Consider the following 56889-nt stretch of genomic DNA (forward strand, 5'->3'; position numbering starts at 1 on the left):
CCTGGAAACCGATTGCCATGGAACTGGTCGGCAACGACCGCCCGGGCATCGTGCGCGATATCACCCGCCTGCTGGCGGACCAGGGGGTGAACCTGGAGCGCTTCACCACCGAAGTGCGGCCAGCGCCGATGAGCAGTGAGCCGTTGTTCCATGCCGACGCGCTGTTGGCGCTGCCCTTGACCCTGTCGCTGGATGACCTGCAGCAGAAGCTGGAGAGCCTGGCGGATGATTTGATGGTGGAGTTGAAGTTACGCCCGGAGGAGTAATCGGGTTATCCCGATTTCGCGGGGACGGCCCTGTGGATAACCTGGGGGCGCCCCTCGCCAGCCCAGGAACGGCAAGCCTTCCCGAGATTTGAGCAAAAAATGTACAGAAATCAGCTGCTTGTGCACAAAGCACGGGGACGAGGGTGTGGATAACCTTTGGAGATGTTGCTGCAGGCCACGAGCGGCGTGGTCTGCAGCTTTTTGATCGTTTTTTGATCAGGCGCGCTTGCGCAGATTCAGCCAGGCGTCGACGCTGTACACCGCCAACCCCGCCCAGATGAAGATGAACGCTAGCAAGCTGCTTGATGACAGCTGCTCATCGAACAGCAGCACCGCTTGCAGCAGTACCAGGGTCGGCGCCAGGTATTGCAGGAAGCCCAGTGTGGTATAGGGCAAGTGCCGCGCTGCTGCGTTGAAGCACACCAGCGGCACCAGTGTCACCGGCCCTGCTGCCATCAACCACAGCGCCTCGCTGCTGGCATAGAAGTCGGCCTGTGCACTCATCGCAGTCGGATGCAGCAGCAACCAGCCCAGCGCCAGCGGTACCAGCATCCAGGTTTCCACTACCAGGCCGGGCAGCGCCGCCACCGGCGCCTGCTTGCGAATCAAGCCGTAGAAGCCAAAGCTCAGCGCCAGCGCCAGCGACACCCATGGCAGGCTGCCTACTTGCCAGACCTGCTGCGCTACGCCCACCGCCGCCATGGCCACGGCGAGCCATTGCAGGCGGCGCAGGCGCTCGCCGAGCAGCAGCATGCCCAGCAGCACATTGATCAACGGGTTGATGTAGTAACCCAGGCTGGCTTCGAGCATGCGACCGTTGTTCACCGACCAGACATAGGTCAGCCAGTTGGCGGCGATCAATGTCCCGCTCAGGGCGAGAATGGCTAGCCGGCGCGGGTTATCACGCAGCTCGCGCCACCAGCCGGGGTGCTTCCACACGAGCAGCAGCAGTGAACCGAACAGGGCCGACCAGAGCACCCGGTGGACGATGATCTCCACCGCCGGAACGCTCTGGATGGCTTTGAAGTACAGTGGGAACAAGCCCCAGATGATGTAGGCACCAAGGCCCAGGAGGTACCCGCGGCGCGGGTTTGCAGCGTGCATGGAGAGTCCTTGCTCAGTAAAGCGACGCCTATTGTAGACAGAGGCGCACTCGCTTCTAGAACAATTTCAGCGGTTGTTCATCCAGTGCTGCCAATTGCTCACGCAAGGCGAGGATCTGGTCCCCCCAGTAACGCGGCTGGCCGAACCACGGGAAGCTCGGCGGGAATGCCGGGTCGTCCCAGCGCCGCGCCAGCCAGGCGCTGTAATGCAGCTGGCGCAGGGCGCGCAGTGGTTCGATGAGGGCCAGTTCGCGCGGGTCGAAATCGTGGAACTCGTTGTAGCCGTCGATCAGTTCGGCCAGTTGCCCAAGGCGTTCCTCACGACTGCCGGCGAGCATCATCCACAAGTCCTGCACTGCAGGGCCCATGCGGCAGTCATCAAGGTCGACCACGTGATAGACCTCGTCGCGATGCATCAGGTTGCCGGGGTGCAGGTCGCCGTGCAGGCGGATGACCTGGTGCGGGGTGCGGGCGTAGGCATCCTCGACCCGCTTGAGCAGGTCGCGGGCCACGGACTCGAACGCCGGCAGCAAATCCCTGGGCACGAAACCACCGTCGAGCAGGGTGTTCAGCGAGGCGTGGCCGAAGTTGTCCACAGCCAGCGCTTCGCGGTGTTCGAACGGGCGCGCAGCGCCTACGGCGTGCAGGCGGCCAAGCAGCTGGCCAAGGCGGTAGAGCTGGTCGAGGTTGCCGGGTTCCGGAGCATGGCCGCCTCGGCGCGGGAATAGGGTGAAGCGAAAGCCCTTGTGCTCGAAGAGGGTCTGGCCGTCGTGTTGCAACGGCGCGACCACGGGCACTTCGCAGTCGGCCAGTTCGGCGGTGAACTGGTGCTCTTCGAGGATCGCCGCATCGCTCCAGCGGCCCGGTCGGTAGAACTTGGCGATCAACGGCTGCGAATCTTCGATGCCCACCTGATAGACGCGATTCTCATAGCTGTTCAGCGCCAGGACCCTGGCATCGCTGAGAAAGCCCAGGCTTTCCACGGCGTCCAGGACCAGGTCGGGGGTGAGGGTGTCGAAGGGGTGGGACATGGTGGCTCCGGGTGTGGGCGGCGTGTCGGCATGGTAGCGCATTCCAGCTCTGATCCTCTGTTTGCTTCTTCGCGGGCATGCCCGCGAAAAGGCCAGGTCAGGCTAAACCGGCACCCCAAGCAACACATAGGAAGGATGAAACTGCACACGTACCTTGCTCCCTTCACAGACCGACTGCCCGGCCAGCCAATCCGCCTCGGCAAAGGCACACAATGTCTGCCCGTTGCCCAGCGCCAACCGTACCTCGCTGTCCCCCTGCGCATCTGCCAGCACCGCTTCGACGGTGGCGTTCAGCACGTTGCTGCCCGCATCCGCCTCATCCCCTGCCGCCAGCAACTGCACCCATCCGGCCTTGAGCAGCGCCACCACCGTGGTCCCCAATGTCAGCTCCAGCCGCGCCGTACTGTCAGGGGTAATCAGCGCATCGATCTCCAGCCCGCCGCCCAACGCCAGGCTGACCCGATCATGTCGGCCCTCCCTGCGCAAACCGCTGACCTGCCCCTGCAGTTGATTGCGCGCACTGGTGCGCAACATCAGGCGGCCGAGCAAATCCAGGTCGCTGGACTCTTCCGCAGCGTCGAGAATCTGTGCCTGCAGTGCCTGCACCTTCTGATACAGGCGCAGCACCCGCTCGCCTTCCATCGAAAGCCTCGCGCCACCACCGCCACGCCCGCCCGTGCTGCGCTCGACCAATGGCTTGCTGGCCAGGTTGTTGAGTTCATCGATCGCATCCCAGGCCGCCTTGTAGCTGATGCCGGCAGCCTTGGCTGCGCGGGTGATCGAGCCTTGTTCGGCGATGTGCTGGAGCAGGCTGATACGCTGCGGACGGCGTGCAATGTGCTGGGTGAGGAGGGCGGGCAGGGACATGGGGGGCCTATCGGGTGATGACCCGTCAAGCTTGCCCCGGTTTTGCCGTGCGTGCCAGGCAATACACATCGATCCTGCGCGCACCTGCCTGGTGCAACAGCTGCGCAATGGCCTGCGCGGTGGCGCCGGTGGTCATCACATCATCGATCACGGCAACGTGGCGCCCCTTGAGTGCTGCCTCGCTAGACAGCGCGAACGCCTGGCGCAAATTACGCCGGCGAGCCCGGGCACCCAGGCTCTGCTGTGCCGGTGTCTCACGCGTGCGCAGCAACAAACGTTCATCACATTCGATCACCAGTGCCTTCGACAGCCAGCGCCCGAGCATGCCGGCCTGGTTGAAGCCGCGCTCGCGCAGCCGACGCCGGGCCAGCGGTACAGGCAACAACAGGTCTGGCCTGGGCAGGCCTTCCTGATAGCGATGGTGCATGTGCAGGCCCAGCAGTTCGGCCATCAGGCGCCCCAGCGGCCATTGGCTGTTGTGCTTGAAGCGGCTGATCAGCGTGTCCAGCGGGAACCCATAGTGCCAGGGCGCTATGGCCTGCTGAAAAGCTGGCGGGCGGCGGCTGCACTGGGCGCAGATCAGGCCGGCCATCGGCAATGGCAGGGCACAGCGCAGGCAATACTCATCGAGCCAGGGCAGTTCCTGCTCACAGGCGGCGCACAACGGGTAATGCTGTTCGGCAAGTTCGCTGCATAGCAAACAGACATGATCAATATTTGTACAGTTGTAAACCAGTGCTTTCAACCAAGGTTGACAGTTCATAGGCCTTCCATGAGTATGCGAGCTATCCGTGATGCGCTGGCGGGCACTTGTACCTCGGCGCCAGTTACAGCCTAAACAAGGAAACGCCGATGAGCGCCAGCACAACTGCAACAACACGTCACGACTGGTCCCTGCCTGAGGTCAAGGCGCTGTTCCAGCAGCCATTCAATGACCTGCTGTTCCAGGCGCAGACCGTGCACCGCGCGCATTTCGACCCCAACCGCGTACAGGTTTCGACACTGCTGTCGATCAAGACCGGCGCCTGTCCGGAGGATTGCAAATATTGTCCGCAGTCCGGCCACTACAACACCGGGCTGGAAAAACAAAAGCTGATGGAAGTGCAGAAGGTGCTCGAGGAAGCGGCTCGCGCCAAAGCCATCGGCTCTACCCGCTTCTGCATGGGCGCGGCCTGGAAGCACCCGTCGGCCAAGGACATGCCCTACGTGCTGGAGATGGTCAAAGGCGTGAAGGCCATGGGCCTGGAAACCTGCATGACCCTCGGCAAGCTCGACCAGGATCAGACCTTGGCCCTGGCCCAGGCCGGGCTGGACTACTACAACCACAACCTCGACACCTCGCCTGAGTTCTACGGCAGCATCATTACTACCCGTACCTACAGCGAGCGCTTGCAGACCCTGGCCTATGTGCGCGATGCCGGGATGAAGATCTGCTCTGGCGGCATCCTCGGTATGGGCGAGTCGCTGGACGACCGCGCCGGCCTGTTGATCCAGCTGGCCAACCTGCCCGAGCACCCGGAATCGGTGCCGATCAACATGCTGGTCAAGGTCGCCGGTACCCCGCTGGCCGATGAAGAGGACGTAGACCCGTTCGACTTCATCCGCATGCTGGCAGTGGCTCGGATTCTCATGCCCAAGTCGCACGTGCGCCTGTCCGCCGGCCGCGAGCAGATGAACGAGCAGATGCAGGCCCTGGCATTCATGGCGGGCGCCAACTCGATCTTCTACGGCGAGAAACTGCTGACCACCGCCAACCCGCAGGCCGACAAGGACATGCAGCTGTTCGCTCGCCTGGGTATCCAGCCCGAAGCGCGCGAAGAGCATGCCGACGAAGTGCACCAGGCGGCCATCGAGCAGGCCTTGGTCGAGCAACGCAGCAGCGAGCTGTTCTACGACGCCGCGTCTGCCTGAGATGGCTTTCGACCTGGCGGCGCGCCTGGCCGAACGGCGTGCCGCAGACCTGTATCGGCAGCGGCCATTGCTGGAAAGCCCGCAGGGGCCGGAAGTCGTGGTCGACGGGCAACGCCTGCTGGCCTTCTGCAGCAATGACTACCTGGGGCTGGCCAACCACTCTGAAGTGATCGCCGCCTGGCAAGCGGGCGCCGAGCGCTGGGGTGTCGGCGGTGGCGCCTCGCATCTGGTGATCGGCCATAGTTCGCCGCACCACGCTGTCGAAGAGGCGCTGGCCGAACTGACCGGTCGCCCACGGGCGCTGCTGTTTTCCACAGGCTACATGGCCAACCTTGGCGCCATCACCGCGTTGGTAGGGCAGGGCGACAGCGTGCTGCAGGACCGCCTGAATCACGCGTCGCTGCTCGATGGCGGGCTGCTAAGTGGTGCCCGTTTCAGCCGCTATCTGCACAACGATGCTGCCAGCCTGGCCAACCGCCTGGACAAGGCAACGGGAAACACGTTGGTGGTCACCGACGGTGTTTTCAGCATGGATGGCGACCTCGCCGATCTGCCGGCCCTGGCTGCTGTGGCCCGTGCCCGCGGTGCGTGGCTGATGGTCGACGACGCCCATGGCCTGGGTACGTTGGGCGAGCAGGGCGGCGGAATCGTCGAGCACTTCGGTTCAGGCATCGATGACGTAGCTGTGCTGGTTGGCACCCTGGGCAAGGCCTGCGGCACGGCTGGCGCTTTCGTCGCGGGCAGTGAAGAGCTGATCGAAGCCTTGGTGCAGTTTGCGCGGCCCTACATCTACACCACCAGTCAGCCGCCAGCGCTGGCCTGCGCCACGCTCAAGAGCCTGCAACTGCTGCGTCGTGAAACCTGGCGCCGCGAGCACCTGGCTGCGCTGATCCGCCAATTCCGCCAAGGGGCTGCGCAAATCGGCCTGCAACTGATGGACAGCCCGACGCCGATCCAGCCGATCGTGATTGGCGATAGTGCCCAGGCTCTCAAGCTGTCGCGCATGCTGCGAGACCGCGGCCTGCTGGTGACCGCCATTCGCCCGCCGACCGTGCCTGCTGGCAGTGCCCGCCTGCGGGTCACCCTGAGCGCGGCGCACAGCGAGGCGCAGGTGCAGCTATTGTTGAATGCATTGGCCGAGTGTTATCCACAGCTGGAGGCCGCCGATGCGTAACCGTTTGATCCTTTTTCCCGGTTGGGGGCTGGGCACCGCTGCCCTCGAGCCGCTCGCCGCCAGCCTGCGGGCCCAGGACGCACGCCTGCAGGTTGAATTGATGCCCCTGCCGGAACTGCCTGATGCCGACGTGCAGGCCTGGGTGGACTACCTTGATCGCAAGGTGCCCAGCGACACCTGGCTGGGTGGCTGGTCGCTCGGCGGCATGCTCGCCAGCGAACTGGCGCGCAAGCGTGGCGACCACTGCTGCGGCCTGCTGACGTTGGGCAGCAACCCCAGTTTCGTGGCCCGCGCCGATTGGCCCCATGGCATGGCCGAGGATACCTTCGGCACGTTTCTCGATGGTTGCCGCAGCCACACGTCGGTGACCCTCAAGCGTTTCCGCACCCTGTGTAGCGACGGTGCCTTGCAACCTCGCACGTTGCTGCGCCAACTGGGTGTCGGTGTGCCGGACACCGATCCGCTGTACCTGGCCACCGGCCTTGAAGTCCTGGCCAAACTCGATACCCGTGAGGCGCTGCAGGCCTATGGCGGCCCGCAACTGCACCTGTTCGCCGGCAGCGATGCGCTGGTGCCGGCCGAGGTGGCCAAGGCGCTGAGCGAGCTGCTGCCCGACGTGGAAGTCGGCCTGGTCGAAGACAGTTCCCACGCCTTCCTGCTGGAGTATCCACAGGAGCTGGCGGCGGGCATCAAGAGTTTCCTGCATGAGAGTGGCGATGACTGACCTTTCCCGTCCAACCCTGCCCGGCGCGCTGCCGGACAAGCGCCAGGTGGCCGCCTCGTTCTCCCGAGCGGCAGCCAGCTACGACAGTGTTGCGGCCCTGCAGCGTGCGGTGGGCGTCAGCCTGCTGGAGCAGTTGCCGGATGACGTGGCACCCACGCGCTGGCTGGACCTTGGCAGTGGCACGGGGCATTTCAGCCGAGTGCTGGGCGAGCGTTTTGCACAGGCCAACGGCGTAGCTGTGGATATCGCCGAAGGCATGTTGTGCCACGCCCGTGGCGAACAGGGCGGGGCGCATTACCACGTGGCCGGCGATGCCGAGCGCCTGCCGCTGCGTGACGCCTGTGTCGACCTGGTGTTCACCAGCCTCGCGGTACAGTGGTGCGGCCAGTTCGCCAGTGTGCTGGATGAGGCTCGGCGAGTATTGCGCCCGGGCGGGGTGCTGGCGTTCAGCAGCCTGTGCGTCGGCACCCTCGATGAATTGCGCGCCAGCTGGCAGGCCGTGGATGGCATGGTGCATGTCAATCGCTTCAGAAGGTTTGAAGACTACCAGCGCCTGTGTGCAGCCAGTGGCCTAACCCAGGTCAGCTTGCGGCGCCAGGCTCATGTATTGCACTTCCCCGATGTGCGCAGCCTGACCCATGAACTCAAGGCGCTCGGTGCTCACAACCTCAACCCAGGGCGGCCTTCTGGCCTCACCGGCCGTGCGCGTATGCAAGGCCTGCTGCAGGCCTACGAAGCGTTCCGCCAGCCTCAGGGGCTGCCCGCCACCTATCAGGTGGTCTATGGTGTGTTGCGCAAGCCACAGGCATGAGAGGAGTAGCATGAGCCAGGCCTATTTCATCGCCGGGACCGACACCGATGTCGGCAAAACTACCATCGCCGCCGGGCTGCTGCATGCGGCACGGTTGCAGGGGCTGAGCACCTTGGGCGCGAAGCCGGTGGCTTCGGGTTGCTCAATGACGGCCAAAGGCCTGCGCAACAGTGACGCCCAGGCGTTGATCGACGAAAGCTCGATCAAGCTTGCCTACGAAGAGGTCAATCCGTTTGCCTTCGAACCGGCCATTGCGCCGCATGTGGCGGCCCGGGAGGCGAGTGTCGCGCTGGAAGTCACAGTGTTGGCAAAGGCCATGCGCCATGTGCTGGAGCAGGGCGCAGACTTCACGCTGATCGAAGGGGCAGGCGGCTGGCGCGTTCCACTGTCCAACCATGCCAACCTCTCTGACCTGGCAATTGCACTGAAACTGCCGGTGATTCTAGTGGTTGGGGTGCGCCTGGGCTGCATCAACCACGCACTGCTCAGTGCCGAGGCAATTGCCCGCGATGGCCTGCAACTGGCAGGCTGGGTGGCGAATATCATCGAACCGCGGACCTCGCGGCTGGAAGAAAACCTCGCCAGCCTGGCGGAGCGTCTGCCTGCCCCGTGCCTGGGGCGGGTGCCGAAGCTCAAGCAGGCCACTGCGGATGCGGTGGCAGAGCATCTGCAACTCGACTTGCTGGATTGACGTGTCCGGATATGCCCGTGGCCTATCAAGTGGCACCGGGCCATTAGGGATTTAAACGGGCCTTTTCGCGTCTGGCCTGCTTTAATTGCCATGTTCACATCCAGCGTCATTGGAGTTCTGACATGGAAATCACCGGCAGCACCGCGTATTACGCGGGCCTCAATGCCATCTACAACGGCCAGAACCGGGTCGATCAGGCCGCCGGCCAGATCGCCAATGCCTCGGTCGAGCGTGCCGCTACCAGCCAGTCCAGCGACTTTCAGGCCGAGCGCCTGCGAGGGGTAGACCGCAGCCAGCAGATGGACCTGGCAACCAGCACCGTGCAATTGGCCCTGGGCAAGACCGAGGTCGAACTGGGCGCCAAGGTGGCCAAGGCTTCCGACGAAATGCTCGGGCGGTTCATCGATACCTACGCCTGATTCCAGACCCCCTGGCGTCCCTGTGGGAGCGGGTTTACCCGCGAATGCGTCGACCCAGACTTCAGTGTCTGGGCTGGCCCTTTCGCGGGTAAACCCGCTCCCACAGTCGTTTCTGGCTGTGGTTTCATACAATGGCATAAACGCCATCTTTCGCGGCGTAAATGGCACCATAGTCCCTTCTTGACATCAGGCTGTCCTAAACGTAAGTTTCAAACAACTGTTTGACCCAAAGCCGACAAGAGCTGGTTGGCCTCAGCGGTCCCCCTACCGAACTCATCACAGAGGTTCATCGCAATGCCTGATTACAAAGCCCCCTTGCGTGATATTCGTTTCGTCCGCGACGAGCTGCTCGGCTACGAGGCGCACTATCAGAGCCTGCCGGGTTGCCAGGACGCAACGCCCGACATGGTCGACGCGATCCTCGAAGAAGGCGCGAAGTTCTGTGAGCAGGTGCTGTCGCCGCTGAACCGTATCGGGGATCAGGAAGGCTGCACCTGGAGCGAGTCGGGCGTGAAGACACCGACCGGTTTCAAGGAAGCCTACCAGCAGTTCGTCGAAGGTGGCTGGCCGAGCCTGGCGCATGACGTCGAGCACGGCGGCCAGGGCCTGCCGGAGTCGCTGGGCCTGGCCCTGAGCGAAATGGTCGGTGGTTCGAACTGGTCCTGGGGTATGTATCCAGGCCTGTCTCACGGCGCGATGAACACCATCTCCGCCCACGGCACCGCCGAGCAGCAGCACACCTACCTGACCAAGCTGGTGTCCGGCGAGTGGACCGGCACCATGTGCCTGACCGAGCCACACTGCGGTACCGACCTGGGCATGCTGCGCACCAAGGCTGAGCCACAGGCCGATGGCAGCTACAAAGTGTCCGGCACCAAGATCTTCATCTCGGCCGGCGAACACGACATGGCCGAAAACATCGTCCACATCGTGCTGGCGCGTCTGCCAGATGCCCCGGCGGGTACCAAGGGCATTTCGCTGTTCATCGTGCCGAAGTTCCTGCCCAACGCCGAAGGCGGCGTGGGTGAGCGCAACGGCGTGAGCTGTGGCTCGATCGAACACAAGATGGGCATCCACGGCAACGCTACCTGCGTGATGAACTTCGACGGTGCCACTGGCTACCTGATCGGCCCGGCCAACAAAGGCCTGAATTGCATGTTCACCTTCATGAACACCGCACGCCTGGGTACTGCGCTGCAAGGCCTGGCCCATGCCGAAGTGGCGTTCCAGGGTGGCCTGAAATACGCCCGTGAGCGCCTGCAGATGCGCTCCCTGACCGGCCCGAAAGCGCCGGACAAGGCCGCTGACCCGATCATCGTCCACCCCGACGTGCGTCGCATGCTGCTGACCATGAAGGCCTTCGCTGAAGGCAACCGTGCGATGGTGTACTTCACTGCCAAGCAGGTGGACATCGTCAAGTACAGCCAGGACGAGGAAGAGCGCAAGAAGGCGGATGCCCTGCTGGCCTTCCTGACCCCGATCGCCAAGGCCTTCATGACCGAAGTCGGCTTCGAGGCCGCCAACCATGGCGTGCAGATCTACGGTGGCCACGGCTTCATCGCCGAATGGGGCATGGAACAGAACGTGCGCGACAGCCGCATCTCCATGCTGTACGAGGGCACCACCGGTATCCAGGCCCTTGACCTGCTGGGCCGCAAGGTGCTGATGACCCAGGGCGAAGCGCTCAAGGGCTTCACCAAGATCGTGCACAAGTTCTGCCAGGCGCAGGAAGGCAATGACGCGGTCAAGGAGTTCGTCGAGCCATTGGCTGCGCTGAACAAGGAGTGGGGCGAGCTGACCATGAAAGTGGGCATGGCCGCGATGAAGGACCGCGAGGAAGTCGGCGCCGCGTCGGTGGATTACCTGATGTACTCCGGTTACGCGTGCCTGGCCTACTTCTGGGCTGACATCGCTCGCCTGGCGGCGGAAAAACTGGCAGCCGGCACCAGCGAAGAAGCCTTCTACACAGCCAAGCTGCAGACTGCGCGCTTCTACTTCCAGCGCATCCTGCCGCGTACCCGGACTCACGTCGCCACCATGCTGTCGGGCGCCAACAACCTGATGGACATGAAGGAAGAAGACTTCTCTCTGGGTTACTAAACTCGGGTGAGTTACTGAAAAAAACGCCGCTCCTGCCGAGCGGCGTTTTTTTTTTGCTTATTTTTTATCTTTAGGTATTCGGGCGGGTCTTTTTTCCAGATTACAATAGCTGGCGCAGCGCAACTTTTGAAAATGCGCAGGCTTAGTGTTCTGTGTTTTCTGGTTTGGGTGAATTCATCTCCATTATTAATTTCACCCCCTGTTCACTGCAGTAGCAAATACATTGCCAGATGCTGTCTGGTAGTCCCTTTTAGCGTCAGGCCCTTTGTGTGCCGGGGCTTTCGTCATTTTTGTGAATGGTTCGTGAATACGATGTGGGGCATGCCACCCACTATTGGGGCTGATTTGCACCGGAACTGAGGAATTTTAAATTTCAGTATTTCTTGGTATTGCCGACAAAATAAACTGGTCTAAAAAACCATTGAATGTTTCGTGTCGAAATACTTTGTTACAGCTATGGTGGCATTAAGCGCACTTCGTTGCGCGAACCAACAGCCTGAAAAACCTGAGCCGTCGGGAAGTCCATCATGGTCGACTATCTGAGTAACTTGCGCGTCCCCCGCCTGGCCTGTGCGATAGCGATGACATTCGCCGCCGGCCTTCCTTTGACCAGCGTACGGGCCGCGGACCCGGCCGGGACCGTTCCGGTCGTCCCGGATGTGCCCAGCCTGCAGTCACTGCGGGGCATGACGCCGCCGGATCCCTCCGGTACCGAAGGTGGCCGCAAAGTCGACCTGATGTCCGATTACGTGATCAATCGCGGGGCGGTAGTGCTTTTGGGCAAGGCGTTGTTCTGGGACATGGCGATCGGCAGTGACGGCGCCACCGCCTGCGCTTCATGCCACTACCACGCAGGTGTCGATCACCGGGTCACCAACCAGATCAACCCGGGGCAGGCCAATACCAATGCCAACGTCGCATCGATCTTCAACAAGCCGTTCACGGCAGGCGACATTCCGGGTGACGTGCCGAGTTACACCACCCGCTCCGGTGGCAAGGGCGGCCCCAACTACACGTTGAAAAAGGGCGACTTCCCGACCCACGTACTGGCCAATCCTCTGGACCGTAACTCGGCGATTGTCTATTCGAGCGATGACGTCATCGGCTCGCAAGGTGTGTTCGACGCCAACTTTGTCAAACCCCGCCAGTCGCGCTTCGACAAGTGCACCCAGCAGCCGGACGGTATTTTCCAGGTGGGCGGCATCAACGTGCGGCGCGCCACCGGACGCAATGCGCCATCGGTGATCAACGCGGCATTCAACGTGCGCAACTTCTGGGACGGCCGGGCCAACAACGTATTCAACGGCTTCTCGCCGTTCGGTAACCGTGACCCTGACGCCGGGATCTTCGTGACCAAGGATGCCAGTGGCGCGGCGGTCAAGGTACGCCTGGCTCTCAAGGATGCCTCGGCCGCTTCGCAAGCCGTCGGGCCTCCCGGCAGCGCGGTGGAAATGTCTTGTGGCGGGCGTACTTTCGCCGACATTGGCCGGCGCATGCTCGACACCATGATGCTCAAGGGGCAGAAGATTTCGCCCACCGACTCGGTACTCGGCCCCGTCTCCAGTGCCCGCCGGCCAACCTATCGCGAATTGATCAAGAACGCCTTCCAGCCTCGCCTGTGGAATGCCACGCAGCCGGTCTTGCTGGGCAGCGAGCCTTATACCCAGATGGAGGCGAACTTCCCGTTGTTCTTCGGGCTGGCGATCCAGATGTACGAATCCACGCTGATCTCCGACCAGGCGCCACTGGATGCCTATCTGCAGGGCGACCACACCGCCATGAATGCCCAGCAGGTGCAGGGCATGAACCTGTTCCTGGGCAAGGGCAAATGCGTGAGCTGCCATGGTGGTGCGGAGTTGACCAACGCGGGCAGCAGGCTGCTGTTCCAGCCGCATGAGCGCGTCGAGCGCATGGTCATGGCTGACGGCCTGACCACACTCTACGATAACGGGTTCTACAACACCGGTGTGCGCCCTACCTCAGAGGATCTGGCCCTGGGGGGCTCGGACGCCTGGGGTAATCCATTGTCCTTCACCCGCGAGTACAACACCCAACTGCAAGGGGGGAATATTCCCGACCCACTGGAGGTCGATGTGTGCACCTTCGAAGTGCCACTGAGCGCAGCAGTCCCCTGCGACCCGACGCTCAAGCCCAGCGTCGGTTTCCGCGACTCTGTCGATGGCGCCTTCAAGACCCCGACCCTGCGCAACATCGCCTTGACCGGGCCGTACTTCCACAACGGCAGCCGGGCAACGCTGCAGCAGGTGATGGAGTTCTACAACCGGGGCGGTGACCGGCGCGGCGAAGACGCCAGCAACACCAGCGGCTTCGAGCACCCGGCAGTCAACCAGCACAACGGCTCCAACCTTGATCCGGACATGACCCCGCTGAACCTGACGGCGGATGAGGTGGATGCACTGGTCAAGTTCATGGAAGTCGGCTTGACCGATCCGCGCGTGGCTTGGGAGCGGGCGCCGTTCGATCATCCATCCCTTGTGCTGCCACAGGGTGAAAAGGGCGATGAAAACTCGGTCGGGCAAAAACCTGCCAGTGCACAGATCACCTCCCGGCAAGCACAAGACGCCGAATTCCAGCTCAATGCGGTCGGTGCCTCGGGTCGCTCCACTGCGCAGGGGCCGCTGCTGCCCTTCAACAACGACTTGTAGCGCTGTTCCCCTTTGCATCACTGGTGTCCGCTGGAGGCCAGTGATGCTTTTTTCAGCACCCGGTAAAGATCCCGTTACAAGAAAACCTCAAGCGCTCGACCCTCGCTGCCGTTAACCCACCGGTGTATTCATCTATTCACGTGTGCTGCCGATGAACTAGAGGCACAATGCTATTATTGATCTGCCGGGTCGGAGATTACCCTTGTTTCGTCTAAACGCTGTTCGCGCGAGCCATTTCCTGCCTTCGCTGTTTTTGCTGCTGGCTGGGCTCGCGGCGGCTTATGTAAGAGACCTAAGCGTCTTCTTCACATCCCTGTTCAATGTTCTGCCCACCTTGGTCCTGCTGCTGGGTGGCGCCTACTGCGCCGTGTATCGCCGCCAGCGTGAGCTGTTCCTGATGGTGACGGTGTACATCGCTTATTTCCTGCTCGACACCCAGACCGATTTCTACCGTGACAATGGCCGCGTGCGCGAGGACGCAGCCGTGATCTTCCACCTGGTGTGCCTGTTGCTGCCTGCCCTGTACGGCCTGTTCGGCGCCTGGCAGGAACGCACTCACCTGGCGCAGGACCTGTTGGCCCGCTTCGCGGTGCTGTTCGCCGTCGGCAGCGTGGCCGTGGCCCTGGAACAGAGCTTCCCGCAGGCGCTGCTGGCCTGGTTGGCGGAGATCCGCTGGCCCTCGTTGCACGGCCAGTGGATGAGCCTGATCCAGATGGTCTACCCGGTGTTCTTCGTGGTGTTCGTCCTGCTGGTCGTGCAATACCTGCGCGAGCCGCGGCCGCTGCATGCGGCACAGCTGATCGGCCTGGTCGGTATTTTCTGGATGCTGCCCAAGACCTTCATCCTGCCGTTCACCCTGAACATCATGTGCAGCCAGGTAATGCTCATGATTGCCGCTGCGGTATCGCACGAGGCCTACCAGATGGCCTTCCGTGACGAACTTACCGGGTTGCCGGGGCGCCGTGCGCTGAACGAGCGCATGCAACGCCTGGGTCGCAACTACGTGATCGCGATGACCGACGTCGACCACTTCAAGAAATTCAACGACACCCACGGCCACGATGTCGGTGACCAAGTGCTGCGGCTGGTCGCCAGCCGGTTGTCCAAGGTGACCGGCGGGGGCCGCGCTTATCGCTATGGGGGCGAAGAGTTTGCCCTGGTGTTCGCCGGCAAGACGGCAGAAGAGTGCGTGCCGCACGTTGAAGCGGTGCGCGAGATGATCGCCAACTACACCATGCACCTGCGTGACCAGAACAGCCGGCCGCAGGACGATTCCACCGGGCGTCAGCGCCGCAGTGGCAGCGCGGGCGGCACGGTTTCGGTAACCATCAGCATCGGTGTCGCCGAACGCCTGGTCGATCATCGCAACCCGGAAGAGGTGCTCAAGTCCGCCGACCAGGCGCTCTACAGTGCCAAGGGTGCGGGCCGTAACTGTGTCATGGTCTATGGTCAACAATCCCAGCGTGGCGCGGTGCGGATGGCGTGACCTAAATAGACCATGCGGTCGCGTGATGACCCTATGTCTCGCAAAAGTTGTTCGGTTACACTGGATTCAACCCCGGGTTGTTTGTTTTACGAACCCCGTGCCGCGGTCCGTGTGGCCGCCCCGACCCGACCAGCGAGAGGTTGTCATGGCTGACTATAAAGCGCCCCTGCGCGACATGCGCTTCGTACTGAATGAAGTCTTCAATGTGGCCGAGTTGTGGGCGCAGTTGCCCGAACTGGCCGAGGCGGTCGATGCGGAAACCGCCATGGCTGTGCTTGAAGAAGCCGGCAAGGTCACCAGCAAGAGCATCGCCCCCCTCAGCCGTGCCGCCGACGAAGAAGGCTGCCACTGGGACAACGGTGCCGTGCGTACCCCGGCCGGTTTCATCGAGGCCTACAACACCTACGCCGAAGGCGGTTGGGTGGGCGTGGGCGGTGACCCGCTGTTCGGCGGCATGGGCATGCCCAAGGCGATCTCGGCCCAGGTCGAGGAAATGGTCAACGCCTCGAGCCTGGCATTCGGCCTGTACCCGATGCTGACCGCCGGCGCCTGCCTGTCGATCAATGCCCACGCCAGTGAGGCCCTGAAGGAAAAGTACCTGCCCAACATGTACGCCGGTGTCTGGGCAGGCTCCATGTGCCTGACCGAACCGCATGCCGGTACCGACTTGGGCATCATCCGCACCAAGGCCGAGCCCCAGGCCGACGGTAGCTATAAGGTCAGCGGCACCAAGATCTTCATCACCGGCGGCGAGCATGACCTGACCGAGAACATCATCCACCTGGTGCTGGCCAAGCTGCCGGATGCACCGGCGGGGCCCAAAGGCATCTCGCTGTTCCTGGTGCCGAAGTTCCTGGTCAACGAAGACGGCAGCCTCGGTGCGCGCAACCCGGCCACCTGCGGCTCGATCGAGCACAAGATGGGCATCCAGGCCTCGGCGACCTGCGTGATGAACTTCGACGAGGCGGTCGGCTACATCGTCGGCGAGCCGAACAAGGGCTTGGCGGCGATGTTCACCATGATGAACTACGAGCGCCTGGGCGTGGGTATCCAAGGCCTGGCGTCGGCCGAGCGCTCCTACCAGAACGCCGTGGAATACGCCCGTGATCGCCTGCAGAGCCGCGCCCCGACCGGGCCGCAAGCCAAGGACAAGGCCGCCGACCCGATCATCGTCCACCCCGATGTGCGGCGCATGCTGCTGACCATGAAGGCGCTGATCGAGGGCGGTCGTGCCTTCTCCACCTACGTGGCGATGCAGCTCGACAGCGCCAAGTACAGCCAGGACCCGGCAACGCGCAAACGCAGCGAAGAGCTGGTAGCCCTGCTGACCCCGGTGGCCAAGGCCTTCCTCACCGACCTTGGCCTGGAGTGCACGGTGCATGGCCAGCAGGTATTCGGTGGCCATGGCTACATTCGCGAGTGGGGCCAGGAGCAACTGGTGCGCGATGTGCGTATCACCCAGATTTACGAAGGCACCAACGGTATCCAGGCACTGGACCTCATGGGGCGCAAGGTGGTGGCCAGCGGTGGGGCCTACTACACGCTGTTCTCTGACGAGATTCGCCAGTTCATTGCCAGCGCGGATGGCCAGCTGGACGAGTTTACCCAGCCGCTGGGCGCCTGCCTGGATCAGCTCGATGGGCTGACCGAATGGGTGCTGGAACAGGCCAAGGGCAACCCGAATGAGATCGGTGCCGCGTCGGTCGAGTACCTGCATGTCTTTGGTTATGTAGCCTATGCCTACATGTGGGCGCTGATGGCACGGGCGGCCAAGGCGGCTGAGGGCGACGAGGCGTTCTATTCGGCCAAGCTGGGCACGGCGCGGTTCTACTTCGCACGGCTGCTGCCGCGGGTGGGCTCGCTGGTGGCTTCGGTGAAGGCAGGCAGCGAGTCGCTGTACCTGCTGGATGCCGAGCAGTTCTGACTGACTCAATGTTTGCGAAAGACTACTTCTTGTAAGCCTTTTCCTACATTACGTGGTGACTTTTCGCCACTGGTGCCAGATTGGATCCACGGTTAATCTTTGTACATGGACGTTGCGCAGGAAGCGCAAAGGACAGAACAGGGACAACGAAGGATTTCCTGCCAGGATGGCGGGGCGATAGGGATGTCACAGGGAAACAGTCTAGAGAACCCCGCTTCGGCGGGGTTTTCTTCGTCTGCATGTTTTCAGCCAAGCACATCCAGCGGCGGGGCGCCCAGCTGTCGGGCATCGGTCTCCTCTTCCAGCAGCGTGCGCAGCAGCTCCACCGAGGCCTGCTGGCGCTGGGCATCACGAAACACCAAGCCGACCTTGAGCGGCACGCGTGGCTCGCTGAGTGGTTTCCATAGCAAGCCCTGATCATCTTCGGCAGCATCCTTGGCCCGCCCTGGCAGAATGGTCGCCAGCGAGGTATGCGCCAGGCTGTCGAGAATCCCTGCCATGTTGTTCATTTCGGCTTGCACCTGCGGTCGGCGGCCCTGTGCAGCCAGTTGTTCCTTCCAGATCTGGCGGATCTGGAATTCCTCACCGAGCATCAGCATGGGCAGTTCGGCGGCCTGCCTGATCGAGACTTTCTTGAAGTCCTTCAAAGGGTGGGTGTCCGGGATGACCACTTGCAACTCATCTTCGTACAGCAGCGAACCGTGCAACCCAGGCTGGCGCGGTGGCAGGTAGCTGATGCCGATGTCGAGGTTGCCATTGAGCAGCCTCCGTTCGATCTCCAGCCCCGACAACTCATAGATTTGCACCACCAGATGCGGCTGTGCCTTGCGCACACGCTCCAGCAGCTGTGGCACCAGGCTTGGCCGCACGGTCTGCAGCACACCGATGGCCAAGGTGCGCAATGACTGACCCTTGAAGTTGCGCATGGCCTCATGGGCGCGCTGCAGGCCATCGAGCAGCGGCAGGGCATGGTTGTACAGGGTGTGCGCGGCCAGGGTCGGCAGCAGGCGTTTGTTGCTACGTTCGAACAGGCTGAGATCGAGGCTGTGCTCAAGCTGGCGAATCTGCTGTGACAGTGCCGGTTGCGACAGCGACAAACGTTCGGCGGCGCGGCCGACATGGCCTTCTTCATACACCGCGACGAAATAACGCAGTTGGCGAAAATCCATAAGTATCACTTATCGAAAAAGCTGGGAAAACGAAATGGCCGCAAGCGCCGCTGAAGCCTAGTCTATCGCGGTATTCCAATGGCTTACAGCAATCGCTGAGCGCATTGTTACCGCATTTGAAAAACACTTTTGATAGGCAAGACAAAATTATCCAGCGTCGGCAACCCGACCGGATCCCTGGCTATCTTTTTCATGATTGGGTGGAGCCCCGATGAATCTGTTCAACCTGCGCCGTTCGGCTCCCGCAGTTGCCGAGCCCAAGCGTGCGCCGGCGTTTGTGGCGGATGCGCCGCAGTTGTCGCGTGAGCGTCTGATGCCGAGCACCGAGCGTGCTGCGCAGGTGTTCGTGCGTGGCCAGGGCTCCTGGTTGTGGGACAACGAAGGGCATGCCTACCTGGACTTCACCCAGGGCGGTGCAGTCAACAGCCTTGGGCACAGCCCGACGGCGCTGGTCAAAGCCTTGGGCAACCAGGCCCAGGCGCTGATCAACCCTGGTGCGGGTTACCACAGCCGTGGCCTGTTGGCGCTGGTCAACCGCCTGTGCCAGAGCACTGGCAGCGACCAGGCCTACCTGCTCAACAGCGGTGCCGAGGCCTGTGAGGGGGCGATCAAGCTGGCGCGCAAGTGGGGCCAGCTGAACCGTAACGGCGCCTACCACATCATCACTGCCAGCCAGGCCTGCCATGGCCGTAGCCTGGGCGCGCTGTCGGCCTCCGACCCGCTGCCATGCAACCGCTGCGAACCGGGCCTGCCGGGCTTCAGCAAGGTGCCGTTCAACGACTTGGCGGCGCTGCATGCCGAAGTGGATTCGCGCACCGTGGCGATCATGCTTGAGCCAATTCAGGGCGAGGCGGGGGTGATTCCGGCTACACGTGAGTACCTGCAGGGCGTGGAAACGCTCTGCCGGGAACTGGGCATCCTGCTGATTCTCGACGAAGTACAGACCGGTATCGGTCGCTGTGGGTCATTGCTGGCAGAGCAGACCTACGGCGTGCGTGCCGACATCATCACGCTCGGCAAGGGCCTGGGGGGCGGTGTGCCTCTGGCAGCCTTGCTCGCTCGCGGTACCGCCTGTTGCGCCGAGCCGGGCGAACTGGAGGGTAGCCATCACGGCAATTCACTGATGAGCGCCGCCGGCCTGGCCGTGCTGGAAACCGTGCTGGAACCTGGCTTCTTCGAGCAGGTGCAAGACAGCGGCCGCCATTTGCGCGACGGCCTGAGCCGCCTGGCTGGCCGCTATGGCCAGGGTCAGGTGCGTGGCCAAGGCCTGTTGTGGGCGTTGCAGTTGCAGGAAAACCTCGCCAAGGAACTGGTCGAGGCTGCCTTGCACGAAGGCTTGCTGCTGAATGCACCGCAGGCGGATGTGGTGCGTTTCTCGCCAGCGTTGACCGTCAGCAAGGGCAACATCGATGAAATGCTCCTGCGCCTGGCCCGAGCTTTTGCCCGCCTGCATGCGCAACTACAGGCCCGCCGCGAAATGCCGGCCTGATCAAGAACTCAACGAACCGTCTGGCGTTTCTGCGCATCGCCCCGTGCCTGTTTCATTTGGCCCGGGGCGTTTTTTTGCCTGTGGAACCTCTGCAATGCGCGGCTAGTCTGTGATGTAACCCCTCAAGGAGAAACCCGCATGGACTTCATTCGCATCATCATCGCCATTATCCTGCCGCCGCTGGGTGTGTTTCTGCAGGTGGGATTTGGCGGTGCGTTCTGGCTGAACATACTGCTGACCCTGCTGGGCTATATCCCGGGGATCGTGCATGCGGTGTATATCATCGCCAAGCGCTGAGTAAACCGGGGCCGCCAGGCGGCGGCCCCAAGGTGTCAGCCCTGCAGCACCCGGCAATAGAATTTCCACTCCTCTTCCAGCGCATGCGCCAGGTTCTCGGCCTTGCGGAACCCGTGCCTTTCCCCGGCATAAAAATGCCCTTCGGCGTCGATGCCGTTGGCCTGCAGAGCCTGCAGCATGGCGCGCGTCTGCTCCGGCACCACCACTGCATCCAGCTCGCCCTGGAAGAAGATCACCGGTACCTTGATCCTGCAGGCATGTAGCAGCGGTGTGCGTTGGCGGTAGCGCTCGGCATCCTGCTGGGGGTCACCGATCAGCCAGTTCAGGTAGTCGCCCTCGAACTTGTGCGTGGCGTGGCCCAGGGCAATCGGATCACTGACTCCGTAAAGGCTGGCTCCAGCGCGGAACACGTCGTGGAATGCCAGGGCGCACAGCGTGGTGTAGCCACCGGCACTGCCGCCACGAATGAAGGCCTTGCCGGGGTCGATCAGCCCTTGCCCGGCCAGGTACTCGACGGCGGCACAGGCATCTTGTACATCGCTTTCGCCCCACCGCAGGTGCAGGGCCTGGCGGTATTCCCGGCCATAGCCGGAGCTGCCCCGGTAATTCAGGTCGGCGACGGCAAAGCCGCGTTGCGTCCAGTACTGGATGCGTGGGTCGAGTACCGGGTAGCAGGCCGAGGTCGGGCCACCGTGGATAAACACCAATAAAGGGGCAGGGCCCTTGCTGGCGGTGGCTGGATAGAAAAAACCATGGGCAAACGCGTCGCCGCTCTGGTACTGGATCGATTGCGGCAAACTGATGTGCGCTGCCGGCAGCACTTCTGCGCCACCGGCCAGCACGGTGACCTCATGGCTGGCACGGGCAATGGCGATCACTGCCGGCGGGCTGATCGGTGAGGCCGCGACGGCATAGAGGTGCCCGGCATCCATGGCCAGGTTGCGGAATCGGGTGTAGGCGCTGGCGAAGCGTTGCATGCGGCCATTTTCATCGTGCAGTCCCAGTTGCCCGATACCCCCTTCGAACCAGGTGGCCAGATAGTGTTGCGGGCTTATCGGCATCCAGGTGCTGGCGCCCAGTTGCCAGGGCGCGGCGGCGTGGTCGGCGGGCTCGGCCGGCAGCGCCTGCCAGAGGTCGTCAAACTCGCCCCAGGGCTGCCAGAAGCCATTGCGGTCAGACAGACAGTACAAGCGGCCTTCGGCGTCGAAACGCGGCTGTTGCAGTGATTCATCCTCGGCGGCGATACAGTGGGCAACTCCCCAGTCGCCGTTGGCGTCGCGCTCGCGGCACAACAGTCGGGTAACGGTCCAGGGTTGTGCCGGACGGTCCCATTCGACCCAGGCCAGGCGTTGGCCATCAGCGCTGACCGTGGGCGAAGCATAGAAGTCAGCCCCTTCGGCGAGCACCTCGCGGGACCTCTCGGCCAATGCCACCAGGCGATGCTCGACGCTTTCGCCATGGCGCTCTTCGACTGCCAGTACCTTGCCGTCGTGCCACTGCAGATCGCCATAGCGGCAGTCGGCTTCGGCGGTCAGGGCGCGGGGTGCACCGCCTTCAAGGCGCTGGGTATAGACCTGCTGATCCTTTTCGTTGACGAACAGCAGCCCGTCACCGCCCAGGCAGAAGCTGCCGCCGCCGTATTCATAGACCCGGCTGCGCGCGCTGAAGCCATCGGGCGTGAGGCAACGTGCCTGGTGGTCACGCCACTGCCAGATACGGCAGGCGCCATCGGCGGGGCGGAACTCGTTCCAGAACAGGCCAGCGTCGCCGACCTTGAGTTCGGCAAAGTCGGTGCCGGCGGCGACGGCCTGCGCGGCGCTGAAGTCAGCCGCGGACGATGACACGGGAGTTGCGCTCATTGCGGAAGGTCAGCTCTTCGATGGCAAGTTGGGCAGTTTCCGCCTCTTCACGGGCCTTGAGGATTATGCCGTGGTCAGCAGATTTGGCGCACACCGGGTCGGCCTTGCTGGCATCACCGGTCAGCATGAAGGCCTGGCAACGGCAGCCGCCGAAGTCCTTTTCCTTCTCATCGCACGAGCGGCACGGCTCGGGCATCCAGTCGTAACCGCGGAAGCGGTTGAAGCCGAACGAGTCGTACCAGATGTGGCGCAAGTCATGGTCGCGCACGTTGGGGAACTGCACCGGCAATTGCCGGGCGCCGTGGCAGGGCAAGGCTGTGCCATCCGGCGTGATGGTCAGGAACAGGCTGCCCCAACCGTTCATGCAGGCCTTGGGGCGCTCTTCGTAGTAATCCGGGGTGACGAAGATCAGCTTGCACGGGCTGCCCTCGGCCTTGAGCTTCTGCCGGTACTCGTTGGTGATGCGTTCGGCACGTTCGAGCTGTGCGCGAGTCGGTAGCAGGCCCAGGCGGTTGAGGTGCGCCCAGCCGTAGAACTGGCAGGTGGCAAGCTCGACGAAGTCGGCTTCAAGGGCGATGCACAATTCGATGATGCGGTCGATCTTGTCGATGTTGTGCCGGTGGGTGACGAAGTTGAGCACCATCGGATAACCGTGGGCCTTTACCGCGCGGGCCATTTCCAGCTTCTGCGCGAAGGCCTTCTTCGAACCGGCAAGCAGGTTGTTGACCTGTTCGTCACTGGCCTGGAAGCTGATCTGGATATGGTCCAGCCCGGCCGCCTTGAAAGCGGCGATGCGCGCTTCGGTCAGGCCGATGCCAGAGGTGATCAGGTTGGTGTAGTAGCCCAGCCGACGGGCCTCGCCGATCAGCTCGGCGAGGTCCTGGCGCACCAGCGGCTCACCACCGGAAAAACCGATCTGCGCGGCGCCCATCTCACGGGCTTCGGCCATCACCTTGAACCACTGTGCAGTGCTCAGCTCCTGGCCTTGGGCAGCGAAGTCCAGTGGGTTGGAGCAGTACGGACACTGCAGCGGGCAGCGGTAGGTCAGCTCGGCCAGCAGCCATAGCGGCAGGCCGACCGGTACCTCAGGCGAGGACGATCCAGTGTTCGGCACGGGCCACCTCCATGAATTGCTCGATATCGTCGGCGACTTCGGGCACACCAGGGAATTGTTGTTCGAGGTCTTTGATGATCGCCGCCACGTCACGCTTGCCGTCGATCAGCCCGCCGATCAGGCCGGCGCTGTCGTTGAGCTTGATCATGCCCTCGGGGTACAGCAGCACATGGCCTTTTTGCGCCGGCTCGTACTGGAAGCGATAGCCGGGGCGCCAGCTAGGCACTTGCTTGCGGTCGAAACTCATAGGGCAATCCCCTTGTGCCAGACCCGTTGCGGGGTGACGGTGTGGTAAGGCGGGCGGTTCAGCTCGTAGGCCATGCTCATGGCATCCAGCATGCTCCAGAGGATATCCAGCTTGAACTGCAGGATTTCCAGCATACGCTCCTGGGCCGCGCGGGTGGTGTAGTGCTGCAAGGTGATCGCCAGGCCGTGCTCGACATCACGCCGGGCCTGGCCCAGGCGGGTGCGGAAGTACTCGTAGCCAGCCGGGTCGATCCACGGGTAGTGCTGTGGCCAGCTGTCCAGGCGTGACTGGTGGATCTGCGGGGCGAACAGTTCGGTCAGCGAGCTGCTAGCCGCTTCTTGCCAGCTGGCCCGGCGAGCGAAGTTGACGTAGGCATCGACGGCGAAACGCACGCCGGGCAGCACCAGTTCCTGGGAACGTAGCTGGTCAGGGTCGAGGCCGACCGCCTGGCCCAGGCGCAGCCAGGCTTCGATACCGCCATCCTCACCCGGCGCGCCATCATGGTCGAGCAGGCGCTGGATCCACTCACGGCGTACCTCGCGGTCCGGGCAGTTGGCCAGGATCGCGGCGTCCTTCATCGGGATGTTGACCTGATAGTAGAAACGGTTGGCTACCCAGCCCTGGATCTGTTCGCGGCTGGCGCGGCCTTGGTACATCGCCACGTGATAGGGGTGGTGGATGTGGTAGTAGGCGCCCTTGGCGCGCAGGGCCTGCTCGAATTCGGCAGGTGACATTGGCAGTGCGTCGCTCACGGGGCCTCCTTACAACTCGATGCTCATGCCGTCGAAGGCGACTTCGACACCGCGGCGCTGGACTTCGGCGCGTTCGGGGGAGTCTTCATCGAGGATCGGGTTGGTGTTGTTGATGTGGATAAGCACCTTGCGCTGGCGCGCGAAGCCATCGAGCACTTCGAGCATGCCACCGGGGCCATTCTGCGCCAGGTGGCCCATCTCGCGGCCGGTACGGGTGCCGACACCACGGCGTTGCATTTCATCATCCTCCCACAGCGTGCCGTCGACCAGCAGGCAGTCGGCGCCATGCATCATCTGCAGCAGCCTGGCATCGACCTGGCCGAGGCCGGGGGCGTAGAACAGCTTGCCGCCAGTACGCGTGTCTTCGACCAACAGGCCGAGGTTGTCGCCCGGGTGGGGGTCGAAGCGGTGCGGCGAATAGGGCGGCGCGGCGCTGCGCAGGGGGAAAGGGGTGAACGTGAGGTTAGGGCAGGCGTCGATGACGAAACTACCCTCGAGCTCGATGCGGTTCCACTGCAGCCCACCGTTCCAGTGGCTGAGCATGTTGAAAAGCGGGAAGCCGCTGGTCAGGTCCTGATGAACCATGTCGGTACACCAGACCTGATGCGGGCAGCCTTCGCGCAGGCTGAGCAGGCCGGTGGTATGGTCGATCTGGCTGTCGAGCAGGACGATGGCGTTGATCCCGGTATCGCGCAGGGCACGCGCCGGCTGCATCGGTGCGAAGGCCTGGAGCTGGGCGCGGATGTCAGGCGAGGCATTGCACAGGATCCAGTGCTCACCGTCGTCGGACAGGGCGATTGACGACTGGGTGCGTGCCGTGGCGCGCAGGCTGCCGTCGCGATAGCCCTTGCAATTGACGCAGTTGCAGTTCCACTGCGGGAAACCACCACCGGCGGCGGAACCGAGAATCTGGATGTACATGGCCACTCCTTCTGCGAAAAGCCGTATCCGGAAAACAACGACGCCCCGGCGGGCCGAGGCGTCGATCCGCAAAGCAGGGCTTAGCGGTTGGCGAAGTACATGGTCACTTCGAAGCCGATACGCAGGTCAGTGTATGCAGGTTTGGTCCACATGGGCGTTCTCCTTCCGGATGGGGTTGGGTTACTTCAGCTATTGGTTGGGTGCCGCCTGGAGCAGGAGGTTCCGTTGGCTGAGATAGCGTTATCTTACAAGAAAAATTTGTACCGAAAGGTTAATTCTTTGATAAGCGCCCTTGCAGCAAACGTAACAATCCCGAGAGTTCAGAGCCAGGACGCCTTGGGTGCGGCACTGTTGGCCAAGCAAAGCCACGGGCTTCCGGCACCGAGCAGGTCGCGTAGCAGGCCGTCCAGATCTGCCTGTTGCGTGATCAGAATAGACCGCCGCAGCGCGTGCAGGTCGTCAGGTTGTGTGGCCAGGTGTGTCTGCCATGCCCACTCGGTGACGTCGGCGTTGGCCATGGCGTTTTCGTCGAACTGCTCGGCCAGTGCTTGTCGGGCGACCGCGTCAAGGGTGACGCCGCGGCCCAGAAGCTCGCGCAGGTGATCGAGGATTTCGCCCTGGCTGGCGTGCGGCGACTGCACCCCGAACAGCAAGCCGCCGACGCCCTCGATCTGACGAAAGGTACTGAAAACCGCGTAGCCCAGCTGCAATTCGATCCGCAGGCGTTGATACACCGGGCCTTGCAGCAGTTGCGCCAGCAGGCGACCGCTGCCCTGCCGGGCGGCTGGCAGCGGGCAGAACAGTAGCAGGGCATGTTCACTGCCTGGCACCTCGGCATGGTGCCAGCGCCGTCCAGCCCAGCCGGCAGCCGGTGTGGGCGCCCCGCCTTGCCCGGGGCAGGCCTGTAGGACAGCGCCCAGAGCCTGCACAGCACTGGGCTCGAAGCCGACGGCCAGGCCGTGCCAATGGCTGCGCTGCCAGACGCTATCGAGCAGCGCCTGGTCGGGGGGGCCAGACGGTGGTGTGGCCGGGCGAGTGCCGAGCACGGCGTCAGGTAGCTGACTGATCAACGCTCTGATCGGGATCGGCGCGGGCGCCTCAGATGGAGACGTCAGCCAGTCGGAGGGCGCCTGTATCAGGGCCAGGGCCTGGCCTGCGGCGCGTACCACGGCTACCGGATGGCCAGCGCAGCACAATTGCCAACATTCGCCTGACGCGCTGAATTGCAGTTGCACGCAGGCCTGCTCGCAACGACGTTGCAGGGGGCGCAGGGCACGTTGCAATACGCCGTGCAGACGCTGGCGCACTGCCGATGGCACGTGCCAACGCAGATACAGTGCTGCGTATTGCCTGGAGGGTGGAAGCAAGTCGCTGATGCACAATGCAGCGGGCAGCTCAGCAGCCGGGGCAGGGGGCAGTTCATCCGACAACAAGGGCTCGGGCGCAGGCAGCTGCCATTGCCCGTATGTGCGTCGTGGCAGCTGCTCAAGCAGCGCTTCGAGCGCCATCAGTGCTTGGGCATCCAGTGCCGCAAACGGCTGCCCGGCGCTGTCGCGGCGGGCCAGCTCCAGTGCGCTGGCGCTGCGTTGACGTCGTTGTTGCAAGCAGCCAAACGTGCGGTTGAGTGTGTCGGGGCCTGTCTTGCCGATGAAGTCGAACCAGCCGTGCAGCAGTTTCAGCGCCTCATCGCTGTTGGCATCCGGGGCGAGCTCCAGGTCGATGTGCCAGAGCAGTTGCCCGGCGAACGCATGCAGCGTCTGGGCCTTGAACCCTTTGAGCCAGCCACGTTGCTCCAGTGCATCCAGCCAACTGCCGGGGCGGTTGTCGCCGAGGTGTGCGATCAGCAACTCCAGTGCCTGTTCTGCCTCTGCTGGCAGGCCGTTGTGTGCGAACAGCAGTGGCTTGTTGGTGACCAAGGCGGGTGGCGAGTCTTGTTGCACAGGGATGCCCGTCTCGAAGACGTCGGCGTAGTGCCTGCCCAGCTGTTCCAGTTCATCCAGTGATTGCGGGCCGCACAGGCTCAGGGTGATCTGGCCGCCCTGATAGAAACGCTGGTGGAAGCCTGTGAGGGCTTGCTGGAAAGCCCTGGCGCCCAGTACCAGGGAATAGCGGTTGCCGGCATGAAAGCCGCTCAAGGGGTGATCGCCACCCACGGATTGCAACAAAGCGAATTGCCTTTGCGCCTGCTGGTTGCGTGACCAGGCGATGAATTCGGCGTGGATGACTTCCCGCTCGCGGCGTTGCCGCTCGATGCCCAGATCCGGCTCGGCAAGCATCTGGCACAGGCGCTCCAGGCCACCGGCCAATGCCGCGGGTGGTACTTCGAAGAAAAAGTCGGTGGTGCGCTCGCGGGTGCTGGCGTTGACCTGGCCGCCCAAGCCCTGGACGTAGCGCATCAGGCCGTCTTCCAGCGGAAAGCGTGCTGTGCCCAGGAAAAACAGATGTTCGAGGAAGTGGGCCAGGCCTGGCCATGCGGTTGGGGCGTCATGGCTGCCCGCATGAACCCTCAACGCGGCCGCAGAGCGCTTCAGGCGCGGCGCATGGCGCAGAGTCAACTGCAGACCGTTGGCGAGGGTGAGGTGGCGGGTGGTGTCAGGCATGGGAACTCCAGGGCAGGTGTCCATGCTAACCCATTTGCAAGAAAGGTCCGGCCCATTCGCGGGCACGCCCGCTCCCACAGGAATGAGGTGCGCACGATCTGTGGGAGCGGGCGTGCCCGCGAATGGGCCGCCAAGCGGCCCCTGTCAGCCTTGACGCAAATGCAGCTCCTGGCGCAAATCGGTCAGGTAAGGAAACGCCTCACGCCCTTGCACCACTCGCTCATGCTCAAGCTCTGCCAGCAACTGGCACTCATCGCGCCCCGCCATCGCCAGCAGGCTGCCGTCGGGGCCGATGATGCTGCTCTGCCCGCAGTACTGGATTTCGCCCTCAGCCCCGCAGTAATTGGCGTATACCAGGTAGCACTGGTTTTCCTGCGCCCGCGAGCGCACGGTCACCTGGCAGACGAAATCGTACGGCGTCATGTTCGCCGTCGGCACCAGGATCAGCTCGGCACCTGCCAGCGCCAGGCGCCGGGCATTTTCCGGAAACTCGATGTCGTAGCAGATCAGCATGCCGACTTTCCAGCCGTTCAGCTCGACCACCGGAAAATGGTCGGCGCCAGGGCTGAACATCGCCCGGTCCAGCTCACCGAACAGGTGGGTCTTGCGGTAATTGCACAGGCTGCGGCCATGGGCATCGATCAGCTGTACGCTGTTGTAGATCGCTCCGTCATCGGCGCGCTCCGGGTAGCCGTAAACAATGGCGATGCGGTGCGACCGGGCAATCTCCACCACCTCCATGGCCGCAGGGCCATCGTCGGCTTCGGCCAGCCGTTCGACCTGCGCCAGGCCGATGTTGTAGCCGCTCAGGAACATCTCCGGGCACACCAGCAATTGCGCGCCACGCTCGGCCGCCAGCTGCGCCTGGTGGCGCAGCCGTTGCAAGTTGCCGGGCACGTCCAGCGGGTTGGGTGCGCCCTGGAACAGAGCGATGCGCATGCTGCCTCCTTGGTTTCAGTCGGCCAGGGCGATGGGCCCGATCTCGTCGAACACATCGCCCGGGCCCGGGTTGTCCGGGTGGGTGTGGCCACCGAAGTGGTTCATGATACCCCACACCGCATTCAGCGAGGTCTGCACCGCACCTTCGACCCAGGCCGGGGTCCACGACACGTCGTCGCCGGCGATGAACATGCCGCGCTGCTCGGCAGGCATATCCTGCTGCATGAAGTGCGCGTACATGCGCTGGTTGTAACGATAGTGACCTGGCAGCGCGCCCTTGAATGCGCCGAGGAAGTGCGGGTCGGCTTCCCAGGACACGGTGATCGGGTCGCCGATGATGTGCCCGGCGATATCGGTCTTGGGGTAGATCTTCTTCAGCGCGTCCAGGGCCAGTTGCACGCGCTTTTCCACCGGATGCGGGAGCATCTTCAGGGCGTCGCTCATCCAGGCGTAGGACAGGCAGATCACCCCCGGCTTGTCGTCACCATTGTCGAACAGGTAGGTGCCGCGGGTGAGGCGGTCAGTGAGGGTCATGCTCATCAGGTCGCGGCCGGTCTGCGGGTCCTTGTCCTTCCAGAACGGCCGGTCGACCATGACGAAAGTCTTTGATGATTGCATGTAGCGGGTGCGGTCCAGGGCCATCCACATCTTTTGCGAGAACAGCGATTCTTCGCAGTCGATCTGGGTGGTCAGCAGCCAGCTCTGGCAGGTCGCGAGCACTGCACCGTAGTGGCGGGTGTCACCCCAGTTGTCGGTGACCGCCAGGCGCCCGTCGGCAGCACGGGCGATGCGCTTGACACCGCTGCGCGGTGCGCCGCCATGCAGCGAGCTGAGGCTGGTGCCCTCTGGCCAGTGGACGCAACGCTCCGGTACATGGCGCCAGATGCCCTGAGGCACCTGTTCCACGCCACCGACGATCAAGTGCTGATGATCGTCGCAGTTGGTCATGACCACGCGGAAGATTTCCAGCATCGAGTTGGGGAAGTCCGAGTCCCAGCCGCCGGTGCCGAAACCGACCTGACCGAACACTTCACGATGCTGGAAGCTCAGCTGTGCGAACGAGCGCGAGGTGGCGACGAAGTCGTAGAAGGTGCGGTCGTCCCATAGGGGTACCAGCTTGTTCCACAACGCTTTCAGCCGAGGGACATCACGGTCACGGATCGCCTGCTGGATATCGGCGAACTGCGCACCGCTTTCCAGCGCATCCGCCCAGGCGTCGGCCACTTCGTGGAACAGTTTCGGCAGGTCACTGGGCTTTTCTGCGTAGTAGGTCTGGCCTTCGAGGTCGATCACCGTGCTGCCCGAGGCTGAGGTCAGCGGGTTGGGGAAGGGCTTGGTTTCCAGGCCCAGTTTGTCGACGTAGTGGTAGAAGGCGGTCGAGGACACCGGGAAGCGCATGCCGCCGAGCTCGGCGATGATGCCGTCGGTGCCGTTGAAGGCCTGCGAACGCAGTCGGCCACCGAGCTTCGAGGCCTCATACACCACGGGCTTGAGGCCCAGCTTCATCAATTCGTAGGCCGCAACCAGGCCGGCGATGCCTGCACCCACGATGGCGACTTCTTCGCCATGGCGTTCGGCCGGGATACTGCCCAGGCCTGCCGGGTGTTCCAGCCAGTCGTCGAAGGCGAAGGGGAAATCCGGGCCGAAGATGGTGACAGGTTGCTTGCCGTCGGCGGGGTGGCGGTTTTTCTTGTTCATGAAGTGACCTTGCCAGAGCGGCTGCGCAGGGGGCGGAGCCTGAGTATAGGAGATGCCTGGCGGTCATTTTAGGAAGCGGCGAGATCGTAATTAAGATGCAGATTGATGTCTAAATGTAGCTTCTATCATCGTTATGACGGTAATTACATCTTTTTTGACGGTCAGCTCAGAGCAGCAAGGTGATCCACTGTTTCCGGGAATTTCTGTACCAGTCGTATCAAGGCAATTGCCTGGGCATTCGGTTTGGAGCGACCTTGCTCCCAGTTCTCCAGCGTCCGGGTGTTGGTCCGCAGATAGTTGGCGAAAAGCGCTCGGGACATGTTCAGTCGCTGGCGCAGCTCAAGCAGTTCATTGGGAGCCAGTGGTGCGAGCTCCTCGTAGGTGACCTTGTGCGAGCGCAGGGTCATTTTCCCTGCGCGCTCCTCTGCCAGGGCGTCGAAGCCTTCGCTGAGTTCAGTGAAGAGGCTGCGGGGCATGGTGTGTCCTCGTCAGGTATTCGCGTTCAAGCATCGCTTTCAGCGCTTTACGTTGAAGATCCGTCAGATCGTCCTGCATGTCTTTACCGTAAAGGGTGAACAGCCAGAACTGCATGCCGGACAGCCAGTAGTAGTAAATGACGCGGATGCCGCCCCGTTTTCCCTTGTGCCGAAGGGGATCGGAGAACCGGATCTTTCTAAGCCCTCCGGTTCCTCTGATGACATCGCCTGCATCGGGGCAACTCAACAAGATCTGTTGTAGACAGCGAAACTGCTCATCGCTGAGAAACTCGGCCCGGTAACGTTCGAAAGGTGGCAATTCAACAAAAATAGCGTCCATGTTATGTACGTGATCTGCGTATAGTTTGGATGGGACGGGGAAGCCCGTCAATGGGCTTTCTTTCCAGCCTATACGCCTGGGCGCGCTGCGAGAGTGGCATTGAATTGCAGCTTGTAACCGCTGTAGGAAATGTCGGAATTGTTCTGAAAGACTTCGGCAGTCTGTCGTTTCAGACTGGCTGCCCCCGATCGACCTTGCTGCTGAGGATGATCGACGTGGTGGTCTTCTCCACCCCCTCGACGCTGCCAATCTGGTCCAGCAGTTGGTCGAGTTGCTCCGGTGAATCGCTGCGTAGCCAGGCTACGTAGTCGAACTCGCCGCTCACGGCACACAGCTGCTGCACCTGCCCCATGGCACTCAGGCGCCTTACCACTTCCTTGCCGGAGCGTGGCTGCACCTTGATCCCGACATAAGCCTGGAGCCCACCGCCGATCAGGCGCTGGCCCAGGCGCACACCGTAGCCGGTGATGACCTTGTGCTTTTCCAGCCGCTCCAGGCGCGAGTTGACCGTGGTACGGGCGATACCAAGCTGGCGGGCGAGGGTGGCGACGCTTTCGCGGGCGTTGATCTGCAGCAGGGCGATCAGTTGACGGTCGATTTCGTCGAGGGCGATGGGGCGGGAGTCCGACATGGTAAGTCTCTACGAAGGGTTCGCTAGCCTAGCCAGCTGCAGATGAGCAGGGCAAGCCCCGAACTGTCACCGTTCATGCACAAAAAAGCCGCGCAATGGCGCGGCTTTTTGTCATGTCTGGTGGGCCCACACGGACTCGAACCGTGGACCAAAGGATTATGAGTCCTCTGCTCTAACCGACTGAGCTATAGGCCCTCAGTAAGTGCCCGGATTATAACGAGGGTTTTGAAAGCGTGCCATCCGAAAGATCAGACAGTGCTATGCGAAGAAACGTCGCTGCGAACTCGTCCGGTGGCAATGGCAGGCTGACGATGTAACCCTGGATCTGCTCGCAGCCCTCTGCTGCCAGGAAGCGCTGCTGTGCCTGGTTCTCCACGCCTTCGGCAATGATCGTCAGCTGCATGCTGCGCCCGAGCGCGATGATGGCGCGGGCGATGGCGGCGTCATGAGGGTCGTCCGGAAGGCCGCGAATGAACGACTTGTCGATCTTGAGGATATCCAGCGGCAGGCGCTTGAGGTAACTCAGCGAGGAGTACCCGGTGCCGAAATCGTCGATCGCCAGCTGCACGCCCAGCTGTTTGAGCTGGTGCAGCACGGCCAAGGCTTCTTCGGCCTGGCTCATGATGAAATTCTCGGTAATCTCCAGCTGCAGATCGCCCGCTTTCAGCTGATAGATCTTCAACAGGTGCTCGATGCGCTTGGCGAGGTTGGGATGGCGCAGCTGCGCGCCAGCCAGGTTGATCGACAACGGCCCGAACGCTTCATACGCCTTTTTCCAGCGGTGCATCTGCTGGCAGGCCTGCTCCAGCACCCAGTCGCCCAGCTGCAGGATGGTGCCGTTCTCTTCGGCAAGGTGAATGAAATGCTCGGGCGGCACTTCGCCGAATGTCGGGTGGCTCCAGCGAATCAGCGCTTCGGCCCCGACCAGGGTCTGGGTCTTGAGGCTCAGCTTGGGCTGGAAGCTCAGGCTCATCTCGTTGCGCTCGATGGCGCGGCGCAGTTCGTGCTCCATGGCGATGCGCTCACTGGCCTGCACGGTCAGGTCACGGGTGTAGGCTTCCACGCGGTTGCGGCCCTGGGCCTTGGAGCGGTACATGGCGGCGTCGGCGTTGCGGATCAGCGTGGCGACGTCGCTGCCGTCCTGCGGGTAGAGGCTGATGCCGATGCTGGCGCTGGTAAAGAACTCATGCTCGCCGGCCTGGAACGGGGCAGCGAAGCAGGCCAGCAGTTTGTTGGCGATGGCATGGGCATCGCTGGGCTTGTGCAGGCCGGGCAGCAGGATGATGAACTCGTCACCGCCCAGGCGGGCCACGGTGTCGACGTCGCGCACCTGCTCCTTGAGACGCTGGGCGATGCCTTTGAGCAACAGGTCGCCAACCGGGTGGCCGAGGCTGTCGTTGATGTGCTTGAAGCGGTCCAGGTCGAGGAACAGCACAGCACCCTGCCGGTTGGACTCCTGGGCGCAGGTCAGCACGGCCTGCAGCCGGCTTTCGAAGAGGGCGCGGTTGGGCAGGCCGGTCAGTGGGTCGTGGTGGGCCTGGTAATCGAGTTTGGCCTGGGCGTGCTTGAGGCTGGAGATGTCGGCGAATACCGCAACGAAGTGGGTGATGTTGCGATCGTTGTTGCGAACGGCGCTGATGGTCAGCCAGCCGGGGTATAGCTCGCCATTCTTGCGTTTGTTGTAGATCTCGCCCTGCCAGTGACCTTCTGCGGTGAGCTGGTGCCACATGGCGGCGTAGAACGCGCTGTCATGCTGGCCAGAGGCGAGCAGGCGTGGGGTCTGGCCGAGCGCCTCGATCTCGCTGTAGCCGGTGATCTCACTGAAGGCACGGTTGACTGCACTGATGCGCTGGTCGGTGTCGGTAATCAGTACCCCTTCAGCGGTATTTTCAAACACGGTGGCAGCCAGTTGCAGTTTTTCCTGCATCAAGTGGCGCTCGGTAATGTCGCGGGCGATGGTCAGCATGCAGTCGACACCTCCGATCGGCAGTGGCCGGGCCGAGAGCTCGCAGAGGCGAATCTGGCCGTCGCTGCGGCGCAGGTGGCAGCTGAAGTCACGCACGAAACCATCGCGACCCAGTTGGTCGATCAGGCGTTTGCGTTCGTTGAGGTCGACCCAGATCCCCAGGTCGAAGGAAGTCTGGTCGATAGGCTGGTTGAATTCGTAACCGGTCAGGCGGCAGAAGCCTTCGTTGACCTCTAGCAGCAGGCCGTCGCTCTGGCGCGACAGCAACAGGCCGTCAGGCGAGGCGTGGAAGGCCTTGGCGAACTTTTCCTCGGAGGTCTGCAATTGTTGCTGGGTTTCCTTGAGCTGGCTGATGTCGCGAACCGCCACGACCAGCGCCGGGGTACCGTCGAGCTCGAAGGTTTCGGCCGAGGTCAGGCCGGTGAACAACTGGCCGTTGCTGCGGCGGAACGTCATTTCTAGGTTGCGGATGCCGCCTTGGTGCAGGCGTTCGAGAAGCCTTGGGCCCATGCCTTCGACCCCCCACAGATTGAGCTCGGTAGCGGTACGGCCGATTACCTCACCCGGTTTCAGGCCGATCTGTTCTTCGAAGGCTTCGTTGACCTCGAGCAGCACTCCATCACTATGACGTGCGATCAGCAGAATGTCCGGGCACTGCTCGAACACGGAGGCGAACTTCTGCTCCGACAGACGCAGGGCGTCTTCGGTGCGTTTGGTCTCGCTGATGTCGATCATCAGGCCCCGCATCACCGGCCGATGGCCGTGTTCGATCATGCTGACGATGTTGCGCACCCAAAGCGGCTGGCCGTCGGCGCGTAGCACGCGGTAATCGAGGCTGTGATCACGCCCTGCGGCGGTTTCGCTTTCGCAGAAGGCCTGGGCCCAGAGTGCATCGTCGGGGTGCAGGATGCTGCGCCAGAAGCCGGGCTTGAGCCAGTTGTGCAGCGGGTAGCCCAACAGGTCCTCGGCATGCGGCGAGACATAACTGTAGGTGAAGTCGTTGGCGTCGGCTTCCCAGGCGATTGCCGACAGACTCTCGATCAGGCCGCGGTAATGGTATTCGCTGCTGCGCAGTTCCTGCTCCAGGGCGATACGTCTGGAAATTTCCGAACTGAGCCGGCGATTGATACGGATGACCGCGGCGAGAATGGCGATCAGCAGCAGGACGGCGGGCAGCCCATAGAGCAGCGTGTCGTGCCAGAAGCTTCGCTGGTCGACCACGGCGCCGACCCAGCGCTGCTGGATATGGCTGATTTCATCGCTGGACATGTCGGCCATGACTTTGTCGAGGATGCCAACCAGTACCTGCTGGTCACGGGGCGCGGCCATTGCCAATTGATAGCGATAGGGTGTGTCGCCGCTTACATACAACCCTTCGAGCTTGAGCTGGCGCAGGCTCCAGATGCTTGAGGCGAGGTCACCGACCACGGCGTCCACCGCGTCGGTGGCCAGTGCCTGCAGGGTCGAATTGACATTCGGCATCGCCACCAGGTTCAGGTCCGGGTGGTGGGTGCGGAGCAGTTCATGGGGCGCATAGTTTTCCACCACGGCGATCTTCAGCCCGTACAAGTCCTTGAGCGTGCGCGGTTGCGGGCCGCCGTCATGGGCCAGGATAACGATGGGGAAATCGAGGTAGGGGCGGGTGAACGCGAGGTAGCCCTGGCGTTCGGGCGTCGACATGATGCCGGGCAGCAAGTCGATGCGGCCTTCGCGCGCCTGCTGCAGCACTTCGGTCCAGCTGCTCGGCTCGACCGGTTTCAGTAATACGCCCAGGCGATCCTGGAGCAGGGCGATGTAATCGGCGGCCAATCCCTGGTACCGGCCCTCCTGGTCACGAAACTCGAACGGTGGCCAGGAAGCGTCGACGCCCAGTCTCAACTGCGGATGGGCAGTGAGCCAGGTTTTTTCCTCGTCTGTCAGGGTCAGGGCGCCGGCCGTTGTGTTCCACAGCATCAGGAGCAGCAACAGAATGGCCGGCATCGGCAGCATAGCGGCCTCGCATTCAGTTGGTCTGAAGTCGAGTGTAGACGGGCATTCAGCCAGCCGAGTAGCCGATCACAACTATTTGTCGGGCAAGAAAAACCCCGGCCTGGGCCGGGGTTCGTCATCACTCGTCGAGGAAGGAGCGTAGATGCTCGCTGCGAGTCGGGTGGCGCAGTTTGCGCAACGCCTTCGCTTCGATCTGACGGATCCGCTCACGGGTCACGTCGAACTGCTTGCCTACCTCTTCAAGGGTGTGGTCGGTGTTCATGTCGATACCGAACCGCATGCGCAGCACCTTGGCTTCGCGTGCGGTCAGGCCCGAGAGCACGTCACGGGTCGCTTCCTTGAGGCTTTCAACCGTGGCCACGTCGATCGGGGACTGCATGGTCGAGTCCTCGATGAAGTCGCCCAGGTGCGAATCTTCGTCGTCACCGATCGGGGTTTCCATGGAGATCGGTTCTTTGGCGATCTTCAATACCTTGCGGATCTTGTCCTCAGGCATTTCCATGCGCTCACCGAGTTCTTCCGGGGTCGGTTCACGGCCCATTTCCTGCAGCATCTGACGGGAAATACGGTTGAGCTTGTTGATCGTCTCGATCATGTGCACCGGAATACGGATGGTGCGCGCCTGGTCGGCGATCGAGCGGGTGATCGCCTGACGGATCCACCAGGTGGCGTAGGTCGAGAACTTGTAACCGCGACGGTACTCGAACTTGTCCACCGCCTTCATCAGGCCAATGTTGCCTTCCTGGATCAGGTCGAGGAACTGCAAGCCCCGGTTGGTGTACTTCTTGGCGATGGAAATCACCAGACGCAGGTTCGCCTCGACCATTTCTTTCTTGGCGCGGCGGGCTTTCGCCTCGCCGATGGACATGCGGCGGTTGATTTCCTTGATCTCGGCGACGGTCAGGCCGGTCTCGGTCTCAAGGTCGATCAGCTTTTGCTGGCAAGCAACGATGGCGGCGTCCTTTTCACCCAGGGCAGCTGCCCACTTGGTGTTGCGCTTGGCCAGGTCACCGGACCAGGTCTGGTCGGTTTCATTGCTTGGGAACAGGCGCAGGAAATCCGCACGCGGCATACGGGCGTCACGCACGCACAGCTGCATGATCGCGCGCTCTTGCTGACGCAGGCGGTTCAGGGCATCGCGCACACGCTCGACCAGAACGTCGAACTGCTTCGGCACCAGTTTGATCGGCATGAACAGGTCAGCCAGGGCCTGAAGGGCCTCGATGCTTTCCTTGCCGTCACGGCCGTGCTTTTTCAGGACCTTGGCGGTGGCCTGGAGCTGTTCGGCAACAGCACCGAAGCGCTGGGCTGCGACAACCGGATCGGGACCGCTTTCGGTCTCTTCCTCGTCGTCACCGCCTTCGCTTTCTTCGTCTTCGTCGTCCGACTCTTCCTTGGCCGCTGGCGCCTTGGCACCAGGTACTGGCACTTCGTCGGTCGGTGCGGCAATGTTGTCGTCAGGGTCGATGTAACCGCTGAGGACGTCGGACAGGCGACCGCCCTCGGCGGTCACGCGGTCGTATTCGCCGAGGATGTAGTCGACAGTACCCGGGAAGTGAGCGATGGCGCCCATGACTTCACGGATGCCTTCCTCGATACGCTTGGCGATTTCGATTTCGCCTTCGCGAGTCAGCAGCTCGACGGTACCCATTTCGCGCATGTACATGCGCACCGGGTCGGTCGTGCGGCCGATATCGGTTTCAACTGCCGCCAACGCAGCAGCGGCTTCTTCGGCCGCAGCTTCGTCGGTGTCGGCTTCCGCCAACAGAAGGGCATCCGCATCCGGAGCACTCTCGAATACGTTGATCCCCATGTCGTTGATCATGCGGATGATGTCTTCCACCTGTTCCGGATCTGAAATATCCTCAGGCAGGTGGTCGTTGACCTCCGCGTAAGTCAGGTAGCCCTGCTCACGACCGCGGGTGATCAACTCTTTGATACGAGACTGCTGTTGCGCTTTTCCGGACATAACACCCTATCCACTGAAGGTCTTGGCGGGCAAAAAACAAGCCGAGGATTATACCCGAGCATGGGCCTCACGCGCCAGATGAGGTCGGCGTTTGTGCGGGAACATTCCGGCTCAGCAGGGCGAGGAGCTGTGATTTTTCCTCGCTGGTCAATTCGCTTTGACGTGATTTCCTGAGCAGTTGTTCCAGGCTGCGCTCGCGTTGGCGGGCGGACAAGCTAGTTATAGTGTCGAAAAACTGTTGTTCAAGGTTGTCGGCGACGATCAGCCATTCCTTTTCGGCAAGGGCCCGCAGCAGGCGGCCTTGTTCAGTGCCGTGCCAGCGCGCGATCAACTGCATTGAGCTTAGCCCAGGATTCTTCTGCGCAGCTTCGATCAGGGCCACCAGCAGCTGGCTGTACAGGTGTTCTTCGTCGGCGAAGTGGCTGGCATCCTCGACCTTCCCGGCCAGCAATGGATGGTGCAGCAAGGTGCGCAGGGCGGCTAGGGTCGGTGGTTCGACCGGTGCCGGCACCCGCGGCGGTGCCTCGTCGCGCTGCTGCCATGGCTTGCCGCCCTTGCGGTTCTTGTCCCAGGGCTTGTCGCTCCACTGCTTTTTGCCCCCGCCTTTGTTTGGCTTCCACTCCTGTTGCTGATGAACAGGGGTGTAGTCGGGCTGTGGCATGTCGCCGTAGTCGGGGGTGTAACTGGCCATGGCATCGTAGTCATAGCCGGGGTCGTAATCTGGCACGCCGCTGGTCGCCGGGGCCTGTTGCGTCAGCTGCTCGACCTGCTGAGGGTCGAGGCCGGTGATTTCCTTCAGGCGGTTGCGCATCAGCTGACGCAAGTTGGCACCGGGGATCTTTTCGATCAACGGTGCAGCCAGTGTGGCCATGTGTGCCTTGCCTTCCAGCGAGCGCGGGTCGGCTTCGTTGCTCAGTTGCTCGAAGAAGTAGTCGGCCAGTGGCTGTGCATGCTGGTTGATCCGTGCCATGAAGGCATCGGTGCCTTCGGCACGTACCAAACTGTCCGGGTCTTCGCCTTCGGGCAGGAACAGGAAGCGCGCACGGCGGCCATCCTGCAATGCCGAGAGGGTCGATTCCAGCGCCCGCCAGGCAGCCTTGCGCCCGGCCTGGTCGCCGTCGAAGCAGAACAGTACGCTGGGCACTACGCGGAACAGGCGCTTGAGATGCTCTTCGCTGGTCGCGGTGCCGAGGGTGGCGACGGCATTGCGCAGGCCTTGCTGGGCCAGGGCAATGACGTCCATGTAGCCTTCGACGACGATGATCTCGTCGAGGTTGCGGTTGTGCTTGCGTGCCTCGTACAGCCCGTAGAGTTCCTGGCCCTTGTGAAACACCGGGGTTTCCGGTGAGTTGAGGTACTTGGGCTTGTCGTCGCCCAGTACTCGGCCGCCAAAAGCGATGATGCGCCCACGGCTATCGCGGATCGGGAACATCACCCGGTCGCGGAAGCGGTCGTAGCGCTTGCCGCTTTCGGCATTCTCGATCAACAAGCCGGCGTCGATCATCACCTTTTGCTGCAGGCTGTCGGCGCCCAGGTGCTTGAGCAGGTTGTCCCAGCCCGGCGGCGCGAAGCCCAGGCCGAAGTCACGGGCGATCTCGCCAGACAAGCCACGGCCCTTGAGGTAGTCAACCGCCGCCTTGCGGGTCGGATGGCTGCGCAGGGCCTGGCGGTAGAACTCCGAGGCGGCATCGAGCAACGGGTACAGTGGCGAATCGGTTGGCTGGCGCGGCTTGTTGTCGCGACGGCCTTGTTCCCTGGGCACTTCCATGCCGGCTGCGCGGGCCAGCTCCTCGACGGCCTGGGGAAAATCCAGGTTGTCGTGGTCCATGACGAAACCAAGGGCGTTGCCGCCGGCACCGCAGCCGAAGCAGTAGTAGAACTGCTTGTCTGGGCTGACCGTGAAGGAAGGGGTCTTTTCCTTGTGGAACGGGCAGCAGGCGGAATAGTTCTTGCCGGTTTTTTTCAGCTGAACGCGCGAACTCACCACGTCGACAATGTCGAGGCGGTTGATCAGGTCGTCGATGAAGCTTTGGGGAATCAGCCCGGCCATGGCAGTCTCGTCATCTGGCAACTGGCAAGTCTAAACGCTAACGGGGCGAGTGATGATAGGGGAAGTGCGAGGGAGTGTGCTCGTCGCCAGCCTCCGGCTTGCCGGGGGCTCGTCAGTCAGGACGTGCACGACTGGCCGAAACCAGATCTGACGCTTTGAAACCATTTGCCCGCTGCAAGTTGCTGCGGGCACCTTGGGCTAGCTGCTCAAGGCTAAGCAAACCGCTGCCATCGGCCCGGCAGTGAGCCGGGCAGGGCAGAAGCTCGTGCGTAGAACGTCTGTATTAGTACAGGCGAACGGCGCGGCGCTGTTCGCGCTGAACTTTCTTGGCGTGACGCTTAACAGCAGCAGCTGCTTTGCGCTTACGCTCGGCGGTCGGCTTCTCGTAAAACTCGCGGCTACGAACTTCAGCCAGTACACCGGCTTTTTCGCAGGAGCGCTTGAAACGACGCAGAGCTACGTCGAAGGGTTCGTTCTCTTTAACTTTGACGGCTGGCATCCAGGGCTACCTTAATTCATTACCGGGGTAGACGTGCTCCTGGCAAAACAAAGGTGTGCTGGAGAACGTCGGTTTTCAAGGGTTGCGGATGTTAACCCTTAGTACGCCGGAATGCAAAGCCTCTGATCGAAAACCGCTGGTCGGCACCCGGCACGGGGACTATCATGCGCGGCTTCGAATTCAGCCCCCACAAGGGACGAGCCCATGCTAGTACTGGGATTGGAAACATCCTGCGACGAAACCGGCGTCGCATTATACGACAGCGAGCGCGGTTTGTTAGCCGACGCGCTGTTCAGTCAGATCGACCTGCACCGCGTGTTCGGTGGCGTGGTGCCCGAGCTTGCCTCGCGTGACCATGTCAAGCGCATGCTGCCGCTCATCCGCCAGGTGCTGGAGGAAGCTGGCTGCGTTGCCACCGAGATCGACGCCATTGCCTACACGGCCGGCCCTGGCCTGGTCGGTGCGTTGCTGGTCGGCGCCTCGTGCGCCCAGGCCCTGGCTTTCGCCTGGGATATCCCGGCGATCGGTGTGCATCATATGGAAGGCCACCTGTTGGCGCCGATGCTGGAGGAAAACCCTCCGGCGTTTCCGTTCGTCGCTTTGCTGGTTTCCGGCGGCCATACCCAGCTGGTGCGGGTGGATGGCATCGGCCAATACGAGCTGCTGGGAGAGAGCCTCGACGATGCTGCCGGCGAAGCGTTCGACAAGACCGCCAAGCTGATTGGCCTCAACTACCCGGGTGGGCCGGAAATCGCGCGCCTGGCCGAGCAGGGTGTGCCTGGGCGCTTCGTGTTCCCGCGGCCGATGACCGATCGGCCAGGCCTTGAGTTCAGCTTCAGTGGTCTCAAGACCTTCGCCCTGAACACCTGGCAGCAATGCAAGAATGCTGGCGACGACAACGAGCAAACCCGTTGCGACCTGTCCCTGGCATTCCAGCAGGCGGTAGTGGAGACTCTGACCATCAAGTGCAAGCGCGCCCTCAAGCAGACCGGCCTCAAGCGCCTGGTCATCGCCGGTGGCGTGAGCGCCAACAAGGCCTTGCGCGCCTCGCTGGAAGACATGCTGGCCGGTCTCAAGGGCAACGTGTACTACGCGCGTCCACAGTTCTGCACTGATAACGGCGCGATGATCGCCTATGCCGGTTGCCAGCGTCTGTTGGCCGGGCAACAGCAGGATCTGGCCATCAGCGTGCAGGCACGCTGGCCGATGGAGCAGTTGCCGCCGCTGTGAAGGCTGGCGGGCGCGTCAGAAATGCCTTTCGCGCCCGGCAAACAAGTCGCGCAGGTTGTTGCGGTGGCGCCAGACGATCATCACCGTCAGCACGGCGATCGGCAGCAGAGCCTCCGGCTCTCGCCAGGCCAGAAGCGGCAAGGTCAGCGGAGTCGCGACAAGCGCCGCCAGCGAGCTGGTGCGGGTGAGGTAGAAGGTCAGCAGCCAGGCGCCGATGGCCAGCAGCGCGGCGGGGAAATACAGGCCCATGAGCATGCCGGCGGCGGTGGCGACGCCTTTGCCGCCGCGGAAGCGGAAATACAGCGGGAACAGGTGGCCGAGCACTGCGCACACGCCGACCCAGGCTTGCTCTTGCAGGCCAAGGCCGGCAGCGCGGGCGAGCAAAACCGGCAATAGCCCCTTGCACAGGTCGCCGAGCAGGGTCAGGATCGCCAGTTTACGGCCCGCCAGGCGTAGCATGTTGGTGGCGCCGGCATTGCCCGAACCACTGGAACGAGGGTCCGGGCTGCCCGAAAGGCGGCTGAGGACGATGGCGAAGGACAGCGAGCCGAGCAGGTAGGCGAGCAGCGCCAATAACCAAAACATGCTAACTATTCCGGGCGAGGACGCCCTGATTCTAACGGCGCCAGTCGCCCTTGTCGTGCTGTGGAGAGAAGTGCTTGGACAGAGTGTTCATCGAAGGCCTGGAAGTCGATACCGTCATCGGCGCCTATGACTGGGAACGGGATATTCGCCAGTGCCTGCGCCTGGACCTGAGTTTTGCCTGGGACAACCGCCCGGCAGCGGCCGGTGACGACCTGAACCTGGCACTCGACTATGCCAGTGTTTCGGCGCGGATCCAGGCATTTGCCGAGCAGGCGCGCTTCGAATTGGTGGAAACCTTCGCCGAGCGCCTGGTGGCCACGCTGATGGAAGAGTTCCACATTCCCTGGGTGCGGTTGAAGCTGACCAAGCCGGGGGCCGTTCCCGCCGCCCGCGGCGGTGTTGGCGTGGAGATCGAGCGCGGATGTCTCTGAACACCGTTTACCTGGGCCTTGGCAGCAACATCGATCGCCATAAGCACCTGTGTGCGGGGCTCGATGCGCTGGCGGCCATTCTCAGCGACATGCAATGTTCCCCGGCATTCGAGAGCCAGGCGGTGGGGATCAAGAGCGGGCCGTTCATCAACTTCGTGGTCACCGGCAAGACCGATCTGCCGCTGATGGAGCTGGATCGCCGGCTCAAGTTCATCGAGGCGGACAATGGTCGCTATGCGCCGGATCGCAAGGGCCTGCCGCTGGACATCGATGTGCTGATGTACAACGATTTGCACGGCACCTTCGATGGGCTGGTACTGCCCAGGGCAGAGATCCTGAAGAATGCGTTTGTGCTGTGGCCGTTGTCGCTGCTGGCGCCGGAGCTGATTCACCCTGGGGCGGAGAAAAGCATGGCGCAGTTGTGGCAGGAGGCGCGGATCGACCAGGTTTTGGCGCCGGTCGCGTTCGAATGGCGGGGGCTGCAGCTGACTCAGGCGTGAGCCTGCTCCGGCCCTTTCGCGGCTAAAGCCGCTCCCACAGGGACCGCATGAGCTTTGCCATCATGCGGTCCCTGTGGGAGCGGCTTTAGCCGCGAAGAGGCCCGTGTGGTCAGCCCTGCTTGTAAGCCTCGAGCGCTTTGAGCCGCTCACTTTTGAGGGCCTCGCCCAAGCCCTGACCGGTCAACCCGGCTTCCAACAGCGGTTTCACATCCACCGCCCGGGCTGCGTTGGCTGCCCCGCGTAGGTAATCGCCCTGTGGATAAGCTTCACAGGTGGCCATTTCACACGCGGCAATGAAATCCTCGAAACGCTGCGGCCGCCGATAAACGTCGAACTTCTGCAGTATTTCCAGCAAATTTGCAGGTACCAGCTGCAAAGCGTTGTCGGCCTGCCCTGCAAACTCTCCTACCAACAAGGCCAATTCCTGGCATTCACGCGGCGCCTTGAAACGCTGATTGAGTGCTTTGATCGCCGCTGGTTCCAGCCCGCGCAACAAGCAAGCCCAGCGCACAGCCAACGGCTGTTGATGCTCTGCCGCCCGGCGCAGGGCGGCCAGTGTGTGCGCACGCTGCTCCAACTCAGGCATCAAGGCGTTCAAAGCACCACAGTCGTGCAATACCTTGATGAATACTTGCGGCTGCCTTTCCATCAGCGCCCGCTCGATTTCCTTCCAGCTACGTTCCGCTGTCAGCGCCTGCAATTCGCCCGATTCGGCGATCTGGCGCATCAGCGCCAGTGTGTCATCGGCGACCTTGAAGCCCAAGGGGGCGTAACGTGCGGCAAAGCGGGCAACGCGCAACACCCGCAAGGGATCTTCGGCGAACGCGGGGGAAACATGGCGCAGGATGCGTTGTTCAAGGTCGGCCTGGCCATGGTAAGGGTCGAAGACCACGCCTTGTTCATCCTCGGCCATCGCATTGATGGTCAAGTCGCGGCGGATCAGGTCTTCCTCCAGCGTAACGTCGGGGCTTGCGTGAAAGGTGAACCCGCCGTAACCGCGTCCGCTCTTGCGCTCTGTGCGGGCGAGGGCATATTCCTCGCCGGTCTTCGGATGCAGGAACACCGGGAAATCAGCGCCGACCGGGCGGAAGCCCTGGGCATGCATTTCCTCGACCGTGGCGCCGACCACCAGCCAGTCGACATCACTGACCGGGAGCCCGAGCAGGCGGTCGCGCACTGCGCCGCCGACTTTGTAGATTTGCATGTGCAGCCTCCATTACTGCCCACAGGATAACCTGTTGGCAGTAATGGCGGTGCAATCAGAGGTGGTGGATGACGGCGAGGTCCATGCGCCCGTAGTCGCCGCTCTCGGCATGTTCCCCGCGCGGTGGCATGTGATGGGTCTTGACCACCTGGTCGCCCTGTACCGTCTCCAGGTGGATATCAAAGCCCCACAAGCGGTGCAGATGCTTGAGCACTTCCTCGGTGGAGTCGCCCAGCGGTTTGCGGTTGTGTTGCTGGTGGCGCAAGGTCAGCGAGCGGTCGCCGCGGCGGTCGATGCTCCAGATCTGCACGTTGGGCTCACGGTTGCCGAGGTTGTATTGGGCAGCGAGTTGCTCACGAATGATCCGATAACCCGCCTCGTCATGGATGGCCGGTACCAGCAGGTCGTCGCGCTGGTCGTCATCGAGGATGCTGAACAGCTTCAGGTCCCGCATCACCTTGGGTGACAGGTACTGCAGGATGAAGCTCTCGTCCTTGAAGCTGCTCATGGCGAACTTGATGGTAGAAAGCCAGTCGCTGCCAGCAATGTCGGGGAACCAGCGGCGATCTTCCTCCGTCGGGTTTTCGCACATGCGGCGGATGTCGGTGTACATGGCAAAGCCCAGCGCGTACGGGTTGATGCCGCTGTAGTACGGGCTGTCGAAACCGGGCTGGAACACCACGCTGGTGTGGGACTGCAGGAACTCAATCATGAAGCCTTCAGTAATCAGGCCTTCGTCGTACAGATCATTCATCAGGGTGTAGTGCCAGAAGGTGGCCCAACCTTCGTTCATCACCTGGGTCTGGCGCTGTGGGTAGAAGTACTGGGCGATCTTGCGCACGATGCGCACCACCTCGCGCTGCCAGGGTTCGAGCAGCGGGGCGTTCTTTTCGATGAAGTAGAGGATGTTTTCCTGTGGTTCGGAAGGGAAGCGGGCATCGTCGCGGTCACCGCCCTTATCGGCGCTCTTTGGAATCGTGCGCCACAGGTCGTTGATCTGCCGCTGCAGGTGCTCTTCGCGGTCTTTCTGACGCCGGCGTTCTTCTTCAGCGGAGATTGGATAGGGGCGTTTATAGCGGTCCACGCCGTAGTTCATCAGCGCGTGGCAGGAGTCGATGAGGTCTTCCACGGCATCGATACCATGGCGTTCCTCGCACTGGGCAATGTACTGCTTGGCGAACACCAGGTAATCGATGATCGATGTGGCATCGGTCCAGGTGCGGAACAGGTAATTGCCTTTGAAGAAGCTGTTGTGGCCGTAGCAGGCGTGGGCAATCACCAGTGCCTGCATGCACATGGTGTTCTCTTCCATCAAATAGGCGATGCACGGATCGGAATTGATCACGATCTCATACGCCAGGCCCATCTGGCCCCGGCTGTAGGACTTCTCGGTACTGAGGAACTGCTTGCCGTAGGACCAGTGGTGATAACCCAGCGGCATGCCGACGGACGCGTAGGCATCCATCATCTGCTCGGCAGTGATCACCTCGATCTGGTTGGGGTAGGTATCCAGGGCGTAACGCTCGGCCAGCCGACTGATTTCCCGATCGTAGGTCTGGATCAGCTCGAACGTCCACTCGGACCCGGTGGAAATGGGTTGGCGTCTCTGTGCTCTGGCGGTCATGTGGCTAACCTGCGCTGGAAGAGTTCACGGAAGACCGGGTAGATATCGCCGGCCGATACCAACTGCTGCTGGGCGAATGTGTCGGGGAAGGCTTCGCCGATTCGCTCGTACTCATACCACAACGCCTGGTGCTCGCGCGGAGTAATCTCAACGTAAGTGTAGTACTGCACATGCGGCATGATCTGCTTGGACAGGATCTCGCGGCAGATCGGCGAGTCGTCGTTCCAGTTGTCGCCGTCGGAGGCCTGGGCGGCATAGATGTTCCAGTCGGCGGCCGGGTAACGTTCAGCCATGATCTCCTGCATCATTTTGAGCGCACTGGAGACGATGGTGCCGCCAGTTTCCCGGGAATAGAAGAATTCTTCCTCGTCCACTTCGCGGGCGCTGGTGTGGTGGCGTATGAACACCACCTCGATGCGGTCGTAGTTACGCTTGAGGAACAGGTACAGCAGGATGAAGAAGCGCTTGGCGATGTCCTTGGTGGCCTGGGTCATCGAGCCGGACACGTCCATCAGGCAGAACATCACCGCCTTGGAACTGGGATTGGGTTGCTTGACCAGCAGGTTGTACTTGAGGTCGAACGTGTCGAGGAAGGGCAGGCGGTTGATGCGTGCCTTGAGTCGTTCGATTTCCTGTTCGACTTCCTGGATATCGGTAAAGTTGTCGGGTTCTTCGATCTTCAGCCGGTCCAGTTCCTTCTGTGCTTCGCGCAGCAGCGCACGGCTGCTGCCGGTCAGGGCGATGCGCCGGGCGTGGGCCGAGCGCAGGGTACGAACGATGTTGATGCGTGACGGGTTGCCCTCGTTGGCGATGCCGGCACGCACGGTCTTGAAGGTGTCGGCGCCGGTCAGGTGGCGTTTGACCAGGTTGGGCAGTTCGAGGTCTTCGAACATGAATTCGAGAAACTCTTCCTGGGTGATCTGGAAGACGAAGTCGTCCATCCCCTCGCCGGAGTTGCCGGCCTTGCCCCGGCCGCCGCCGCCCCCGCCGCCTTGTGGCCGAGGGATATGCTCGCCAGCGGTGAATTCCTTGTTGCCAGGGTGCACGATGGTCTGCTTGCCGCCACGACCATGGTGCAGCACCGGTTCATCGATGTCCCGTCCCGGAATGCTGATCTGTTCGCCATGTTCCATGTCCATGATGGAACGGCGGCTCACGGCCTCTTCGACGGCCTTCTTGATGTGTTCGCGGTAACGCCGCAGGAAGCGCTGGCGGTTGACCGTGCTCTTGTTCTTGCCGTTCAGGCGTCGGTCGATAACGTAGCTCATGGTCCCTCCGGTAGCTGGGAGCAGCTGCAAGCCACAAGCTTCAGGCTGCTGGAATGAGCAGCCACCGCTGCCTGAAGCTACGGCGCCGGGCTTGTGCCCAGCGCTGGGCAGCTTGAAGCGTGCGGCTTGTAGCTTGCCGCTTTATTGCGATTTCCTGACCCGCAGGTACCATTCCGACAGCAGGCGCACCTGTTTGTCGGTGTAGCCACGTTCCACCATCCGCGTGACGAAGTCGTTGTGCTTCTGTTGGTCCTCCTTGCTGGCCTTGGCGTTGAAGCTGATGACCGGCAGCAAGTCCTCTGTGTTGGAGAACATTTTCTTCTCGATCACCACCCGCAGCTTCTCGTAGCTGAGCCAGCTCGGGTTCTTGCCGTTGTTGTTGGCGCGGGCACGCAGCACGAAGTTGACGATCTCGTTGCGGAAGTCCTTCGGATTGCTGATGCCTGCCGGTTTCTCGATCTTTTCCAGTTCTTCGTTGAGGGCGATGCGGTTGAGGATCTCGCCGGTTTCCGGATCGCGGTATTCCTGGTCCTGGATCCAGAAGTCGGCGTACAGCACGTAGCGGTCGAAGATGTTCTGGCCATACTCGCTGTAGGACTCGAGGTAGGCCGTCTGGATTTCCTTGCCGATGAACTCGATGTAGCGCGGTGCCAGGTACTCCTTCAGGTAGCGCAGATAGCGCTCGCGTACTTCCGCCGGGAACTGTTCCTGCTCGATCTGCTGTTCCAGCACGTACAACAGGTGCACCGGGTTGGCTGCCACTTCATGCGGGTCGAAGTTGAACACCTTGGAGAGAATCTTGAAGGCGAAGCGGGTCGACAGGCCGTTCATGCCTTCGTCGACGCCCGCCGCATCGCGGTACTCCTGGATCGACTTGGCTTTCGGGTCGGTGTCCTTGAGGTTTTCGCCGTCGTAGACGCGCATCTTCGAGTAGATATTGGAGTTTTCCGGCTCCTTGAGGCGTGACAGCACGGTGAACTGGGCGAGCATCTTCAGCGTGTCTGGCGCGCAATGGGCCTTGGCCAGTGAACTGTTGACCAGCAGCTTGTCGTAGATCTTGATTTCGTCGCTCACGCGCAGGCAGTACGGCACCTTGACGATGTAGATCCGGTCGATGAACGCCTCGTTGTTCTTGTTGTTGCGGAAGGTGTGCCACTCCGATTCGTTGGAGTGCGCCAGCAGGATACCGGTATAGGGAATGGCCCCAAGGCCCTCGGTACTGTTGTAGTTGCCTTCCTGGGTGGCGGTGAGCAAGGGGTGCAGGACCTTGATCGGCGCCTTGAACATTTCGACGAATTCCATCAGGCCCTGGTTGGCCCGGCACAGGGCACCCGAATAGCTGTAGGCATCGGCGTCGTTCTGCGGGAATTCCTCGAGCTTGCGGATATCGACCTTGCCGACCAGGGCGGAAATGTCCTGGTTGTTCTCGTCGCCCGGCTCGGTCTTGGCGATGGCGATCTGGTTAAGGATCGAGGGGTACAGCTTCACTACCCTGAACTTGCTGATATCACCTCCGAACTCCTGCAGGCGCTTGGTGGCCCAAGGCGACATGATGGTGTTCAGGTAGCGTCGAGAGATGCCGTACTCCTCCTCGAGAATGGCCCCGTCTTCAGTGGCGTTGAACAAGCCCAAGGGGGACTCGAACACAGGCGAGCCCTTGATTGCGTAGAAGGGCACCTTTTCCATCAACTGCTTGAGCTTCTCGGCCAGCGACGATTTACCACCGCCTACCGGGCCCAGCAGATAAAGGATCTGTTTCTTCTCTTCCAGGCCTTGGGCGGCATGGCGGAAGTACGAAACTATCTGGTCGATGCACTCTTCCATGCCATGGAAGTCGGCAAAGGCCGGATACCGGCGAATGACCTTGTTGGAGAATATTCGCGACAGCCTGGAGTTGGTAGAGGTGTCGATCAGCTCTGGCTCACCGATGGCCAGCAACAGCCGTTCAGCCGCCGAGGCGTAGGCACTGCGATCCTCTTTGCACAGCTCGAGGTACTCCTGCAGCGAGAGTTCTTCCTGGCGCGTAGACTCGAAGCGTTGTTGGAAGTGGCTAAAAATACTCATGACGTCACCTCGCTCGATACGTGGAGACGACGCCGGATCAGTCAGCTGATGCTGGCATGCAACCGGGTTCGCCGATTGCTGTATACCCCCCAGAACACCCTGAAACGCTACCGATGACCCGCACGCCGGTGTACCGGCTCTCCCCTTTTTTTGGATGGCCTGCGCTTAAGAATAGTTGGTTATCCGCAAGGTCAAGGGCGTGCAGCGGAGAAGTTACCGACGACCGTTCGTCAGGTAGGGTGCGAGCCCGCGTGGGGCGCGGGCTGCAGTAATTATGAAAAAATTATTCGGCAGCGCCTGTCGCGGTCTCTTCCGGGTAGGTGGCGCGCCACAGTTCGAAGCCGCCATCGACGCTATACACCTCGGAGAAACCCTGGCCGACCAGATAGGCGGCTGCGCTCTGGCTGGAGTTGCCGTGGTAGCAGACCACCAGGGTCGGGGCATCCAGGTCGGCATTGCGGATGAACTCGGCGACCGAATGGTTATCCAGATGCCTGGCACCGGTGATGTGGCCGGCGGCAAAGGCTTGCGGGTCGCGAATGTCGACGACTACCGCACCTTGCTCGCGCAGTGCCAGGGCCTGCTCGGGAGGGATGCGCTTGAATTCGCTCATGGTACGGCTCTCTTCAGGATTGATCGTTCAGTGTAGTGGGTTGTGCCGGCAGACGGACATTGCCGTCGTCGGTGCAGTCGCAACGGTGGTATTCACCGCTGTCAACGTTGTACAGGGTCATGGCGCCTCCCCACACGCACCCGGTGTCCAGGGCGATGATGCCAGGCTCGTCGACCTGGCCCTGGAGCGCAGCCCAGTGGCCGAAAATGATCGTCACGTGGCGGGAGCGGCGGTCTTTGTGGGCGTACCAGGGTTTATAGCCCTTGGGTGCGGTGCCCAGGCCTTCCTTGCTCTTGAGGTCGAGCTTGCCTGCGGGGGTGCAGAAGCGCATGCGCGTAAGGTAATTGGTGATGACCCGCAGGCGCTCGATACCGGTGAGGTGTTTGCTCCACTTGTTCGGCTCATTGCCGTACATGCCATCCAGATACAGCTTCAAACGGCCGTCGTCGCGCAGCACTTCTTCGACTTCCGCAGCGAGCTTCAGGGCCTGGCCAAGGGTCCACTGTGGCGGGATGCCGGCATGAACCAGGGCGATGCCGCGGGGCTCGTCGTAATGCAGGAGCTTCTGCTGGCGCAGCCAGTCGAACAACTGATCGGCGTCGGGTGCCTCGATGACCTCGCGCAGGGTGTCGCTCTTCTTCAAGCGCTCGACATTTTGCCAGGCAGCCAGCAGATGCAGATCATGGTTGCCCAGCACGCACACCAGTGACTGCCGGATCGAATAGAGGTATCGCAGGGTTTCCAGCGACTCGGGGCCGCGGTTGACCAGGTCGCCGACCAGCCAGAGACGGTCGACCGCCGGGTTGAAGTTGACCTGCGCGAGCAGGCACTTGAGCGGGCCAAGGCAGCCCTGCAGGTCTCCGACGGCGTAGGTAGCCATCAGTGCAGTGCTCCAGGCACCGCGAGGCGGAAGGGTGCAATGTCGGCTTCGAAGCGCTTGCCGTCTTCGGCGAACATTTCGTAGCTGCCCTGCATGGTGCCGACTCGTGTGCTGATCACCGCGCCACTGCTGTAGGTGTGGCTCTGGCCCGGTTCGATGGTCGGCTGCTGGCCGACCACGCCGGCACCGCGCACTTCCTCGACTTCGCCATCACCGTTGGTGATCAGCCAATGGCGTGACAGCAGCTTGGCTTTGACCAGGCCGTTGTTCTGCACGGTGATGGTGTAGGCGAAGGCGAAGCGACTGCTTTCGGGGTCGGATTGGTCTTTCAGGTAACGGGTCACGACGCTGACGTCGATCTGATAGCGAGGGTCGGACATGCAAGGGCCTTGGGCGAGCTGACGCAATAATGCAGTCTAGGCCATTGGCAGGGGGGAGGGCCAGCGGTGTAGAGGCTTGGGGGATTTGTGCTGTCAGTGCCGGCCCTTTCGTGGGTTTACCCGCGAAAGGGCCGGTGCAGGCTGAATCAGGCCTGCTGGTCGGCCAGCTGATCGGCCAGGCGCACGAATGCCGCCAGGTCGAGCTGTTCAGGGCGCAGGCTGCCATCCACGCCAGCGGCCTCGATGGCGGCGCTGTCGAGCAGGCCTTTCATGGTGTTGCGCAGGGTCTTGCGACGCTGGTTGAACGCTTCACGCACCACCTGCTCCAGCAACCGTGCATCCTTGGCCGGGTGCGGCAGCACATCGTGCGGAACCAGGCGCACGATTGCCGAGTCGACCTTTGGCGGCGGGTTGAACGCGCCTGGGCCGACGTTGAACAGGTGTTCCACACGGCAGTGGTACTGCACCATGATCGACAGGCGACCCCAGTCACCCCCGCCTGGGCCGGCAGCCATACGCTCGACCACTTCCTTCTGCAGCATGAAGTGCATGTCACGGATCAGTCCGGCGTGGCTGAGCAGGTGGAAGATCAACGGCGTAGAGATGTTGTACGGCAGGTTGCCGACCACCTTCAGGCTGCGGGGTGGTACGCCCAGCTGGTTGAAGTCGAACTTCAACGCATCGCCCTGGTGCAGGCGGAAATTATCGCGGCCAGCGAACTTGTGCTGCAGGATCGGGACCAGGTCCTTGTCCAGCTCGACAACGTCCAGCTGAGCGCCACTGCCCAGCAAGCCTTCGGTCAGGGCGCCCTGGCCCGGGCCGATTTCCAGCAGGTGTTCGCCGGCCTTGGCGTTGATGGCGCGCAGGATGCGATCGATGATGCCTGCATCGTGCAGGAAGTTCTGGCCGAAGCGCTTGCGCGCCCGGTGTTGGTAGTGCTCGTTCATGGTCGGTTCTCGGCCATCTGGTAGGCGGTTTCCAGGGCTACGCGCAGGCTGCCGGTGTCGACCTTGCCGCTTCCGGCGAGGTCCAGGGCGGTGCCGTGGTCGACCGATGTGCGGATGATCGGCAGGCCCAGGGTCACATTGACGGCTGCGCCAAAGCCTTTGTACTTGAGTACGGGCAGGCCCTGGTCGTGGTACATCGCCAGCACTGCATCGCAGTGCTCCAGATATTTGGGGGTAAACAGGGTATCGGCCGGCAGTGGGCCGCGCAGGTCCATGCCTTCGGTGCGCAGGCGGGCCAGCGTCGGCTCGATGATGTCGATTTCTTCGCGGCCAAGGTGGCCGCCTTCCCCGGCATGCGGGTTGAGGCCGCAGACCAGGATGCGCGGGTTGGCGATGCCGAACTTGTCGCGCATGTCGGCGTGCAGGATGCGGGTAACCCGTTCCACACGTTCGGCAGTAATGGCGTCGGCAATGTCCCGCAGCGGCAGGTGCGTGGTTACCAGGGCGACGCGCAAGCCACGGGTGGCCAGCATCATCACCACCTGGGCGGTGCGGGTCAGGTCGGCAAGGAATTCGGTATGGCCGGAGAAGGCGATACCGCTTTCGTTGATCACGCCCTTGTGCACTGGCGCTGTGATCATCCCGGCGAATTGCCCATCAAGGCAACCTTGGCCGGCACGGGTCAGCGTTTCCAGCACGAACGCCGCGTTGGCCTTGTCCAGCTGGCCCGGCACCACGGCTGCAGCCAAGGGTGTATCCCATACGTACAGGCTGCCAGCAGGCGCAGGCTGGTCAGGCCAATGGCCTGGCGATACCGGTAGCAGGTTGACCGCCAGCCCCAGCTGCGTGGCCCGCTCGGTGAGCAGGTCGCGGCTGGTGATGGCTATCAGCGGATGGGGCTGGGCGTCGGCGGCGAGCAGCAGGCACAGGTCAGGGCCTATGCCGGCTGGTTCGCCGGGGGTGACGGCGAAGCGCAGGGGCTTCACTTCGCGGCCTGGTCAGCGCCAGGCAGCTTGATTTCAACGTAGGCTTCGTCGCGGATCTGGCGCAGCCAGGTCTGCAGCTCTTCGTCATACTTGCGGTTGCGCAGCACGTTCATGGCCTGCTGCTCACGCGCCTGTTCGGTGCTGTCGGTAGCGCGACGGCCCAGCACTTCCAGGACGTGCCAGCCGTACTGGGTCTTGAATGGCTTGGTCACCACGCCTTGCTGGGCGTCGGCCATCTGCTCGCGGAACTCCGGTACCAGGCTGTTCGGGTCGACCCAGTTGAGGTCGCCGCCGTTGAGTGCCGAACCTGGGTCTTCCGAGAAGCTCTTCGCCAGTTCGGCGAAATCTTCGCCGTTCTGGATACGCTCGTACAGACGCTCGGCCAGCTGCTTGGTGGCTGCTTCGCTGCGGATTTCGCTCGGCTTGATCAGGATGTGGCGCACGTGCACTTCGTCACGCAGCACGTTCTCGCCACCACCGCGCTTCTCCTCGAGTTTGAGAAGAATGAAGCCGTTGGGGATGCGGATTGGCTGAGTGATGTCGCCGACTGCCATGCTGCTGAGCATCTTGGCAAAGTCCGGTGGCAGCTGGGCCGCTTTACGCCAGCCCATTTCACCACCCTCCAGGGCGTTTTCGCTGGCCGAGTTGGCAATCGCCACCTGGCCGAAGTCGGCGCCCTGGCGCAGTTGCTGGTACAGCTCGCCGACCTTGCGTGCAGCTTTCTGGATGTCGTCCGAGTTGGCGGCTTCCGGGGTCGGGATGAGGATGTTGGCCAGGCGGTACTCTTCCGACATCTGCATCTTGCCCATGTCCGAGGCGAGGAAGTTCTTCACTTCCTGCTCGGACACCTGGATGCGCTCGGCAACGCGACGCTGACGCACGCGGCTGATGATCATCTCGCGCTTGACCTGCTCACGGGCATCGTCGAACGACAAGCCATCATGGGCGAGGGCGGCGCGGAACTGGTCCAGGGACATGCCATTGCGCTGGGCGATGGTGCCGATGGCCTGGTTCAGTTCTTCGTCGGTGATGCGGATGCCCGAACGCTCGCCAATCTGCAGCTGCAGGTTCTCGACGATCAGCCGTTCCAGTACCTGCTGTTCCAGTGCGCTGGTCGGTGGTACGCCGCCACCGCGCTTGGCGATGGTCTGCTGCACCTCATGGACGCGTTGGTCCAGCTGGCTTTGCATGACCACGTCGTTGTCGACGATAGCCACCACGCGGTCGATGGGTTGTACCGCGGCATGCACCGCGCCACTCAGCAATGCAGCGCCCAGCAACACCGGGCGCAGTCGATCAATAAGCTTGGTCTTCACGTGTACGGTAACCTTGAATGCCTTGGTCGAGGAACGATTCGACTTTATTGCCCACTACACCACCGAGGCCTTTCAGCACGATCTGCAGGAAGATGCCGTGGTCACCCTTTTCGTTTGCCGGGGTGGCCTGGCTGAAATCGTCGTAATCGACCCAGTAACGGTTGATCAGGCGCAGCTTCCAGCAGCAGTTGTCGTACTCGAAACCGCCCATGGCTTCCAGGGTACGGTTGCGGTTGTAGTCGTGCTGCCAGCGGGCGATCACGCTCCATTGAGGCACGACCGGCCAGATGACCGAGAAGTCGTGCTGTTGGATCTTGTAGTAATCCTTGATGTAGTTTGGATCGCCCGGCGTGCCATAGTCGCCGCCGCCTACTTTCCAGGTACCGGTGGTGGAGTCGTAGGCGATGGTGTCATTGCGGTAGCGATAACCGACGTTGACCACCTTGTTCGGGTTGTCTTCAGGCTGGTAGTGGAACATCGCGCTGCCCGAGCGGGTGGTGTGGCTGTCCGGGTCCCAGTTGAAGTCCGAATTGAAGCGCCAGTCGCGGTTGAAGTAGTAGTTGTAAAGCAGTGCGTACGGCGATACGTCGGACTGAGAGTCCGTGCGGTCGCGGTAGTTGATACCTGGCAGCTGAACCTTGCGGTCCTTGAAGTAGTAAGCCTGGCCGATGCTGAAGTTCTGACGCTCGAAGCCGTTGTCCTCGATCCAGCGGGTGGTCACGCCCAGCGACAGTTTGTTCTCGTCACCAATACGGTCGGTGCCGGAGAAGCGGTTGTCGCGGAACAGCGAGTCGTAGCTGAACAGTGTTTCGTTCGTGTCGAACAGCGGGATGTCCTTCTGGTCCTTGTACGGGACGTAGAGGTAGTACATGCGCGGTTCAAGGGTCTGCTTGTAGTTGGTACCGAACAGTGAGGTGTTGCGGTCGAAGTACAGGCCGCTGTCGACGCTGAAGATTGGAACGTCACGGTCTTGAGTGCTGTTGAAGTCGCCTTCTAGCGGAATACGACCTGGCTGGGTAATGAGGTCGTTCTTACCTTTGCCGTCCAAGTCTAGGTCGTAGTGCGTGTACATATACTTCAGCTTCGGCGTGATGTAGCCGTAGCTGGCTGTCATCGGCAGGCTGATGGCTGGCGCTACGTTGAGACGAGTACCGTTGGCACGTGCTACACCGAAGATGTTTTCATCCAGACGTTGGCCAGGAACGCCAGCAGTGTCATCCGGATCCCCATCTTTATTGGTCACGAAGTCGTTCTTCAGGTCGCGATCGAAGCGTACGGCTTCGGTCTCGTAGCTGAGGTCGAACCCGCTTGGATGGTAAGGCAGCATACCATTGAGGGTAATCTGCGGCAGCTTGTTGTACGGGGTGATCTGCGACAGGGTCGCCATCTCGTACGCTTGCGCATTCAGGCGAGCGGTGTAGGTGTCGCCACGCCAGGTCAGGGCGCCTTGCTGGTTTACCACATCCCGGCTCTTGACACCGATCTGGTCGGTTTCCAGGTCCTGGAAGTAGAACGGATCGCTGATGTCGGTGTAGTCAACTTCAGTCATCAGGCGCTCGTCCAGGCCACCTTTGTGCTGCCAGTTGATCATCCAGCGTTCTTTCTTGTAGTCCGTCTGCAGCTTGCGATCGTCGTCCTCGTCGTTGAGGTAGCCGCCGCCGAACTGGCCTTCGCTGGACTTGGTCAGGTAGCGGAATTCGCCTTCCATCAGCAGGCCGCGCTTGGTCATGTAGCGCGGGTACAACGTGGCGTCATAGTTGGGCGCCAGGTTGAAGTAGTAAGGCGTGACCAGCATGAAGCCGGTGTCGCTGGTGCTGCTGAACGACGGCGGCAGGAAGCCGGACTGGCGACGGTCGTCGATCGGGAAGTAGATGTACGGTGTGTAGAGCACCGGGAAATCTTTGACCCGCAGGGTGACGTTGGTCGCGGTACCGAAACCGGTCGCCGGGTTCAGGGTGATGTTGTTGCCCTTCAGCTGCCAGGCGTTGCTGCCAGGTTCGCAGGTGGTGTACGTACCGTCCTTGAGGCGGATGATGGCGTTTTCGCCACGCTTGGCGTACAGGGCGTTGCCGCGGATGTGCGACTTGTGCATCACGTATTCGGCGTTGTCGACCTGGGCTTCGCCCGTATCGAGCTGAATCTGCGCCTGGTCACCGACGACCAGCGAGCCGTTGTCGCGGATCTTGACGTTGCCCTTGAGCTCGCCACGGTTCTCGGCCTGGTACAGGTTGGCTTCGTCGGCTTCGGCCTGCATGCTGCCCTGGCGCATGACCACGTCACCGGCGAGGGTGGCAATCTGCTGCTCCTGCTGGTACTTGGAGACCTTGGCGTTGATGTAGGTCGGCGACTCGTCCTTCGGCGTGGAGTCGGCCATGCCCGGGCGGGTCGGCTCGATATACGCACCGCCGCAATACGGGCCGGTTTCGGCCAGCTGGGCGGCAGTGAGCTTCTCGCGCGGAACCCAGTCGAGGTGGCTGTAATCTGCGCTGCGCGACTTCAGGCCACGGCCCTTGGCCTCGGTGACCAGCATCGGCTTGTCAGCGCTCTCGGCCTCGGCCGGCTCGGCTTCGGTGCCGGAAGTGAGCGCAGCACCTTCGTGCACCGGGCGCGGAGGCAGGTTGTTGGCTGGGGTCTTGGGCTTGCAGTCCCAACCACCGGAGGCGGACACTTGGCAGTCGAACTG

At 62.2% G+C, this 56889-nt stretch carries 49 protein-coding genes and 1 tRNA gene (2 of these 50 only partly in view); 16 read left to right on the forward strand and 34 right to left on the reverse strand.

All coding sequences use genetic code 11. The features are described from left to right. A protein-coding gene (locus ACQKPS_RS06760; RefSeq protein ID WP_427603290.1) for a glycine cleavage system protein R crosses the window boundary here: on the forward strand, nt 1–266 show its 3' portion. The gene continues 253 nt to the left of window position 1, outside the view; 266 of the gene's 519 nt are visible here — the last part of the coding sequence; its start codon lies off the left edge, out of view; the stop codon is at nt 264–266. A 216-nt stretch (nt 267–482) separates the two neighbouring features. Here ACQKPS_RS06760 and rarD read toward each other — a convergent pair whose 3' ends face one another. The 4 genes from rarD to ACQKPS_RS06780 all read right to left on the reverse strand — a co-directional run bounded on the left by rarD (nt 483) and on the right by ACQKPS_RS06780 (nt 4030). Further along, complete coding sequence (rarD, locus tag ACQKPS_RS06765) at nt 483–1370, reverse strand: EamA family transporter RarD (protein WP_176506794.1); 888 nt, start codon at nt 1368–1370, stop codon at nt 483–485. A 55-nt stretch (nt 1371–1425) separates the two neighbouring features. Then, entirely contained in the window at nt 1426–2400 is a 975-nt protein-coding gene (locus ACQKPS_RS06770) for a serine/threonine protein kinase (RefSeq protein ID WP_427603292.1), read from the reverse strand. A 102-nt stretch (nt 2401–2502) separates the two neighbouring features. Continuing rightward, nucleotides 2503–3267: a TOBE domain-containing protein gene (locus ACQKPS_RS06775; RefSeq protein WP_313200837.1), complete on the reverse strand. Its 765-nt coding sequence runs from the start codon at nt 3265–3267 to the stop codon at nt 2503–2505. A gap of 25 nt (nt 3268–3292) precedes the next feature. Continuing rightward, complete coding sequence (locus ACQKPS_RS06780) at nt 3293–4030, reverse strand: ComF family protein (protein ID WP_427603294.1); 738 nt, start codon at nt 4028–4030, stop codon at nt 3293–3295. A gap of 89 nt (nt 4031–4119) precedes the next feature. On the opposite strand from ACQKPS_RS06780, the gene bioB reads away from it, so the two are divergent. From bioB to ACQKPS_RS06830, 10 genes are all read left to right on the forward strand, one after another. Continuing rightward, nucleotides 4120–5178 carry a biotin synthase BioB gene (gene bioB, locus ACQKPS_RS06785; RefSeq protein WP_054885252.1) on the forward strand — a complete coding sequence of 353 codons (1059 nt, stop codon included), beginning with the start codon at nt 4120–4122 and terminating at the stop codon, nt 5176–5178. 1 nt (nt 5179) lies between these two features. Further along, complete coding sequence (gene bioF / locus ACQKPS_RS06790) at nt 5180–6352, forward strand: 8-amino-7-oxononanoate synthase (protein ID WP_427603296.1); 1173 nt, start codon at nt 5180–5182, stop codon at nt 6350–6352. After that, nucleotides 6345–7076, forward strand: coding sequence for an alpha/beta fold hydrolase (locus ACQKPS_RS06795; RefSeq protein WP_254481717.1), 732 nt, complete (start codon nt 6345–6347; stop codon nt 7074–7076). Before bioF ends, ACQKPS_RS06795 begins: the two co-directional genes overlap by 8 nt. Further along, nucleotides 7069–7887, forward strand: coding sequence for a malonyl-ACP O-methyltransferase BioC (gene bioC, locus ACQKPS_RS06800; protein WP_254481716.1), 819 nt, complete (start codon nt 7069–7071; stop codon nt 7885–7887). Before ACQKPS_RS06795 ends, bioC begins: the two co-directional genes overlap by 8 nt. Nucleotides 7888–7897: 10 nt before the next feature. Further along, nucleotides 7898–8578 carry a dethiobiotin synthase gene (bioD, locus tag ACQKPS_RS06805; protein WP_313200833.1) on the forward strand — a complete coding sequence of 227 codons (681 nt, stop codon included), beginning with the start codon at nt 7898–7900 and terminating at the stop codon, nt 8576–8578. A gap of 122 nt (nt 8579–8700) precedes the next feature. After that, nucleotides 8701–8997 (forward strand): hypothetical protein, encoded by a 297-nt coding sequence (locus tag ACQKPS_RS06810; protein ID WP_060512164.1) that lies wholly within the window; start codon nt 8701–8703, stop codon nt 8995–8997. A 294-nt stretch (nt 8998–9291) separates the two neighbouring features. Beyond that, nucleotides 9292–11097, forward strand: coding sequence for a phenylacyl-CoA dehydrogenase (locus ACQKPS_RS06815; RefSeq protein WP_427603300.1), 1806 nt, complete (start codon nt 9292–9294; stop codon nt 11095–11097). Between the two features lie 527 nt (nt 11098–11624). After that, nucleotides 11625–13763: a cytochrome-c peroxidase gene (locus ACQKPS_RS06820; RefSeq protein WP_427603302.1), complete on the forward strand. Its 2139-nt coding sequence runs from the start codon at nt 11625–11627 to the stop codon at nt 13761–13763. Nucleotides 13764–13965: 202 nt separating this feature from the next. After that, a complete protein-coding gene (locus ACQKPS_RS06825) occupies nt 13966–15249 on the forward strand; it encodes a GGDEF domain-containing protein (RefSeq protein WP_103448700.1) in 1284 nt (427 codons plus the stop codon). A gap of 145 nt (nt 15250–15394) precedes the next feature. Continuing rightward, the gene (locus tag ACQKPS_RS06830) at nt 15395–17173 is read left to right on the forward strand and encodes an acyl-CoA dehydrogenase C-terminal domain-containing protein (protein WP_427603304.1); all 1779 of its coding nucleotides are present in this window, start codon (nt 15395–15397) and stop codon (nt 17171–17173) included. Between the two features lie 245 nt (nt 17174–17418). On the opposite strand, the gene ACQKPS_RS06835 is transcribed toward ACQKPS_RS06830, so the two are convergent. Continuing rightward, entirely contained in the window at nt 17419–18342 is a 924-nt protein-coding gene (locus ACQKPS_RS06835; RefSeq protein WP_283725022.1) for a LysR family transcriptional regulator, read from the reverse strand. 211 nt (nt 18343–18553) lie between these two features. On the opposite strand from ACQKPS_RS06835, the gene ACQKPS_RS06840 reads away from it, so the two are divergent. Then, nucleotides 18554–19831, forward strand: a complete 1278-nt coding sequence (locus tag ACQKPS_RS06840; protein ID WP_427603306.1) for an aspartate aminotransferase family protein — start codon at nt 18554–18556, stop codon at nt 19829–19831. A gap of 138 nt (nt 19832–19969) precedes the next feature. Continuing rightward, nucleotides 19970–20128 carry a YqaE/Pmp3 family membrane protein gene (locus ACQKPS_RS06845; RefSeq protein WP_009681539.1) on the forward strand — a complete coding sequence of 53 codons (159 nt, stop codon included), beginning with the start codon at nt 19970–19972 and terminating at the stop codon, nt 20126–20128. A gap of 35 nt (nt 20129–20163) precedes the next feature. Here ACQKPS_RS06845 and ACQKPS_RS06850 read toward each other — a convergent pair whose 3' ends face one another. From ACQKPS_RS06850 to rpsU, 17 genes are all read right to left on the reverse strand, one after another. Then, a complete protein-coding gene (locus tag ACQKPS_RS06850; RefSeq protein ID WP_427603308.1) occupies nt 20164–21987 on the reverse strand; it encodes a S9 family peptidase in 1824 nt (607 codons plus the stop codon). Beyond that, nucleotides 21953–23101, reverse strand: coding sequence for a pyrroloquinoline quinone biosynthesis protein PqqE (pqqE, locus tag ACQKPS_RS06855; RefSeq protein ID WP_283725020.1), 1149 nt, complete (start codon nt 23099–23101; stop codon nt 21953–21955). The genes ACQKPS_RS06850 and pqqE overlap by 35 nt, the downstream gene beginning before the upstream one ends. Continuing rightward, complete coding sequence (gene pqqD, locus ACQKPS_RS06860; protein ID WP_254481708.1) at nt 23073–23348, reverse strand: pyrroloquinoline quinone biosynthesis peptide chaperone PqqD; 276 nt, start codon at nt 23346–23348, stop codon at nt 23073–23075. Before pqqD ends, pqqE begins: the two co-directional genes overlap by 29 nt. After that, entirely contained in the window at nt 23345–24082 is a 738-nt protein-coding gene (pqqC, locus tag ACQKPS_RS06865) for a pyrroloquinoline-quinone synthase PqqC (protein ID WP_427603351.1), read from the reverse strand. Before pqqC ends, pqqD begins: the two co-directional genes overlap by 4 nt. 27 nt (nt 24083–24109) lie before the next feature. After that, nucleotides 24110–25021, reverse strand: a complete 912-nt coding sequence (gene pqqB / locus ACQKPS_RS06870) for a pyrroloquinoline quinone biosynthesis protein PqqB (RefSeq protein ID WP_254481707.1) — start codon at nt 25019–25021, stop codon at nt 24110–24112. Between the two features lie 80 nt (nt 25022–25101). Continuing rightward, the gene (gene pqqA / locus ACQKPS_RS06875) at nt 25102–25173 is read right to left on the reverse strand and encodes a pyrroloquinoline quinone precursor peptide PqqA (protein WP_003243383.1); all 72 of its coding nucleotides are present in this window, start codon (nt 25171–25173) and stop codon (nt 25102–25104) included. 168 nt (nt 25174–25341) lie between these two features. After that, on the reverse strand, nt 25342–27621 hold the full coding sequence (gene pqqF / locus ACQKPS_RS06880; protein ID WP_427603311.1) for a pyrroloquinoline quinone biosynthesis protein PqqF: 2280 nt from the start codon (nt 27619–27621) through the stop codon (nt 25342–25344). Between the two features lie 144 nt (nt 27622–27765). Beyond that, nucleotides 27766–28560 (reverse strand): carbon-nitrogen hydrolase family protein, encoded by a 795-nt coding sequence (locus tag ACQKPS_RS06885; protein ID WP_313200824.1) that lies wholly within the window; start codon nt 28558–28560, stop codon nt 27766–27768. 15 nt (nt 28561–28575) lie between these two features. After that, entirely contained in the window at nt 28576–30258 is a 1683-nt protein-coding gene (locus ACQKPS_RS06890; RefSeq protein ID WP_254481704.1) for a flavin monoamine oxidase family protein, read from the reverse strand. Nucleotides 30259–30419: 161 nt separating this feature from the next. Continuing rightward, complete coding sequence (locus ACQKPS_RS06895) at nt 30420–30734, reverse strand: helix-turn-helix domain-containing protein (RefSeq protein WP_427603312.1); 315 nt, start codon at nt 30732–30734, stop codon at nt 30420–30422. Then, nucleotides 30712–31074: a toxin gene (locus tag ACQKPS_RS06900; protein WP_283725016.1), complete on the reverse strand. Its 363-nt coding sequence runs from the start codon at nt 31072–31074 to the stop codon at nt 30712–30714. Before ACQKPS_RS06900 ends, ACQKPS_RS06895 begins: the two co-directional genes overlap by 23 nt. A 169-nt stretch (nt 31075–31243) precedes the next feature. Further along, nucleotides 31244–31705 (reverse strand): Lrp/AsnC family transcriptional regulator, encoded by a 462-nt coding sequence (locus tag ACQKPS_RS06905; protein WP_254481701.1) that lies wholly within the window; start codon nt 31703–31705, stop codon nt 31244–31246. Nucleotides 31706–31823: 118 nt separating this feature from the next. Beyond that, a tRNA-Ile gene (locus tag ACQKPS_RS06910) sits at nt 31824–31900 on the reverse strand. A 16-nt stretch (nt 31901–31916) separates the two neighbouring features. Beyond that, the gene (locus ACQKPS_RS06915; protein WP_283725015.1) at nt 31917–35660 is read right to left on the reverse strand and encodes a bifunctional diguanylate cyclase/phosphodiesterase; all 3744 of its coding nucleotides are present in this window, start codon (nt 35658–35660) and stop codon (nt 31917–31919) included. Between the two features lie 118 nt (nt 35661–35778). After that, nucleotides 35779–37629, reverse strand: a complete 1851-nt coding sequence (rpoD, locus tag ACQKPS_RS06920; protein WP_283725014.1) for an RNA polymerase sigma factor RpoD — start codon at nt 37627–37629, stop codon at nt 35779–35781. Nucleotides 37630–37696: 67 nt separating this feature from the next. After that, on the reverse strand, nt 37697–39679 hold the full coding sequence (gene dnaG / locus ACQKPS_RS06925) for a DNA primase (RefSeq protein ID WP_283725013.1): 1983 nt from the start codon (nt 39677–39679) through the stop codon (nt 37697–37699). Nucleotides 39680–39962: 283 nt separating this feature from the next. Beyond that, on the reverse strand, nt 39963–40178 hold the full coding sequence (gene rpsU, locus ACQKPS_RS06930) for a 30S ribosomal protein S21 (protein WP_003255575.1): 216 nt from the start codon (nt 40176–40178) through the stop codon (nt 39963–39965). Between the two features lie 204 nt (nt 40179–40382). Between rpsU and tsaD the strand changes: the two genes are divergently transcribed. Then, nucleotides 40383–41408 carry a tRNA (adenosine(37)-N6)-threonylcarbamoyltransferase complex transferase subunit TsaD gene (tsaD, locus tag ACQKPS_RS06935; protein ID WP_254481674.1) on the forward strand — a complete coding sequence of 342 codons (1026 nt, stop codon included), beginning with the start codon at nt 40383–40385 and terminating at the stop codon, nt 41406–41408. A 15-nt stretch (nt 41409–41423) separates the two neighbouring features. On the opposite strand, the gene plsY is transcribed toward tsaD, so the two are convergent. Continuing rightward, the gene (gene plsY, locus ACQKPS_RS06940; protein WP_054885227.1) at nt 41424–41993 is read right to left on the reverse strand and encodes a glycerol-3-phosphate 1-O-acyltransferase PlsY; all 570 of its coding nucleotides are present in this window, start codon (nt 41991–41993) and stop codon (nt 41424–41426) included. A gap of 74 nt (nt 41994–42067) precedes the next feature. Between plsY and folB the strand changes: the two genes are divergently transcribed. After that, entirely contained in the window at nt 42068–42424 is a 357-nt protein-coding gene (gene folB / locus ACQKPS_RS06945; protein WP_004375185.1) for a dihydroneopterin aldolase, read from the forward strand. Continuing rightward, the gene (gene folK / locus ACQKPS_RS06950; RefSeq protein WP_254481673.1) at nt 42415–42924 is read left to right on the forward strand and encodes a 2-amino-4-hydroxy-6-hydroxymethyldihydropteridine diphosphokinase; all 510 of its coding nucleotides are present in this window, start codon (nt 42415–42417) and stop codon (nt 42922–42924) included. Before folB ends, folK begins: the two co-directional genes overlap by 10 nt. 109 nt (nt 42925–43033) lie before the next feature. Here the strand turns inward: folK and ACQKPS_RS06955 are convergent, their stop codons facing one another. From ACQKPS_RS06955 to ACQKPS_RS07005, 11 genes are all read right to left on the reverse strand, one after another. After that, nucleotides 43034–44128 carry a multifunctional CCA addition/repair protein gene (locus ACQKPS_RS06955; RefSeq protein WP_427603316.1) on the reverse strand — a complete coding sequence of 365 codons (1095 nt, stop codon included), beginning with the start codon at nt 44126–44128 and terminating at the stop codon, nt 43034–43036. A gap of 55 nt (nt 44129–44183) precedes the next feature. Beyond that, complete coding sequence (locus ACQKPS_RS06960) at nt 44184–45752, reverse strand: SpoVR family protein (protein ID WP_254481671.1); 1569 nt, start codon at nt 45750–45752, stop codon at nt 44184–44186. After that, a complete protein-coding gene (locus ACQKPS_RS06965) occupies nt 45749–47020 on the reverse strand; it encodes a YeaH/YhbH family protein (RefSeq protein WP_099813724.1) in 1272 nt (423 codons plus the stop codon). Before ACQKPS_RS06965 ends, ACQKPS_RS06960 begins: the two co-directional genes overlap by 4 nt. Before the next feature lie 141 nt (nt 47021–47161). Continuing rightward, nucleotides 47162–49084 (reverse strand): PrkA family serine protein kinase, encoded by a 1923-nt coding sequence (locus ACQKPS_RS06970; protein WP_085676236.1) that lies wholly within the window; start codon nt 49082–49084, stop codon nt 47162–47164. Between the two features lie 283 nt (nt 49085–49367). Beyond that, nucleotides 49368–49697: a thiosulfate sulfurtransferase GlpE gene (glpE, locus tag ACQKPS_RS06975; protein ID WP_254481670.1), complete on the reverse strand. Its 330-nt coding sequence runs from the start codon at nt 49695–49697 to the stop codon at nt 49368–49370. Between the two features lie 13 nt (nt 49698–49710). After that, nucleotides 49711–50577 carry a symmetrical bis(5'-nucleosyl)-tetraphosphatase gene (locus tag ACQKPS_RS06980; RefSeq protein ID WP_283725010.1) on the reverse strand — a complete coding sequence of 289 codons (867 nt, stop codon included), beginning with the start codon at nt 50575–50577 and terminating at the stop codon, nt 49711–49713. Beyond that, nucleotides 50577–50957: a Co2+/Mg2+ efflux protein ApaG gene (gene apaG / locus ACQKPS_RS06985; RefSeq protein WP_054885219.1), complete on the reverse strand. Its 381-nt coding sequence runs from the start codon at nt 50955–50957 to the stop codon at nt 50577–50579. The genes ACQKPS_RS06980 and apaG overlap by 1 nt, the downstream gene beginning before the upstream one ends. Nucleotides 50958–51103: 146 nt before the next feature. Next, nucleotides 51104–51904, reverse strand: a complete 801-nt coding sequence (gene rsmA, locus ACQKPS_RS06990) for a 16S rRNA (adenine(1518)-N(6)/adenine(1519)-N(6))-dimethyltransferase RsmA (RefSeq protein ID WP_254481668.1) — start codon at nt 51902–51904, stop codon at nt 51104–51106. Next, nucleotides 51901–52890, reverse strand: coding sequence for a 4-hydroxythreonine-4-phosphate dehydrogenase PdxA (gene pdxA, locus ACQKPS_RS06995; protein ID WP_254481667.1), 990 nt, complete (start codon nt 52888–52890; stop codon nt 51901–51903). Before pdxA ends, rsmA begins: the two co-directional genes overlap by 4 nt. Continuing rightward, nucleotides 52887–54206: a peptidylprolyl isomerase SurA gene (gene surA, locus ACQKPS_RS07000; RefSeq protein ID WP_254481666.1), complete on the reverse strand. Its 1320-nt coding sequence runs from the start codon at nt 54204–54206 to the stop codon at nt 52887–52889. Before surA ends, pdxA begins: the two co-directional genes overlap by 4 nt. Next, nucleotides 54187–56889, reverse strand: the 3' portion of a protein-coding gene (locus tag ACQKPS_RS07005) for an LPS-assembly protein LptD (RefSeq protein ID WP_313203285.1). It continues 105 nt past the right edge of the window; the window shows 2703 of its 2808 coding nt (coding positions 106–2808); its start codon lies beyond the right edge, outside the window; its stop codon occupies nt 54187–54189. The genes surA and ACQKPS_RS07005 overlap by 20 nt, the downstream gene beginning before the upstream one ends.

It is taken from the genome of Pseudomonas sp. NPDC086566, assembly GCF_050280885.1.
GTDB classification, from domain to species: Bacteria; Pseudomonadota; Gammaproteobacteria; order Pseudomonadales; family Pseudomonadaceae; genus Aquipseudomonas; species Aquipseudomonas vlassakiae.

Excerpts from the sequence above, each read along its gene's own strand:
- ACQKPS_RS06895 (WP_427603312.1), bottom strand. The coding sequence starts at position 30,734 with ATGCCCCGCAGCCTCTTCACTGAACTCAGCGAAGGCTTCGACGCCCTG.
- ACQKPS_RS06965 (WP_099813724.1), bottom strand. The coding sequence starts at position 47,020 with ATGAGCTACGTTATCGACCGACGCCTGAACGGCAAGAACAAGAGCACG.
- ACQKPS_RS06775 (WP_313200837.1), bottom strand. The coding sequence starts at position 3,267 with ATGTCCCTGCCCGCCCTCCTCACCCAGCACATTGCACGCCGTCCGCAG.
- ACQKPS_RS06955 (WP_427603316.1), bottom strand. The coding sequence starts at position 44,128 with ATGCAAATCTACAAAGTCGGCGGCGCAGTGCGCGACCGCCTGCTCGGG.
- plsY (WP_054885227.1), bottom strand. The coding sequence starts at position 41,993 with ATGTTTTGGTTATTGGCGCTGCTCGCCTACCTGCTCGGCTCGCTGTCC.
- ACQKPS_RS06815 (WP_427603300.1), top strand. The coding sequence starts at position 9,292 with ATGCCTGATTACAAAGCCCCCTTGCGTGATATTCGTTTCGTCCGCGAC.
- ACQKPS_RS06780 (WP_427603294.1), bottom strand. The coding sequence starts at position 4,030 with ATGAACTGTCAACCTTGGTTGAAAGCACTGGTTTACAACTGTACAAAT.
- ACQKPS_RS06770 (WP_427603292.1), bottom strand. The coding sequence starts at position 2,400 with ATGTCCCACCCCTTCGACACCCTCACCCCCGACCTGGTCCTGGACGCC.
- bioC (WP_254481716.1), top strand. The coding sequence starts at position 7,069 with ATGACTGACCTTTCCCGTCCAACCCTGCCCGGCGCGCTGCCGGACAAG.
- ACQKPS_RS06890 (WP_254481704.1), bottom strand. The coding sequence starts at position 30,258 with ATGAACAAGAAAAACCGCCACCCCGCCGACGGCAAGCAACCTGTCACC.
- ACQKPS_RS06845 (WP_009681539.1), top strand. The coding sequence starts at position 19,970 with ATGGACTTCATTCGCATCATCATCGCCATTATCCTGCCGCCGCTGGGT.
- pqqF (WP_427603311.1), bottom strand. The coding sequence starts at position 27,621 with ATGCCTGACACCACCCGCCACCTCACCCTCGCCAACGGTCTGCAGTTG.
- rpsU (WP_003255575.1), bottom strand. The coding sequence starts at position 40,178 with ATGCCAGCCGTCAAAGTTAAAGAGAACGAACCCTTCGACGTAGCTCTG.
- rpoD (WP_283725014.1), bottom strand. The coding sequence starts at position 37,629 with ATGTCCGGAAAAGCGCAACAGCAGTCTCGTATCAAAGAGTTGATCACC.
- ACQKPS_RS06820 (WP_427603302.1), top strand. The coding sequence starts at position 11,625 with ATGGTCGACTATCTGAGTAACTTGCGCGTCCCCCGCCTGGCCTGTGCG.
- ACQKPS_RS06905 (WP_254481701.1), bottom strand. The coding sequence starts at position 31,705 with ATGTCGGACTCCCGCCCCATCGCCCTCGACGAAATCGACCGTCAACTG.
- ACQKPS_RS06850 (WP_427603308.1), bottom strand. The coding sequence starts at position 21,987 with ATGAGCGCAACTCCCGTGTCATCGTCCGCGGCTGACTTCAGCGCCGCG.
- pqqD (WP_254481708.1), bottom strand. The coding sequence starts at position 23,348 with ATGAGTTTCGACCGCAAGCAAGTGCCTAGCTGGCGCCCCGGCTATCGC.
- dnaG (WP_283725013.1), bottom strand. The coding sequence starts at position 39,679 with ATGGCCGGGCTGATTCCCCAAAGCTTCATCGACGACCTGATCAACCGC.
- bioB (WP_054885252.1), top strand. The coding sequence starts at position 4,120 with ATGAGCGCCAGCACAACTGCAACAACACGTCACGACTGGTCCCTGCCT.
- ACQKPS_RS06810 (WP_060512164.1), top strand. The coding sequence starts at position 8,701 with ATGGAAATCACCGGCAGCACCGCGTATTACGCGGGCCTCAATGCCATC.
- apaG (WP_054885219.1), bottom strand. The coding sequence starts at position 50,957 with ATGTCCGACCCTCGCTATCAGATCGACGTCAGCGTCGTGACCCGTTAC.
- bioF (WP_427603296.1), top strand. The coding sequence starts at position 5,180 with ATGGCTTTCGACCTGGCGGCGCGCCTGGCCGAACGGCGTGCCGCAGAC.
- glpE (WP_254481670.1), bottom strand. The coding sequence starts at position 49,697 with ATGAGCGAATTCAAGCGCATCCCTCCCGAGCAGGCCCTGGCACTGCGC.
- ACQKPS_RS06960 (WP_254481671.1), bottom strand. The coding sequence starts at position 45,752 with ATGACCGCCAGAGCACAGAGACGCCAACCCATTTCCACCGGGTCCGAG.
- pqqC (WP_427603351.1), bottom strand. The coding sequence starts at position 24,082 with ATGTCACCTGCCGAATTCGAGCAGGCCCTGCGCGCCAAGGGCGCCTAC.
- ACQKPS_RS06900 (WP_283725016.1), bottom strand. The coding sequence starts at position 31,074 with ATGGACGCTATTTTTGTTGAATTGCCACCTTTCGAACGTTACCGGGCC.
- folK (WP_254481673.1), top strand. The coding sequence starts at position 42,415 with ATGTCTCTGAACACCGTTTACCTGGGCCTTGGCAGCAACATCGATCGC.
- ACQKPS_RS06840 (WP_427603306.1), top strand. The coding sequence starts at position 18,554 with ATGAATCTGTTCAACCTGCGCCGTTCGGCTCCCGCAGTTGCCGAGCCC.
- ACQKPS_RS06835 (WP_283725022.1), bottom strand. The coding sequence starts at position 18,342 with ATGGATTTTCGCCAACTGCGTTATTTCGTCGCGGTGTATGAAGAAGGC.
- ACQKPS_RS06795 (WP_254481717.1), top strand. The coding sequence starts at position 6,345 with ATGCGTAACCGTTTGATCCTTTTTCCCGGTTGGGGGCTGGGCACCGCT.
- pqqB (WP_254481707.1), bottom strand. The coding sequence starts at position 25,021 with ATGTACATCCAGATTCTCGGTTCCGCCGCCGGTGGTGGTTTCCCGCAG.
- ACQKPS_RS06915 (WP_283725015.1), bottom strand. The coding sequence starts at position 35,660 with ATGCTGCCGATGCCGGCCATTCTGTTGCTGCTCCTGATGCTGTGGAAC.
- ACQKPS_RS06970 (WP_085676236.1), bottom strand. The coding sequence starts at position 49,084 with ATGAGTATTTTTAGCCACTTCCAACAACGCTTCGAGTCTACGCGCCAG.
- rarD (WP_176506794.1), bottom strand. The coding sequence starts at position 1,370 with ATGCACGCTGCAAACCCGCGCCGCGGGTACCTCCTGGGCCTTGGTGCC.
- ACQKPS_RS06830 (WP_427603304.1), top strand. The coding sequence starts at position 15,395 with ATGGCTGACTATAAAGCGCCCCTGCGCGACATGCGCTTCGTACTGAAT.
- bioD (WP_313200833.1), top strand. The coding sequence starts at position 7,898 with ATGAGCCAGGCCTATTTCATCGCCGGGACCGACACCGATGTCGGCAAA.
- ACQKPS_RS06885 (WP_313200824.1), bottom strand. The coding sequence starts at position 28,560 with ATGCGCATCGCTCTGTTCCAGGGCGCACCCAACCCGCTGGACGTGCCC.
- tsaD (WP_254481674.1), top strand. The coding sequence starts at position 40,383 with ATGCTAGTACTGGGATTGGAAACATCCTGCGACGAAACCGGCGTCGCA.
- rsmA (WP_254481668.1), bottom strand. The coding sequence starts at position 51,904 with ATGAACGAGCACTACCAACACCGGGCGCGCAAGCGCTTCGGCCAGAAC.
- ACQKPS_RS06980 (WP_283725010.1), bottom strand. The coding sequence starts at position 50,577 with ATGGCTACCTACGCCGTCGGAGACCTGCAGGGCTGCCTTGGCCCGCTC.